Here is a 57671-nt window from a genome sequence, read left to right on the forward strand (position 1 = left end):
TCCGCGAGGTGCAGCAGACGGTGAGACCGCGGCCGGCGGGCCTCCGCACCCGGCCGGAACGCCGGGCAACCGCTCCGAGGACGCGTGACCCCGTCGAGGCGCATTTTGACCACTTCGACACCGGCACCGAACCGCTCGACCTACGATGTGACCGGGGGGATCTCGGCGTCCCGGCGTGCGCGCCGAGAGCCGGAACTCGGCGTGCCGTGTGAGCTCCTCCGCATGACCGAGACCCTCAGCAGCCAGCCAGGAGCGCCCCGTGCCGTACACGGCCGAGATCAGCCGCAGCAATCCGACGAGCATCATCTTCCTCGTCGATCAGTCGACCTCCATGAGCGACCCCATCGGCGGGGAGGTCCCCCAGCAGAAGGCGGACGTCGTCGCCGACGCCATCAACCGCCTCCTGACGGAACTCTCGGTCAAGTGCGCCAAGGAAGAGGGCGTGCGGGACTACTTCCACATCGCCGTCATCGGATACGGCGCCACGGTGGGCTCGGCGTTCGCGGGCTCGCTCGCCGGCCGTGACATCGTCCCGCTCAGCGAGGTGGCGGACAATCCGGCCCGCGTCGACGAGCGGAGCAAGAAGGTGCCCGACGGCGCCGGCGGCCTGGTGGAGACCGTGGTCAACTTCCCGCTGTGGATGGACCCGGTCGCCCATGGCGGGACCCCGATGAACCGGGCCCTCCAGTACGCCGAGAACCTCGTCGCCGGCTGGACGGAGCGCTACCCGGCCGGCTTCCCGCCCATCGTCATCAACCTGACGGACGGCGAGTCGACCGACGGCGACCCCACCGCCGCCGCCGAGGCCATCACCTCGCACGCCACCGCCGACGGCGCGGCGCTCCTGTTCAACCTGCACGTCTCCGCAGCGGGGGGAACCCCCACCGCCTTCCCCGACACCGCCGACGGACTTCCCGACGCCTACGCCCGCACCCTCTTCTCCATGTCGAGCCCGCTGCCCAGCCACATGCGCTCGTACGCCGCCTCCCAGGGCCAGCGGGTCAGCGAGACGACCCGCGGCTTCGTCTACAACGCGGACATCACGACGGTCGTGCAGTTCCTCGACATCGGCACCCGAGCCACCGAGCTGCGGTGACGACTCCGCTCTCCTGCGTGTACGTGACGCACCTCGTGGCCCCGAAGCACGGGAGTACCGAGGACGAATGCGAGGACGCGGTCGCCGTGCTCCCCAGCCGCTCACACGACGACATGCTGCTCGAACCCGTCACCGCGGGCGTCTGTGACGGTGCGACGGAAAGCGCCCTGGCCAAGGACTGGGCCCGGCTGCTGTCCCGCGCGGCGGCCGAAAGTGCTCTGCAGCGACCGGACTTCCTGGCCGGCGGAACCGCCTACGAGGAGTTCGCTTCGTCGGCGGTGGCTCAGTGGGATCCCTGGCTGGAGCAGTACACACAGGCGCGCACCGCGGAAGGGCGGCCGCTGAAATGGTACGAACACACCAAGCTGGCCGAAGGCGCCTACGCGACGCTGCTCACGGTGCGCGTCGATCCGGACTCCATTGTCGAGCACGAAGCAGCTGAACCGGCGTGGCGGTGGCGGGCTGCAGCCCTGGGGGACAGCTGCCTCTTCCACCTGCGGGCCGACCGGCTGGTACAGGCGTTCCCGGTACAGGCCGTCGAGGAGTTCGGCAGCACCCCTGACCTCTTCGGCAGCCGCAACCACGACGCGGCGCTGCTGGCCTGCCGTACGCGGTTCACCGAAGGCCGGTGCGCGCCCGGCGACCGGCTGCTCCTCATGACCGACGCCCTGGCCGCGTGGTTCCTGTCGGCCCCGGACCAGGAGGGCGCGCTGCGCCAACTGCTGGAGTTCGCCGGGCCCGACGACCTGGACGGGTTCAGGGAGTGGCTGAACGGTCTGCGGGGCGGCGGACAACTGCGCAACGACGACGTGGCGGTCGTACGGATCGACTTCGAAGGACGGTGAACATGGGCTCGACCACCGGTCCGCAGAGGCAGTTCCCCAGCGGCGGCGACTACGCGGAGGCACTGCAGCACACGCACCTGTGCTTTCGGCATCCCGAACTCAGAGGTGCCCGGCCGGAACTGACCAAGCTCGGTCTGCCCCGCGCCATCTCCGGCGCCTTCGCCAGCGTGTTCTCGTTGACCTCCGCAACGTCGGGCCAGCGGTACGCGGTCAAATGCTTCACCCGCCACGTTCCCGACCAGGAACGCCGTTACCAGGCCATCAGCTCCCGGCTTGCCCAGCTGGACCCGGCCGAGCTATCCCAGCCGTGGGCTCTCGGCTTCGAGTACCTTCCCGATGCGATCAGCGTCGGGAAGGAGCGCTATCCGGTCCTGAAGATGGAGTGGTGCGAGGCCGTCACGCTGTCCTCCTGGCTCGACGACAACCACGCCGACCGGTTCGCCGTCGGCCGGCTGGCCGACCGGTTCGAGGCACTTACCCGAGACCTGACGGCAAATCAGATAGCTCACGGTGACCTCCAGCACGGCAACCTGCTCGTCGCGAGTGACGACACCCTGCGCCTGGTCGACTACGACGGCATGTATGTGCCGGCACTGGCCGGTCTGAACGGTACCGAGCGGGGACACCGCAACTACCAGTCGCCCCTGCGGGGGAACGACGACTTCGGGGACAACCTGGACCGCTTCTCCGCGTGGGTCATCTTCCTGTCGCTTAAGGCGATCGCCGCCGACCCCGCACTCTGGAACCGGCTGCACGAGCCGCAAGGCGAGTTCCTGTTGCTCGCCGAGGAGGACTTCAAGAGTCCGAGCGGTTCCACCGGGCTGCAGACGCTGCTGTCCCACCCCGACCGGATGGTGAGCGGCCTCGCCGACCAGGTGAGGTCGCTGGCCTTCCAGCCGCTGGACCTGCTGCCTCCGCTGGCCGCGACGGTCCCCGGGCAGCGCACCGCCGCGACGGGGGCCACGCGAGCGGCCGCTTCCGGCGCGGGCACCGCCCCCGCCCCCGCTGCGGGCGGACTGCCCGGCTGGATGGCGGGACACGTCCCTCAGCCGGCCCCGCCGCCATCGACCGAACCCGCCGTCACCTCACCGGACGGCTTCCGCGTCCGGACCCTGCTGGACGTCGTCACGGCCATGCTCTGGCCCCTCGCGTTGGCCGCGACGGCCTTGCTCGTCGTCACGGGATACCGGGCGCCGCTGATCGGGCCGGGCGTGCCCGTTGCCGCTGCTCTCCTGTTCACCGCGTTCGCCCGGAGCCGCCGGGCGGAGCGGGCACAGTCACGGGCCGCTCTTGCTCAACTGACGAACGAACTCGCCCGGCTCGGGGACCCGGTCAAGGCAGCCGAGAAGTTGCGCCAGGACCGGGCAGAGCTCGACGCTGCCGAGACCAAGCGGATCGCAGCCCACCCGCGCGCCCAGGACAAGCTCACAGCCCGGTACCACGCCGAGCTGAAGGAGGCCGAGAAGCGCAAGGTCCGCAGGCAGCGCGACATCGACAAGAAGATCGACGGCCTCGCGGAGGAACTGCGCAGGGCCTTGGGTAAGGCACTCGCCGACAAGCAGTCCGCATACGTGCGGGACCAGCTCAGCCGTCGGCTGATCGCCCAGTCCCTGCCGCCCGGCATCGGGCCGACACTCGCCGCTCGCCTCGCGGACGCGGGCATCCGGACGGCAGCAGACTTCACGGGCTACCGGTCCGTGCTGAACACCAGTTTCACTAGCACCGGAGCCGAACTCGTGCTTAGTAACGGCCGAGTCATCGCTGTCCACGGCATCGGTGAGGCCAGGGCCATCGCTCTCGAGGTCTGGCGTAAAAGCCACATCGCTTCCGCCGAAGCCCGCCAGCCGACCGCGCTCAGCGCGTCGGAGCGGCAGTCGATCAGGCAGGGCATCGACCGCCGTCGGTCCCAGCTCACCACCCAGCGCAAGGCAGTGGAGTCCGAGACCGATGCCTTGCGTGCCAAGGCACGAAAGGAACTGCAGGAAGCACAGGAACGGCTCAACCGGGAAAACGCGCAGGCGGGTGACCGGGCTCGGAGGCAGCGGCAGGAACTCAGTCGGCGTGCGGTCGAACTGCAGCAGAACAGTGCGCTCCATGGAACGCTGAGTGCTTCCGTCGAGGCCGCCAAGCTCAGGCAGCGCGGGCTCTCGTACGCGAGTTACCTACGGTTCCTCTACCTCGGTCATTGATGTCGCGTCCGTGCGCGGGCGCGCGCCGGCGGTTACGCTCGTCGTCCCCGGAGGTGCCGCCATGCCCCCTCCGCGCATGTGCGCGTCAGCGTGGGATCAGAGAAGGCGCGACGGCAGCCGTTGGTCAGATGTCCCGGAAGATCTCGATCTGCGCCCCGATCGAGTTCAGCCGCTCCGCCAGGTCCTCGTAACCGCGGTTGATGACGTACACGTTGCGCAGCACCGACGTCCCCTCCGCCGCCATCATGGCGAGCAGGACGACGACGGCCGGGCGCAGGGCCGGCGGGCACATCATCTCCGCCGCGCGCCAGCGGGTCGGGCCCTCGACCAGCACACGGTGCGGGTCCAGCAACTGCAGCCGTCCGCCGAGGCGGTTGAGGTCGGTCAGGTAGATGGCGCGGTTGTCGTAGACCCAGTCGTGGATCAGCGTCTTGCCCTGAGCCACCGCGGCGATGGCCGCGAAGAACGGCACGTTGTCGATGTTCAGGCCGGGGAACGGCATCGGGTGGATCTTGTCGATCGGCGCCTCCAGCTTGGACGGCCGGACCGTCAGGTCCACCAGCCGGGTGCGGCCGTTGTCCGCGAAGTACTCCGGCGAGCGGTCGTGGTCGAGGCCCATCTCCTCGAGGACCGCCAGCTCGATCTCCAGGAACTCGATCGGCACCCGGCGGACCGTCAGCTCCGACTCCGTCACCACCGCGGCCGCCACCAGGCTCATCGCCTCGACCGGGTCCTCGGAGGGGGAGTAGTCGACGTCCACGTCGATCTTCGGCACGCCGTGCACGGTCAGCGTCGTGGTGCCGATGCCGTCGACCTTGACGCCCAGCGCCTCCAGGAAGAAGCACAGGTCCTGGACCATGTAGTTGGAGGACGCGTTGCGGATGACGGTCGTGCCGTCGTGCCGCGCGGCGGCCAGCAGCGCGTTCTCGGTGACCGTGTCCCCGCGCTCGGTCAGCACGATCGGGCGGTCCGGGGCGGCGCTCCGGTCGACCACCGCGTGGTACTGGCCCTCCGTCGCCGCGATGTCCAGGCCGAACCGGCGCAGCGCGATCATGTGCGGTTCCACCGTGCGCGTGCCGAGGTCGCAGCCGCCCGCGTACGGCAGCATGAAGCGGTCCAGGCGGTGCAGCAGCGGGCCGAGGAACATGATGATGGAGCGGGTGCGGCGGGCCGCGTCCGCGTCGATCGCCGCGAGGTCCAGCTCGGCCGGCGGCACGATCTCCAGGTCGACGCCGTCGTTGATCCAGCGGGTGCGCACGCCGATGGAGTTCAGCACCTCCAGGAGGCGGTACACCTCCTCGATGCGGGCGACGCGGCGCAGCACCGTGCGCCCGCTGTTGAGCAGCGAGGCGCACAGCAGTGCCACGCACGCGTTCTTGCTCGTCTTCACGTCGATGGCGCCGGAGAGCCGGCGGCCGCCGACCACACGCAGATGCATCGGTCCGGCGTAGCCGAGGGAGACGATCTCACTGTCCAGCGCCTCGCCGATACGGGCGATCATCTCAAGGCTGATGTTCTGGTTGCCGCGCTCGATCCGGTTGACGGCGCTCTGGCTGGTGCCGAGCGCCTCCGCGAGCTGGGTCTGCGTCCAGCCGCGGTGCTGCCTGGCGTCACGGATGAGCTTGCCGATGCGTACGAGGTAGTCGTCTGCCATGAGGTTGAGGCTATCTCAGATATGAGATGGCACCTCCTGGGGGGTCCATTCGGGTGACAGTCGGGTGATGTGACGTCAATGTGCCCCGACTATCCGCCGGTCCGGCGGCTGCGGGTGGTGTGCCGCCACCCGAAAGGTCCGGGCAAATCCATCGATGTCGTACGACGTCCGGTACTGCTCCGAGTGTGCCGGGGTCCGTTCTTCCCGCCGGTGGTGATGGACCACGACTTCTTGTTGATGTTCAGCCGCACTCCCGGAAGGATCCGGAAACTCTTACGGAACGTGAGGGGCATCCTCGCCTCCCTGATCGGGCCTGTCGTGACTGACTGTGCCTCAGTCGGATACCCCGGTCCGCGGCCGTCATGGCAGCCGCCGGCCGTGTCGGCCGTGGCGCCGGGCCTTCCGCGGCGGGAGGGTGGAGGAGGCTGTCTGTCGTGTTCGCTTCCGTCGCTTCGAACCGGACCAGTGGAAAGGCCTGCGAGATTGACCATGCACGATGACCAAGTGGACGTGACCGCCGACATCGTTGCGACCTTGATCCAAGAACAGTTCCCTCAGTGGAGCGGCAAGGCGATCCAGCCGCTGTCGTCGACCGGGACGGTCCACGCCATATTCCGCATCGGGGACGACCTCTCCGCGCGATTCCCGCTGCGTCTGACCGATCCCACGGAGACGCTGGCGGTTCTGGAGCGGGAAGCCCGGGCGAGCGCGGAGCTGGCACAGGTGTCCCGCTTCCCTGTGCCGGAACCCGTCGCCCTGGGAAAGCCTGGAGCGGGATACCCCATGCCGTGGTCGGTCCAGACATGGCTGCCGGGAACGGTCGCCTTCGACGCCGACCCGAGTGGGTCGGACGCTTTCGCCGAGGACCTCGCGGCCTTCATCGCAGCCCTGCGGGACGCCGAGACGCGGGGGCGGCGTTTCAGCGGCGACAACCGTGGCGGCGTTCTCGCTCACCACGACGACTGGATGGAGAAGTGCTTCGAGGAGAGCGAGGGGCTGCTCGACGTGCCCCGGCTGCGCCAGGTGTGGAGCCATTTTCGGGAGTTGCCACGCACGGGTGCCGACGTGATGAGCCATGGTGACCTGATTCCCGGCAACGTACTGGTCACGGGAGACCGGCTCGGCGGCGTACTCGACACCGGCGGCTTCGGCCCGGCCGACCCCGCGCTGGACCTGGTCAGCGGCTGGCACCTGTTGCAGCCGGGCCCAAGGGAAGTGCTCCGGCGGACACTGGCCTGCGACGATCTGGAGTGGGAGCGCGGCAAGGCATGGGCGTTCGAACAGGCGATGGGTCTTGTCTGGTACTACGCCGAGAGCAATCCGACGATGAGCAGAATGGGGCGCCGGACACTCGGCCGCATTCTGGCGTCGATGGAGTGATGTCCCCCCGGGTTCGCTGTCGAACGCCTCGATTGGATGGCAGCGGACACGGAACCCGGGCATGACCATTGCGCGCCCGTGTACTAGAGTTATCTCGACATCGAGATATCTGCCGAGGCGCACCGCGGTCGCCATGCGAGTTAGGCCTACCTAACTTAGCCTGACCTCACCGGAACGGCCAAGCCGGCGTGGCGGCACGATTGACGGTGGTACGCGCACATCAATGAAGGAGACTGTCGTGTCGGCGAACAGCTTCGACGCCCGCAGCACGCTGCAGGTGGGCGACGAGTCGTACGAGATCTTCCGGCTGGACAAGGTCGAGGGCTCCGCGCGCCTTCCCTACAGCCTGAAGGTGCTGCTGGAGAACCTCCTCCGCACCGAGGACGGCGCGAACATCACCGCCGACCACATCCGCGCCCTGGGCGGCTGGGACTCCCAGGCGCAGCCGTCGCAGGAGATCCAGTTCACGCCGGCCCGCGTGATCATGCAGGACTTCACCGGCGTGCCCTGTGTCGTCGACCTCGCCACGATGCGTGAGGCCGTGAAGGAGCTCGGCGGCGACCCGGCGAAGATCAACCCGCTGGCCCCGGCCGAGCTGGTCATCGACCACTCCGTCATCGCCGACAAGTTCGGCACCAACGACGCCTTCAAGCAGAACGTCGACCTGGAGTACGGGCGCAACAAGGAGCGCTACCAGTTCCTGCGCTGGGGCCAGACCGCGTTCGACGAGTTCAAGGTCGTCCCGCCCGGCACCGGCATCGTCCACCAGGTGAACATCGAGCACCTGGCCCGCGTCGTCATGATCCGCGACGGCAAGGCGTACCCCGACACCCTGGTCGGCACCGACTCGCACACCACGATGGTCAACGGCCTGGGCGTCCTCGGCTGGGGCGTCGGCGGCATCGAGGCCGAGGCCGCCATGCTCGGCCAGCCGGTCTCCATGCTGATCCCGCGCGTCGTCGGCTTCAAGCTCACCGGTGAGCTCCAGCCCGGCACCACCGCCACCGACCTGGTGCTCACCATCACCGAGATGCTGCGCAAGCACGGCGTCGTCGGCAAGTTCGTCGAGTTCTACGGCGAGGGTGTGGCCGCCACGAGCCTCGCCAACCGCGCCACCATCGGCAACATGTCGCCGGAGTTCGGCTCCACCGCCGCGATCTTCCCGATCGACGACGAGACCCTCAGCTACCTGCGTCTGACCGGCCGCTCCGAGCAGCAGGTCGCGCTGGTCGAGGCCTACGCCAAGGAGCAGGGCCTCTGGCTGGACCCGAAGGCCGAGCCGGACTTCTCCGAGAAGCTCGAGCTCGACCTGTCCACGGTCGTCCCGTCCATCGCCGGCCCGAAGCGCCCGCAGGACCGCATCGTCCTCGCCGACGCCAAGGCCCAGTTCGCCCAGGACGTGCGCAACTACGTCAAGGACGGCGGCGACGTCGACGAGGCGAGCAAGGAGTCCTTCCCGGCCTCCGACGCCCCGGCCATCTCCAACGGCGCCCCCTCCCACCCGGTCGAGGTGACCGCCCCCGACGGCACCACCTACACCCTGGACCACGGCGCGGTGACGGTCGCGGCCATCACCTCCTGCACCAACACCTCCAACCCGTACGTCATGGTCGCCGCCGCGCTGGTGGCCAAGAAGGCGGTGGAGAAGGGCCTGACCCGCAAGCCGTGGGTCAAGACCACCCTCGCCCCGGGCTCCAAGGTCGTCACCGACTACTTCGAGAAGGCGGGCCTGACCCCGTACCTCGACAAGGTCGGCTTCAACCTGGTCGGTTACGGCTGCACCACCTGCATCGGCAACTCCGGCCCGCTGCCGGAGGAGGTCTCCAAGGCCGTCAACGAGCATGACCTGGCCGTCACCTCGGTGCTGTCCGGCAACCGCAACTTCGAGGGCCGGATCAACCCGGACGTCAAGATGAACTACCTGGCGTCCCCGCCGCTGGTCGTCGCCTACGCGCTGGCCGGTAGCATGAAGGTGGACATCACCCGCGAGGCCCTCGGCTACGACCAGGACAACAACCCGGTCTTCCTGAAGGACATCTGGCCCTCCGAGGCCGAGGTCAACGACGTCGTGGCGAACGCCATCGGCGAGGACATGTTCTCCAAGTCCTACGCCGACGTCTTCGCCGGCGACGCCCAGTGGCAGGCGCTGCCCATCCCGACCGGCGACACCTTCGAGTGGGACGCCGAGTCCACCTACGTCCGCAAGCCCCCGTACTTCGAGGGCATGCAGATGGAGCCGGCCCCGGTCGAGGACATCACCGGCGCCCGCGTGCTGGCCAAGCTGGGCGACTCGGTCACCACCGACCACATCTCCCCGGCCGGCGCCATCAAGGCCGACACCCCGGCGGGCAAGTACCTCACGGAGCACGGCATCGAGCGCCGCGACTTCAACAGCTACGGCTCCCGCCGCGGCAACCACGAGGTCATGATCCGCGGTACGTTCGCCAACATCCGCCTGCGCAACCAGATCGCGCCGGGCACCGAGGGCGGCTACACGCGTGACTTCACGCAGGAGGGCGGCCCGGTCTCCTTCATCTACGACGCCTCGCAGAACTACCAGGCCGCCGGCATCCCGCTGGTCGTCCTGGCCGGCAAGGAGTACGGCTCCGGCTCGTCCCGCGACTGGGCGGCCAAGGGCACCGCGCTCCTCGGCGTCAAGGCCGTCATCGCCGAGTCGTACGAGCGCATCCACCGCTCGAACCTCATCGGCATGGGCGTCCTGCCGCTGCAGTTCCCCGAGGGCCACACCGCCGAGTCCCTCGGACTGACCGGTGAGGAGACCTTCTCCGTCTCCGGCGTGACCGAGCTGAACGACGGCACCACCCCCCGCACGGTGAAGGTCACCACCGACACCGGTGTCGAGTTCGACGCGGTCGTCCGCATCGACACCCCCGGTGAGGCCGACTACTACCGCAACGGCGGCATCCTGCAGTACGTGCTGCGCAGCCTGATCCGCAAGTAAGCGACAGGCAGGGCGGAAACCGAGGGCCGCATCCCCGCGCGGGGATGCGGCCCTCGGCGTTCCCTTCCCCTCCGTGCCGATACGCGCGGTAACCGTTTACATCTCCGTCCCCCGGCGCTACCGTCCCTTCCACGGACGAGGTGGGAGCGCTCCCATGAGCGCGGCGGACCGGAACCCGTCGCCGGGCGCCGCCACCTCGTCCGCCCCCACAGTCGCGGACGGGAGTGTCATGATCACGTCACCATGCGACCACGTCGGCGCCAGGGCACCCCGACGCAAGGGCAACAGGGTCCTGTTCGCCGTCCTCGTCTGCGTCCTGGCCGCGGTACCGGCGGCCGGCCTAGCCCTGACCTCGGGCGCCGTCACCCACACCCGCCCCGACACGCTGCCGCGCTCCGAACTGCGCGGCCTGCTCTGCCGTGCGGGCACGACGCCCGCCCTCGACACCTCGGACCGCGCGGACGACGCCGTGCGCGTGATGCCCGCGGCCTGCGACCTCCGGGCCGCCGCCCGCGCCCCCTGGCGAGCCGCTCACGCGGGAACCGCCCTGTCATGCCAGGCCCGTTGACCCCGGTCACCGCCGTGCGGCACGCGGCGTCCGAGCCCTCACGCCCCCACCGACCCCCGGGCCCATTCCAGTCGCCGCCGCACGTGCATCGCGTCACCGTCCCGACGGCCCTGGCTCCCTCACGCTCCCACCACCGCTTCCAGCCGGTCCAGTCGCCGCCGCACATGCACCGCGTCCCCGCCTCGCCGGCCCTGGCGCCCTCAAGCCCCCAACACCCTCCCCAGCCAGTCCAGTTGTCGCCGCACATGCACCGCGTCCCCGCCCTCGTGCCCGTTGAACGGGTAGGCGTGCAGCACCTTCTCCTCCTGCCCGCCCGTCAGTTCCGCGTACCGGTTGTACGCCGCGTACGCTCCGCTCGGCGGGCACACCGTGTCGCGGAGCCCTACCCCGAAGTGGGCGGGCGCCTGAGCGCGGCGGGCGAAGGAGATGCCCTCGACGTAGGCCAGGGTGCGGTGGGCCGCCTCCTCCGCGCCCCGGTGCACGGCGAGATACGCGCTGATCTCGCCGTACGGAGAGGCGTCCGTGAGGTCCAGCGCGCGGCGGATCCCGCACAGGAAGGGCGCGGTGACCAGGACCGCCGCGAGGTCCGGCACCAGTCCCGCGACCGCCAGCGCGACGCCCCCGCCCTGGCTGTTGCCGACCGCCGCGACCCGGGAGGCGTCCACGCCGGGCAGCGCCCGGACGGCGTCCACCGCGCGCACCGCGTCGGTGATCAGCCGGCGGTAGTGGTAGTCGTGCGGGTCGAGCAGCCCCCGCGCGGCCGGCCCGGGGCCGCCGGGCGCGCCGGCGTGCGGGTCGGGGGTGTCCCCGCCGCACCCGTACTGGTCGCCCTGACCCCGGTTGTCCATCAGCAGATGCGCGTACCCGGCGTTGACCCAGGTCAGCCGCTCGTGGGGGAGACCCCGGCCGCGCCCGTACCCGGCGAACTCCACCACCGCCGGGAGCGGTTCGGCCGCCCCCGCGGCCGTCCCCGCGGGACGGCTGAACCACCCCCGCACCGGGTCGCCCGCGAAGCCGCGGAACGTCACGTCCCATGTCTCGGTCAGCCGCAGCCCGTTCTCCACCGGGCCGGCGGAGAGCAGGACGTCGCCCGTGCCCGCCGCCTCCTCCAGCGTGCGCTTCCAGAAGGCGTCGAAGTCCGAGGGTTCGGCGACATCGGGACGATGGCGCTCCAGGCCGGCCGGGGGCAGGTCGAACGCGGGCACGCGGCACCTCGCAGAGTCGGGCGGACGGCAGCCCCGATCGTTGCGGGCATGCCGCAGGAAATTTCGGTGGACGGTAACAGATCTTCGCCGGGTCCAACAGCGGTTCGTTCCGGACTTCCGTGCGCCTCCGGTACAGGCAAAAGTCGCTCGTGCGGCACCCATTGACAGCGCTTACCACCACTCATAGGTTGCCGCGGAGTTACCGGTAGGCGCTCGAAAGTTTCGGTTCTGTGTGAGGCACGGGAGGCCCGGGCAATGAGCAGCTCCACCACGTCGGCTCCACCTCCGGGCACACAGGACCCGCCGCCGACGCCCCCGCCCCGCCGGCGCACCCGCTCGCCCTCGCCCACCGGCTGGCGGCGTGCGCTGCGCAAGGACTGGCAGCTCTACTCGCTGGCCGTGCTGCCGCTGCTGTTCTTCCTGGTGTTCCGCTATCTGCCGATGATCGGCAACGTGATCGCGTTCCGCCGGTTCGAGCCGGGCGGCTCGATCCTCGGCGAGTACTGGGTGGGCCTGCGCTACGTCGAGATGTTCCTGTCCGACCCGACGTTCTGGCAGGTCTTCCGGAACACCCTGTGGATCGGCGGACTGACGCTCCTGTTCTGCTTCCCGGTCCCGATCGTGCTCGCCCTGCTGCTCAACGAGGTCCGCCGCAGGTCACTGAGACGATTCGTGCAGTCGGTGTCCTACCTGCCGCACTTCCTGTCCATCGTGATCGTCGCCGGCATCACGATGCAGATGCTCGCCACCGACGGCCCGGTCAACCATGTCCTCGGCTGGTTCGGGCACGACCCGGTCCGGTTCATCCAGGAGCCCGACTGGTTCCGCACCATCTACGTCGGCTCCGAGATCTGGCAGACCGCCGGCTGGGGCACGATCCTCTACCTCGCCGCGCTCACCACCATCGACGAGGACCTGTACGAGGCCGCCCGGATCGACGGCGCGAACCGCTGGCGGCAGATCTGGCACGTCACCCTGCCCGGCATCCGCCCCACCATGATCACGCTGCTGATCCTCAACATCGGCACGTTCCTGGCCGTCGGCTTCGAGAAGGTCCTGTTGCTGTACAACCCGCTGACGTATCCCACCGCCGACGTGATCTCCACGTATCTCTACCGCACGGGTGTGGAGTCCAACAGCTTCAGCTACGCCGCCGCCATCGGCCTGTTCGAGGCGGTCATCGGCCTGGTGCTGATCACCTCGGCCAACCAGCTGTCGCGCCGCACGGTCGGGACGAGCCTGTGGTGAGCACGATCCGCCCCTCCCGGGGGTACCGCGTCTTCCAGGGCGTCAACGGCGTCATCCTCACCCTCGTCGTGCTGATCACGCTGTATCCGTTCGTCAACATCGTCGCCCGCTCGTTCAGCGGCGAGAAGGAGATCCGCGCCGGTGACGTGACGCTGTGGCCCAAGGGCTTCGACCTCACCACGTACGAGATCGTCTTCTCCGACTCGATGTTCTGGCGGAACTACGGCAACACCGTCCTCTACACGGTGGTCGCCACCGCCGTCGCCATGGTGCTGACCACCTGCTACGCCTACGTCCTGTCCAAGCACCACCTCAAGGGCCGCGGCGCGCTGGTCGGGATCGCCGTGTTCACCATGTTCTTCACCGGCGGCCTCATCCCGAACTACGTCCTGATCACCAGCCTCGGGCTGAAGAACAGCGTGTGGGCCATCGCCCTGCCGAACGCGATCAGCGTCTTCAACCTGCTGGTGATGAAGGCCTTCTTCGAGAGCCTGCCGTCGGAGCTGGAGGAGGCCGCCCAGATCGACGGCCTGAGCACCTACGGCGTCCTGCTGCGGATCGTGCTGCCGCTGTCCAAGGCGGTCGTCGCGACCATGGTGCTGTTCTACTCGGTGTCCTTCTGGAACTCCTGGTTCTCGGCGTTCCTCTACATGGACCGCACCGAGCTGATGCCGGTCACGGTGTATCTGCGCAACCTCCTCGCGGGCGCCACCGGAGGCACCGGCGCCGGCGCCACCACCGAGAACCTCACCCAGGTCAACGCCAACATCCAGGCGGTGACGATCGTGCTCACCTCGCTGCCCATCCTCTGCGTGTACCCGTTCGTGCAGCGCTACTTCGTCTCCGGCGTGATGCTCGGCGCGGTCAAGGGCTGACGACCGCCGGCGCTCCCCCCAACCCCGCAGTCCACCCCCACGTCACAGGAGTCCCCGTGAAGAACACCGGACAGCTCTCCCGGCGCCAGATACTCGCCGCCGCGGGCTTCATCGGCCTCGCCGCCCTCACCGGCTGCGGCAGCGGCGACGGCGAGGACGCCAAGGACCTGTCGAAGAAGCGCACGGGCGCCATGAAGAACTACCGCGCCGGACAGCAGTTCAAGGCCACCCAGCCGCTCACCTTCACCGTCCTGCACAACGACAACCCCAACTACCCGATGAAGGAGAGCTGGCTGTTCTGGAAGGAGCTCACCCGGCGCACCGGCGTCACCCTGGACGCCACCCCGGTCCCGCTGAGCGACTACGAGAAGAAGCGCAGCCTTCTCATCGGCGCGGGCGACGCCCCGCTGCTGATCCCCAAGACCTACCCGGGCGCCGAGACCGCCTTCGTCTCCTCCGGCGCCATCCTGCCGGTCAGCGAGTACATCGACCTGATGCCCAACTTCCGGGAGAAGGTCAGGAGATGGAACCTCCAGCCGGAGGTCGACTCGCTGCGCCAGTCCGACGGCCGCTCCTATCTGCTCCCCGGCCTGCACGAGAAGGTCCGCCAGCAGTACTCGCTGTCCTTCCGCACCGACATCCTGGACAAGCACGGCCTCGCCCTCCCCACCACCTGGGACGAGGTGTATACGACCCTCAAGGCGCTCCGTGAGGAGTACCCGGACCGCTATCCGCTCACCGACCGCTGGAGCACCAACACCCCTTTTCCCGCAGGCGCGTTGTTCCAGTATCTCGGCCAGGCGCACGGCGTCCGCGCCGGCTGGTCGTACCTGAACACCACCTGGGACGCCACGGCGGAGACGTTCGTCTTCACCGGCGCCACCGACGCCTTCCGCCAGGTCGTGGAGTACCTGCGCAAGCTGGTCGCGGAGAAGCTGATGGACCCGGAGAGCTTCACCCAGACCGACGAGGAGGCGGTCAGGAAGCTGCTGGGGGAGAGGGCCTTCGCGATCAGCGCCAACGCGCAGGAGCTGGTGCAGAACTACCGCTACAACCTCCAGCGGCAGGTCAAGGGCGCCACCATCGAGATGATCCCGGTGCCGCTCGGGCCGGCAGGCCCGGTCGTCATGGGCGGCGGGCGCCTGGAGAACGGCATGATGATCTCCAGCAAGGCGCTGGAGCGGGACGACTTCGTCGCCCTGATGCAGTTCGTGGACTGGCTCTGGTACTCCGACGCCGGCCAGGAGTTCTGCAAGTGGGGTGTGGAGAACACCACGTTCACCCGGTCCGGCGGCGCGGGCTACCGGCTCGAGCCCGGCATCTCCCTCATGGGCTCCGACCCGGACGCCCCGAAGGACCTGCAGAAGGACTTCGGGTTCCACAACGGCGTGTTCACCTACGGCGGCAGCTGGAGGCTGGTGTCCTCCTCGTTCGGCCCCGACGAGAGGAAGTTCACCGACGCGATGGCCGCCCGCAAGGAGCTGCCCACCGACCCGCCGCACCCGCTGCGCGCCGAGGAGCAGGAGCAGGCCACCCTCTGGGACACCCCGCTGAAGGACCACGTCACGCAGAACGCCCTGCGCTTCGTCCTCGGCAAGCGCCCTCTCTCCGAGTGGGACGACTACGTCAAGGAGCTCAAGGCCAAGAACATGGACCGCTACATCGAGCTGCACAACCAGGCGTACGAGCGGTTCAAGAAGGAGAACGCGTGATCCGCGTGCCCGCGGAACCGGCCGGCCGGCTGTCCGAGGCCTGGCGCGCCTGCGTCGGCACCGGCCGCCTCGACCTGGCCCTGCGCCGCGACTACCAGGACTCCCTCGCCCTGCTCCAGCGCGAGATCGGCTTCCGCCGTCTGCGCGGCCACGGTCTGCTCAGCGACGGCATGGGCGTCCACCGCCCCTACGAGTGGCAGGGCGCCCGCCGCACCCACCACTCGTTCACCTACCTCGACCAGGTGCTCGACGCCCTCCTCGCCACCGGCATCCGCCCCTTCCTCGAACTCGGCTTCATGCCACGGGAGATGGCGTCGGGCACGCAGACGGTGTTCTGGTGGGAGGGCAACGTCACCCCGCCCGCCGACGAGAAGGAGTGGACGCGCCTGGTGCGCGCGCTCCTCACCCACCTGATCGACCGCTACGGCCTCGACGAGGTGCGCACCTGGCCCGTCGAGGTGTGGAACGAGCCGGACCTGCCTCCCTTCTGGAAGGACGCCGACGAGGCGGCTTACCACCGGCTGTACGAGGCGACGGCGCACACCGTGAAGGAGGTGGACGCGGAGCTGGCGGTCGGCGGGCCCGCGCTGTCGCCGGCCGCGGACGGCTGGCTGGAGCGGTTCGCCGCGTTCGCCGAACGCCGTGACGTGCCCGTGGACTTCGTGTCCCGGCACGCCTACGCCTCTGGGCCCGCGCAGCCCGTCCCCTTCGGCACCCACCAGACCCTCGCGCCGGCGAGCACCCTGCTCGACCAGTTCGCCCAGCCGCGGAAGGCCCTCGCGGGCACCCGCCTGGCCGGACTGCCCGTCCACATCACCGAGTTCAACTCCTCCTACCGGCCCGACAACCTGATCCACGACACCGCGTTCCACGCCGCCTACCTCGCCCCGGTGGTGGCGGCGGGCGGCGACCACGCCGACTCCTTCTCCTACTGGACGTTCAGCGACGTCTTCGAGGAGACCGGCATCCCCACCGCCCTGTTCCACGGCGGCTTCGGCCTGCTCACCCACCGCCAGATCCGCAAGCCGACCTACCATCTGTACGCGTTCATGGCGCGGATGGGGGAGGAGCGACTGACGCGCGGCGACGACCATTTGGTCACCCGGCACGCGGACGGCCGGATCACCGTCCTCGCCTGGGCCCCCGTCGACCCCACGGGAGAGACTCCCGGCCCGGACCGGCACACCCTGCGCCTGTCCCTCCCGGTCGGCGGCGGAGGGCGCGGCGAGGTGTTCGTGCGCCGCTCCTCCGTCGACGAGGAGCGCGGCAACGCGTACACCGCCTGGCGGCACATGGGGTCCCCCCGCTCCCCGCGCCCCGGGCAGCTCGACCTGCTGCACGAGGCGTCCGAGCCCGCCCGCGGCCACGGCCGGCTGCCCGTCGAGGACGGCCGGACGGACCTCGTCCTCACCCTGGCCCGCCACGAGATCACCCTCGTGGAGCTGACCCCGGTGGACGACGAGACCCCGCCCTGGTGGGACGAGCGGCGGCTGCTCGGCGGGGAGGCGGCGTGAGCACCGTACGCGCCGACGCCTTCGGCGCCGGCCCGCTCTCCCGGGCCGCCGCGCTGATCCACACCCTCGTCACCGTCGAGGCCCTGCTGCTGCTCACCGCGGCACCGGGCCTCGCCGGCCTCTTCCTGCTCGCCCCCGACCCCGCAAACCTGCCGCTCGCGGCCCTCTGCCTGCTGCCCCTCGGCCCGTCCGCCGCCGCGGCCCTCTACGCCCTGCACCACCGCGGCGGCGACCTCACCGAACTCCGCCCGTCCCGTGTCTTCCTGCGCGGCTGGCGGCTGGGCGCCGGGCCCGCGCTGAAGCTGTGGGCGCCGCTGCTCGGCTGGCTCACGGTCATCGCGTTCACCCTCACCCACTTCCCGGCCACCGGACTGCCCGGCTGGTGGGCGTTCCTGCTCGCCGTGACCGGCGTGGGAAGTCTGCTGTGGGGCGCCCACGCGCTGGTGCTGACCGCCCTGTTCGCGTTCCGCGCCCGGGACACCGCACGCCTCGCCGCGTACTTCCTGTTCAGGCACCCCCGTGCCACTCTCGGCGCCCTCTCGCTGCTGATCCTGACGGCCGCCGGCACCGCCCTGCTCACCGAGGCGCTGCCCGCCCTCCTCGCCGCCCCGCTGCTGCTCTCCCTGCTGCGCGCCGGCCGCCCGTTGATCACCGAGACCCGGGAGGAGTTCACCGCATGACCGGGACGACGTACTCGGGGGACTTCGACGCGGCCTGGCTGCCGCCGGCCGCGTTCCGGGCGGTCGGCAGCCGGCGCACGCTGATCCGCGCCGGCGACGGGCTGTGGACCGACACGGTCCACCGCGAACTGAATGGCGCCTGTGAGCGGTTCGGCGGCCGGGTCGTGAGGGACGGCGGCGAGGACGCCGAGTTGGTCCTCGAAGCGGCCGACGCACCGGACGACGAGAGCTTCACGCTCGAACGCCGGGACGGCGTCACCACCGTCACCGCGTCCGGCGGACGCGGGCTGCTGTACGGCCTGTTCCACGTCGTACGGCTCGGCGAGGACGCCTTCGCCGGTGAACGGGCTCGCGAGGAGCACCGGCCGGCGTACGCCACGCGCATGCTCGACCACTGGGACAACGTCGCCGTGCACCCCGTCATGGGCCAGGTCGAACGCGGCTACGCGGGCGGTTCGCTGTTCTGGGCGGACGGCAGGGCGCGCGGCGACCTGGACCGGGTGCGGGCGTACGGCAGACTGCTCGCCGCGTGCGGGATCAACGCCCTCGCCGTCAACAACGTGAACGTGCACGCGACCGAGGCGCGTCTGCTCACCGACCGGATCGGTGACGTGGCCGCGATCGCCGACGTGCTGCGTCCCTACGGCATCCGCACCCATCTGTCGGTCACCTTCGCGGCGCCGACGGTGCTGGGCGGCCTGCCCACCGCCGACCCGCTGGACGAGGCCGTCCGGGACTGGTGGGCGGAGGCGACCCGCCGGGTGTACGAGGAGATCGGCGACTTCGGCGGGTACGTCGTGAAGGCCGACTCGGAGGGGCAGCCCGGCCCCTTCGCCTACGGCCGCTCGCACGCCGACGGCGCCAACATGCTGGCCGCCGCGCTGGAGCCGTACGGCGGCACGGTGCACTGGCGGGCCTTCGTCTACGACCACCACCAGGACTGGCGGGACCGCACGACCGACCGCGCACGGGCCGCGTACGACCACTTCACCCCGCTGGACGGCGCGTTCGCGCCCAACGCGGTGCTCCAGGTCAAGCACGGGCCGATGGACTTCCAGGTGCGTGAGCCGGTCTCCCCGCTGATCGGCGCCATGCCGGACACGCGGCTCGCGGTGGAGTTGCAGATCACGCAGGAGTACACCGGACAGCAGCGGCACGTGTGCTGGCTGGGACCGATGTGGAGCGAGGTGCTGCGGTTCCGGCCGGACGGCGAGGTGAGCACCGGGCGGCTGGCGGACGGGCTGGTGGCCGTGTCCAACGCGGGCGACGACCCGTTCTGGACCGGCCACCCGCTCGCCCAGGCCAACCTCTACACCTTCGGACGGCTGGCCTGGGACCCGGCGGCGGATCCACGGGCCGTCCTCGACGAGTGGATCGCGCTGACCCACCCTGGGGCACCGGAGCGGCTGGCCGAGGGGCTGCACGCGGTGCTGGACGGCTCCTGGGCGACGTACGAGAAGTACACCGCGCCGCTCGGCGTGGGCTTCATGGTGCAGCCCGGCCACCACTACGGGCCGAGCGTCGACGGCTACGAGTACAGCCCCTGGGGCACCTACCACTTCGCCGACCGGGACGGCGTCGGCGTCGACCGCTCCACGGCGACCGGCACCGGGTACACCGGGCAGTACGCCACACCGTGGGCCGAGGTGTACGAGTTCCCGGACACCTGCCCGGAGGAGCTGCTGCTGTTCTTCCACCATGTGCCGTACGGCCATGTGCTGGCCGGCGGGAAGACGGTGATCCAGCACATCTACGACACCCACTTCGAGGGTGTCGAGGAGGCCGAGGAGGCCCGCCGGGTGTGGGCGGGCCTCGCGGACCTGGTGGAACCGGCACGTCACGCCCGCGTGGCCGAGCGGTTCGAGGAGCAGCTGCGCAGCGCCCGTGAGTGGCGCGACCAGATCAACAGCTACTTCCTGCGCAAGTCCGGGGTGCCGGACGAGCGGGGACGGACCATCCACTGAGAAGGGGGGCCCGGGTGATGCCCGGACCCCCCTGTGCGCCGGCGGTCAGCTCAGCAGTTCCACCTCCGTCAGCGCCGCCTCACCGGTCAGCACCAGCCGGTAGTGCCCGTAGGCCTTCGGCGCGTCGATGGAGAAGGCACGCAGCTGCCGGTCCCAGCGGAAGGACTCGTCCGTCCGCTTGTCCAGGTCCGTCCACCGCTCCCCGTCGGCCGAACCCTGCAGCACCCAGCCCTTGGGCGCCTTGGTGTGGTCCGAGGACGTCAGCGTGTACTGCACCGCCTTGGTGTCCCCGGTGACGGGCAGCTCCACGGTGGACACCGTGGCACCGGTCGCCGACGTGTTGTCGAACAGCTCGCCCTCGCCCTTCAGGGCGTCCTTGCGGGGCGCCGGCACCTCGTCGTCCTGGGTGATCGACACCGGCGCCGCGTTCTTGCCGGTGCCCCACGACGACGGACGCGGACCCATGTCGAACTCCAGCACGCCGCCCTTGGCGATGGCCGCGTGCGGCAGCGCCGTGGAGTTCCACCGCTTGCCGTTGACCTTCAGCCCCTGCACGTACACGTTCTTCGCGCTGTTCCTCGGCGCCTTGACGACCAGCTCGCGGCCGTTCTCCAGGTGCACGGTGACCTTCGTGAACAGCGGGGAGCCGATGGCGTACTCGCCGCTGCCCATCACCAGCGGGTAGAAGCCGAGCGAGGAGAACAGGTACCAGGCGGACTGCTCGCCGTTGTCCTCGTCGCCGTGGTAGCCCTGCCCGATCTCGCTGCCGGTGTAGAGGCGGGACAGCACCTCGCGCACGTTCTTCTGCGTCTTCCAGGGCTGCCCGGCCGCGTCGTACATGTACAGGGCGTGGTGGGCCACCTGGTTGGAGTGGCCGTACATGCCCATCCGGACGTCGCGCGCCTCGATCATCTCGTGGATGACGCCGCCGTAGGAGCCCTTGAGGTCCGGGGAGGCCGTCTCGGGCGTGGAGAGGTACTCGTCCAGCTTCTCGGCGAGGCCCTTGCGCCCGCCGTACAGATTGGCGAGGCCCCGGCTGTCCTGGGCGGCGGTGAACGCGTAGCCCCAGCCGTTGGTCTCCGTGTAGTCGTAGCCCCACACCCGGGGGTCGTACGCGGAGGACTTCACCCGCCAGTCGCCCTTGAGGTCACGGCCCTGGAAGAAGCCCGCCTCGGAGTCGAACAGGTTGACGTAGTCCTGCGCCCGGTCGAGGAAGTACGCCGACTCCTCCTGGTAGCGCTTGTCGCCGGTCTTCCGGTACAGCGCCTCGCCCATCTTGGCGATGCCGTAGTCGTTGAGGTAGCCCTCCAGGGCCCAGGACAGGCCCTCGTGGGTCTCGGTGCTGGTGTAGCCGAGGAACGGCGAGGTCGCCATGCCCTTGCGGCCCACACCGGACGACGGGGGCACCACCGTGGCGTTCTTCACCGCCGCGTCGTACGCGGCCTTCGCGTCGAAGCCGTCGACGCCCTTGACGTAGGCGTCCGCGAAGGCGACGTCCGAGGAGGTGCCGGTCATCAGGTCCGCGTAGCCGGGGGAGGACCAGCGGGAGGTCCAGCCGCCGTCCTTGTAGTGCTGCACGAACCCGTCGACCAGCTCACCGGCCTTGGTCGGGGTGAGGAAGGAGTACGCCGGCCAGGTCGTCCGGTAGGTGTCCCAGAAGCCGTTGTTGACGTACACCTTGCCGTCCACGACCTTCGCGCCCGTGTGGGTCGGCGTGTCCGGCTCCGGCATCCGCGAGAACGGCGAGGCGTACTTGTACTTACCGTCGACCTTCTCGAAGCCCGAGTTCGGGTACAGGTACAGCCGGTACAGGCTGGAGTAGAGCGTGGTCAGCTGGTCCGGCGTGGCGCCCTCGACCTCGACCTTGCCGAGGATCTTGTCCCACTGCTTCCGCGCGTCCCGCTTGACCTTCTCGAAGGAGGTCTTGGGGCCGATCTCCTGGCGCAGGTTGTCCTTCGCCTGGTCCACGCTGATCAGCGAGGTGGCCAGGCGCAGGGTGACCGTGCGGTCCTCGCCCGCGTCGAAGCGCAGATATCCCTTGACGCCGCTCGCGTCGCCCTCGACGACCTTCTTGTCGAACTCGCCGTAGACGAACAGCCGGGTCGCGCCCGTGGACAGCCCGGACTTGACGTCCGAGTAGCCCGTGAAGGTGCCGTTCTCCTCGTCGAGGGTCAGGCCGGCCTGGTCGGTGACGTTGTCGAAGAGCACGCTCGCGTCGTCGCCGGGGAAGGTGAAGCGCATCGCCGCCGCGTGGTCGGTCGGTGCCATCTCGGCCTTCAGGCCGTTCTCGAACCGCACCCCGTAGTAGTACGGCCGAGCGGTCTCGTTCTCGTGCCGGAACGCCAGTTCGCGCTCCTCACGGCCCAGGTCCGGGGTGCCGGAGGCGGCGGACGGCATCACCTGGAAGGTCTGCCGGTCGCCCATCCAGGGGCTCGGCTCGTGGCTCGCGCTGAACGCCTGGATCGTCGGCAGGTTGTCCGCGTTGTTGCCGCGTGCGTAGTCGTACAGCCAGCTCAGCGAACCGGCGTTGGTGACCGGGGTCCAGAAGTTGAACCCGTGCGGCACGGCCGTCGCGGGGAAGTTGTTGCCGCGCGAGAAGCTGCCGCTGGAGTTGGTGCCCCGGGTCGTCACCGCGTAGTCGGAGAGATGGGCCTTCGGCCGCTCGGGCTTGACCGGCTTCAGCGACACGTCGTCGAGCCAGCCGCGGAACTTGGTCTCGCCCTTGGGGGAGTCGTACGCCACCAGGATCCGGTCGACGGTCTTGCCCCTGGCCACCGAGCCGATCCGGGAGACCACGTTGTTCCACTGGTTGACGTAGAGGATCTTCGACGCGCCCTGCCCCTGCGGGGTGAGCGGGAATCCGTGCTGGTCGGTGGCGCGCAGGTCGCTCAGATAGGTGCCGTCGGTGAAGGCGAGGTCGACGGAGACGTTGGTGGAGTCGTAGTCGAGGTCGCCGTCCGCCATCGACGGGAAGATACGGTACGACAGTTCGGTGTCCCGCTCGACCTTCGTGTTGACGTCGAACACCTTGTTGTACGAGTACGCCCGCCCGTCGCTGGTGTGCCGGCCGGCGTAGCGCAGGGCGCGCTTGCCGGTGAACCCGGCGCCCGCCTTGGCCGTCGGCGAGCCGGTGGGGCCGCGGTCGACCAGCGAGAGCATGTCCTGCGGTATCGGCGCCTCGTCGTCACCCGTGGAGAACTGGACGTCGGCGAGCTGGACTATGCCGCCGCTGCCGTTCTTGGTGATCTCCAGCCGGAAGTGCTGGTACTCGGCGACGGAGGAGGCGTCGATGTCGTAGAGCTTGGTCTGGAAGCGCTGCGTGAACGTCTCGCCCGAGCGGGTGTCGAGGGTCTGCCAGTTCTCGCCGTCGGTGGAGCCCTTGAGGGTCCAGTCCCTCGGGTCGCGCTCGGCGGCGTCGTTGGCGGACGTGAGGGCGTAACGGAGCACCTTCACGGGGGCGTCCAGGTCGAACTCCACCCAGCCGGTGGATTCGAACGCCAGCCACTTGCTGCCGGGTTCGCCGTCGACGAGGTTCTCCTTCACCTCCCCGCCGCCGGTGTTCTCCGCGCTGGCGCGGACGTCCGTGACATGGTCGGTGACGTTGCCCGGGATGCCCGAGCTGTAGCCGCCGTCCACGCCCGAGGCGCGCTTCTCGCCGCCCCGCGTGGTGTCGACGGTGTTCTGCCAGTCCGGGGCGGGGTCCCCGGACTCGAACGACGAGGAGAACTCCCGGTCGGTTCCCGGCGGCGCCTCGGGGAGCGCCACGGCGACGCCCTGTGAGCCCGCGGCCAAAGCGAAGGCGGTCGTCGCGACGACCGCCGTTCCCCATCTGTGCCGAACTCTCTGTTGCATGCGCGAGCACCCTCCCTGCCCTGGACAACGTTGTCAATTGCAGTGCGCAAGGAACAGTAGTGGGTCAAGGGGACTGTGATGTCAAGGGGTTGATTGTGGCATTCAGGAGCGATGGCGGGGGCTTTCCCGTGGCGCAAGGTGCCCGAGGCTCCTATTTCCGCGAGGTCTCAACTCGGAAAAGACGTAAGGGGAACCTTGCATTCGATCTTGCTCCGTCGGCGTGAAGTGGACTATACCTGTCGGCACTCCGGGACAGTCTTCACCGCTCCCGACCAGTACCAGCCGCACCTCCTGCACGACCCAGCGTGACCCGAACGCGGTGCCGGGAAGGATCCGGTTCACCGCCTGAGTCCTGGAGAAGGCGAGGACTTGAGCATGGGATCCACTTCCGGCGTAGGCCACCGCGATCCGATCAGGCGGAGTGCGACCGCCGCTCCGGCCCCGGCGACTGTGGTGCCGGCATCGCTCAGCTGATCATCGGCGCCGCACCGCGGCTCCGAGACGACGGCGACAACGCCCCCCGTGCGGCCGGCTCAGGACCGGTCCGGCCACGGCGGGCGCACACGCAGCACACCCGTACAGAGCCCATCGATCAGTGAGGATGCAGATGACCATTCGTGCCGGCTCTCTTGACAGGCGGACGCTCCTGCGCGGGGCCATCGCCACCGCGGCGATGGGCTCGTTCGCGGTAGCGTGCAGCTCTCCCTCCAGCAAGGACAGCGACGGCGACGGCGGCCCGAAGGGCGAGAAGAGCGCCACGAACCCGTTCGGCGTCGCCGCGAACTCCACGGTCGAGGCGGCCATCTTCGACGGCGGCTACGGCACCGACTACGTCGACTACACCAACCAGGTGCTCGGCAGCCAGGTCAAGGGCCTCAAGGTCCAGGTCGAGCCGGTCGTCGACATCGCCCCCCAGCTCCAGCCCCGCTTCGTCGGCGGCAACCCGCCGGACCTCATCGACAACTCCGGCGAGGACCAGATCGGCTTCCTGGGCATCCTCGACCAGTTGGAGGAACTCGACGACCTCTTCGAGGCCAACACCTACGAGGGCAAGAAGATCGCCGACATCGTCTACCCCGGCGTCAAGGCCCCCGGCACGTTCAAGGACAAGTTCGTCGCGCTCAACTACGTGATGACCGTGTACGGCGTCTGGTACTCGAAGACCCTCTTCGAGCAGAACGGCTGGACCCCGCCGAAGACCTGGGACGAGGCGCTCGACCTCGGCCAGAAGGCGAAGAAGAAGGGCAAGTACCTCTTCGTCCACGGCAAGGAGGCGGCGACCTACTACCGCACGCTCCTGATCGACTCGGCGATCAAGGAGGGCGGCGACGAGGTCCGGCTGGCCCTGGAGAACCTGGAGAAGGGCTGCTGGTCGCACCCGGCCGTCCAGGGCGTGATCAAGGTCATGGAGACCATGGTCAAGCAGAAGATGTTCGTCCCCGGCGGCTCCGGCACCCAGTTCCAGAAGGCGCAGGCGATCTGGAGCAACGACCAGAAGGCGCTGCTCTACCCGTCCGGCGGCTGGATCGAGAACGAGATGAAGAAGGCCACGAAGGCCGACTTCCAGATGACCGGCTTCCCGTCGATGACGCTCACCGACAAGCCGGCGCTGCCCTGGGAGTCGCTCCGCGCGGCCGCCGGCGAGCCGTTCATCGTGCCCCGGCAGGGCAAGAACCCGGCCGGCGCCAAGGAGGTGCTGCGGGCGATGCTGTCGGAGAAGGCGGCCGCCAACTTCTCCAAGACGAAGCTGGCCCCGACGATCGTCAAGGGCACCGTGCCCGCCGACGGTTACGGATCGACGGCCCTCGTCTCGCAGACGACGATGCTGGAGGCCGCGGGCACCAACATCTTCAACTACATGTTCGTCGAGACCTACGGGATGAACACCGACCAGTTGGTGCCGTGGAACTCGTTCCTCGCCGGTGACCTCGACGCCAAGGGGCTGACCTCGGCCCTGCAGAAGATCTCCGACAAGGTCCGGGAGGACGACTCCGTCGACAAGGTCAAGGTCAGCTAGCACCGCGATGAAGGACACGATCCCCACTGCCGAGACCGCGAGCCGCCGGCCCGAGCCGGCCGCTCGCGGTGGGCGGCCACGGCGCCGCAAGCTCACCTTCGACCGGGTGACGTTCTTCCTCGCGTTCCTCGGTGTCCCGCTGGCCATCTTCGTGATCTTCGTCCTGATCCCGTTCGGCCAGGCGATCTTCTGGGCGATGACCGACTGGCGCGGCTTCAGCCCGGACTACAACTTCGTCGGCTTCGACAACTTCACGAAGATGTTCCAGGACGACATCTTCCTGAAGGCGTTGCGCAACGTCGCCCTCCTCGCGGTCTTCGTGCCGCTGGTGACGCTGACGCTCGCCCTCGGGGTTGCCGTGGCCATCACCCTGGGAGGGCCCGGCAAGGGCCCCGTCCGAGGGATCCGGGGAGCGTCGTTCTACCGGATCGTCTCATTCTTCCCCTACGTCGTACCGGCGATCATCGTCGGTCTGATCTGGGCGCAGATGTACGACCCGAACGCCGGGCTGCTCAACGGCGTCCTCACGGGCCTCGGCCTCGACCGGTTCGACACGTTCGCGTGGCTGGGCGAGAAGGCGACGGCGATGCCGGCCGTGATGTTCGTCATCATCTGGGGACTCGTCGGGTTCTACGCGGTGCTCTTCATCGCCGCGATCAAGGGCGTCCCCGCCGAGCTGTACGAGGCGGCGAGGATCGACGGGGCCGGCCGGCTGCGCACCACGGTGTCGATCACCCTGCCGGCGATCCGGGACAGCGTGCAGACGGCGTACATCTACCTGGGCATCGCCGCCCTCGACGCGTTCGTCTACGTCCAGGCGATGGTGCCGAACGGCGGCCCGGACAACTCGACCCTGACGATCAGCCAGCGTCTGTTCAACGTCGCTTTCGCCAAACAGCAGTTCGGCTACGCCACCGCGATGGGCGTCGTCCTCGCCGTCGTCACCCTGGTGTTCGCGGCGCTGGTGTTCCTCGTCAACCGCCTCACGGGCGGCGGCGAGGGCGAGAGCAAGAAGAAGGCACCTGGGTCCAAGGCTCGGCGTGCCGCAGCCGAGGGAGGTGCCGGGTGAGCGTCATCGCCGCCGACCCGAAGACGGCCGGTGAACGTGAACCGGCGAGGGACCGGAAGCTGACGCGCGTCGCCGCGAGCAGCGACCGCAGATTCGCGGCGATCTCGCACGCCCTGCTGATCCTGTGGTCCGTGATCGTGATCGTGCCCATGCTGTGGGTGCTGATGTCGTCGTTCAAATCGACCGGCGAGATCCTTTCGTCGCCGTTCTCGCTGCCGGACCACTGGAGGATCGAGAACTACGCGAACGCGTGGACCGACGCGAACATCGGAAGGTATTTCCTGAATTCCGTGATCGTCGTGGTCTCGGCACTGATCCTGGTGATGCTGCTCGGCGCGATGTGCGCCTACATTCTCGCCCGGTTCGAGTTCCCCGGCCGCCGGCTGATCTACTACGTCATGCTCGCCGGCCTGACGTTCCCGGTCTTCCTGGCGATCGTTCCGCTTTTCTTCCAGCTGCAGAATTTCGGGCTGCTGAACACGCGTCCCGGACTGATCCTCACCTATGTCGCGTTCGCGCTGCCGTTCACGATGTTCTTCCTCTATTCGTTCTTCCGGTCCCTTCCGCACGACGTGTACGAGGCCGCGCTGATCGACGGCGCCGGGGACTGGCGGGCGTTCTTCCAGGTGATGCTGCCGATGGCCCGTCCGGGCATGGCGGCAGTGGCGATCTTCAACTTCCTGGGCCTGTGGAACCAGTTCCTGCTGCCGGTGGCGCTCAACACCGACCAGGACATGTGGGTCCTCACCCAGGGCATGGCCGCCTACGCGTCCTCGCAGGTCTACGACATCGACTACGGCGCGCTGTTCGCGGCGATCGTGATCACGGTGGTGCCCGTACTGATCGTGTACTGCGTCTTCCAGCGGCGGATCGCCGGTTCGGTGTCGCAGGGCACCTTCCGCTGACGCACACCGCCGCTCCACCCGTCGTACGCAGGGGTCCGGCCCCGGAGAGACAGCTCTCCGGGGCCGGACCCCTGTGGCGCACCCCGGGTAGTCGGCCGGACACAGGCTGGAACCGATTTCTGTCAAGGTCTTGACGGCACTGGGCGATTCAGCGGAGTTTGGACTTCATAACTTGTACAAGGTCCCGTCGCCCCAAGGTGACGCGGGCCCAGGGATGAGGGTGAGAGTCAATGGAGACTCCGGGGTCGCAGTCGTCGCTGCACCGAGCCAACCTGGAGCGGGTCGTCCGAGCAGTACGTCTGGCGGGGTCCCTGACCCAGGCGGAGATCGCGAGGACGACCGGACTGTCCGCGGCCACGGTCTCCAACATCGTCCGGGAGCTGAAGGACGGCGGCACGGTCGAGGTGACCCCCACGTCGGCGGGGGGACGCCGGGCCCGCAGCGTCTCGCTCAGCGGGGACGCCGGCATCGTGATCGGCGTCGACTTCGGCCACACCCACCTGCGGGTCGCGGTGGGCAACCTGGCCCACCAGGTGCTCGCGGAGGAGTCCGAGCCGCTGGACGTGGACGCCTCGTCCTCGCAGGGCTTCGACCGGGCGGAACAGCTGGTCAACCGGCTGATCGAGGCCACCGGAGTGGACCGGTCCAAGGTCGCGGGCGTCGGGCTCGGTGTGCCGGGACCGATCGACGTGGAGTCCGGCACCCTCGGGTCCACCGCGATCCTGCCCGGCTGGTCCGGGACCCGCCCCGCCGAGGAGCTGCGGGGGCGGCTCGGCGTGCCGGTGCACGTGGACAACGACGCCAACCTCGGCGCCCTCGGCGAGATGGTCTGGGGCAGCGGCCGGGGCGTGCGCGACCTGGCGTACATCAAGGTCGCCAGCGGTGTCGGCGCGGGTCTGGTGATCAGCGGGAAGATCTACCGCGGCCCGGGCGGCACCGCCGGCGAGATAGGGCACATCACCCTCGACGAGTCCGGCCCGGTCTGCCGCTGCGGCAACCGGGGCTGCCTGGAGACCTTCACGGCCGCGCGCTATGTGCTGCCGCTGCTCCAGCCCAGTCACGGCACGGACTTGACCATGGAGAGCGTGGTGCGGATGGCCCGGGACGGCGACCCGGGATGCCGCCGGGTGATCGCCGACGTGGGCCGCCACATCGGCAGCGGTGTCGCCAATCTCTGCAACCTCCTGAACCCGAGCCGGGTCGTGCTCGGCGGTGATCTCGCGGAGGCCGGGGAGCTGGTCCTGGGCCCCATAAGAGAGTCCGTGGGACGCTACGCCATACCCAGCGCCGCGCGCCAACTCTCCGTGCTTCCAGGGGCACTTGGGGGCCGCGCGGAGGTGCTGGGCGCCCTCGCGCTGGCGCTGAGCGAAATGGGCGATTCGACCCTTCTGGACGGAACTGCGACGGGGTCCCTCGCCGCCTCCACCCCTGCCTTCACTTAGAGAACGGATGGCACCGTTGCCATCTCGTTAAGGATTTACTTCTTGACGTCGCACGTGCGGCCGAGTTGACTTCCAGCCACCTCGGCCGCAACGACGCGGCCTCGTCAGGGAGGTTTGTAGAAGTGAACACGCGTATGCGTCGTGCCGCCTTCGCCATCGCCGCGGGTGCGATGGCCGTCTCGCTCGCCGCCTGTGGCAGCGCCGCCGAGTCCGGCGACAAGAAGAGCGACTCGGGCGACTCCGCCGCCAAGGGCGACAACATCAAGGTCGGTCTGCTCCTGCCGGAGAACCAGACCGCGCGGTACGAGAAGCTCGACAAGCCCTTGATCGAGAAGAAGGTCAAGGAGCTCACGAACAACAAGGGCGAGGTCGTCTACGCCAACGCCAAGCAGGACGCCAGCCTGCAGAACCAGCAGGTCGACACGATGGTGACCAACAAGGTCGACGTGCTCATCGTGGACGCGGTGGACTCCAAGGCCATCGCCGGCTCCGTGAAGAAGGCCAAGGACGCGGGCATCCCGGTCGTGGCCTACGACCGCCTCGCCGAGGGTCCGATCGACGCCTACACGTCGTTCGACAACGTGACCGTCGGCAAGACGCAGGGCGAGGCCCTGCTCGAGGCGCTGGGCGACAAGGCCAAGAGCGGCCAGATCGTCATGATGAACGGCTCCTCCACCGACCCGAACGCCGCCATGTTCAAGGAGGGCGCGCACTCCGTCCTCGACGGCAAGGTCAAGATCGGGCGCGAGTACGACACCAAGGAGTGGAAGCCCGAGAACGCCAACGCCAACATGGAGGGCGCCATCTCCGCCCTCGGCAAGGACAAGATCGTCGGCGTCTACTCCGCCAACGACGGCATGGCGGGCGGCATCATCACCGCCCTCAAGGCCGCCGGCCTGAAGAACATCCCGGTCACCGGCCAGGACGCCGAGCTCGCGGGCGTGCAGCGCATCGTGACCGGTGAGCAGTACATGAGCGTCTACAAGCCGTACCCGCAGGAGGCGAACGTCGCCGCGGAGATGGCCGTCGCGCTGGCCCAGGGCAAGTCGCTGGACTCCCTCGCCAAGGACAAGGTCGACAGCCCCACCACCAAGGGCATCCCCTCGGTGATCGTCCCGGTCGTCTCGCTGACCAAGGACAACATCAACGACACCGTGATCAAGGACGGCATCTACACCGTCCAGGAGATCTGCACCGGCAAGTACAAGGCCGCCTGCGACAAGATCGGCCTCAAGTAAGCAGTCCCCCATCCCGTGACTCAAGGGGAGTCCGCAGACCCGGACTCCCCGACGGGACGACTGCCACACGCTTCCGCCGGCGCCCCGCACACACCAGCCCCGCAAGCTACGCGGGGCGCCGGACGGAACACCCCCCAATCCCTTGCACAACCTCCCGCCGGGTCAGGCGGCGAAGGAGATGGTTCACGTGTCCGCTACGCCCGTGCTGGCGTTGCGCGGGGTCTCCAAGCGGTTCGGTGCCGTCCAGGCGCTCACCGACGTCGAGCTTGAGGTCCACGCCGGTGAAGTGGTCGCCCTGGTGGGCGACAACGGCGCCGGAAAGTCCACGCTGGTCAAGACGATCGCCGGCGTGCACCCCATCGATGAGGGCGTCATCGAGTGGGACGGCAAGGCCGTCCAGATCAACAGGCCGCACGACGCCCAGAACCTGGGCATCGCGACGGTGTACCAGGACCTCGCGCTGTGCGACAACATCGACGTCGTCGGCAACCTCTACCTGGGCCGGGAGCTGCGCAGGCGCGGCGTCCTGGACGAGGTGGAGATGGAGCGCCGCTCCCGCGAGCTCCTCGACACCCTGTCGATCCGCATCCCCAGCGTCCGTATCCCGATCGCCTCGCTGTCCGGTGGTCAGCGCCAGGTGGTCGCCATCGCCCGGTCCATGCTCGGCGAGCCCAAGCTGGTCATCCTGGACGAGCCCACCGCGGCCCTCGGCGTCGAGCAGACCGCGCAGGTCCTCGACCTGGTCGAGCGGTTGCGCGAGCGCGGCCACGCGGTCATCCTCATCAGCCACAACATGGCGGACGTGAAGGCCGTGGCGGACAAGGTCGCCGTCCTGCGCCTCGGGCGCAACAACGGCGTCTTCGAGGTCAAGTCGACCTCGCAGGAAGAAATCATCTCCGCCATCACGGGCGCCACGGACAACGCCGTGACCCGTCGTGCGGCGCGCACCAATGGGGAGATCACGAAGTGAGCACCGAGAAGACCTCCACCCCCACCGCCGAGGAACACTCCGTGGCGAACCCCGACGCGGCCGCCAAGGCGGTCACCGCGGTCGACCCCCGGCTGCTGGTGCGCGAACAGGGCCTGATGGGCTACTGGAACGAGTTCAAGCGGAAGATGAAGGCGGGTGACCTCGGCTCCATCCCCGTGGTGGTCGGCCTGCTGGTCATCTGGGCGATCTTCACCAGCCTGAACGGCAACTTCCTCACCGCCGGCAACTTCTCCGACATGTCCGTCGCCATGGTCGGCACCGGCATGATCGCCGTCGGCATCGTCTTCGTCCTGCTGCTCGGCGAGATCGACCTGTCGGTCGGTTCCGTCAGCGGTGTCGCGGGCGCCACCTTCGCCGTGCTGAACATCACGCACGGCATGAACGAGATACTCGCCCTCGTACTGGCGATCCTCACCGGCACGGTCGCCGGCGCGATCCACGGCTTCATCTTCGCCCGGATCGGCGTGCCCGCCTTCGCCGTCACCCTGGCCGGCCTGCTGTTCTGGCAGGGCTTCATGCTCCAGATCCTCGGTGACAACGGCACCATCAACCTGGACTCCGAGGGCCTGGTCGTCAAGCTGACCAGCTACTACTTCAGCGACGTGGCCGCCGCGTACGGTCTGGCGCTGTTCGCGACCGTGGCGTACTTCCTGGCGTCGTTCTTCGACAACCGCCGCCGTGAGGCCGCCGGGGTGCCCTCCCGCCCGCTGAACGAGATCATCGTCCGGACGGCGCTGCTCGCGATCCTGGCCTTCGCCGTCGCGATCGTGTTCAACCAGTACAAGGGCCTGCCGCTGGCCGTGGTGATCTTCCTGGCCTTCCTGGTCCTCACGGACTTCGTGCTGCGCCGCACCTCGTACGGCCGCAAGGTGTTCGCGCTCGGCGGCAGCGTCGAGGCGTCCCGCCGTGCGGGCATCAACGTCGAGCTGATCCGGATCTCGGTCTTCGCGATCGCCGGTACGTTCGCCGCGATGGGCGGTCTGTTCGTGGCGTCGAAGATCGCCTCCGCGAACCAGGGCGCCGGTACCGGTGAGTTCCTGATGAACGTCATCGCGGCCGCGGTGATCGGCGGTACCTCGCTCTTCGGCGGACGTGGCCGCACGTGGGACGCGCTGCTCGGTGTGATGGTCATCGTGTCCATCCAGTACGGGCTGGCGCTGGAAGGCATCGCCTCGCCGGTGCAGTACATGATCACCGGTGGTGTGCTGCTGGCGACGGTCGTCATCGACGCCGTCACCCGGAAGACGCAGAAGACCGCGGGGCGGGCTTAGGCCTCATACGGTCCCGCGCCCCTTTCGGGGGTGTGACTGTGCCCGGCGCCTTTCAGGTGCCGGGCACAGTCGTGTCGTGAGGGCGTCGTACGGGGGTACTGCCGAACGGGTGATGTACGACGCACCGCCCCGGGAACGATCGGTTGAGCGGAAGATTAGACTCGACCCGCCCGGCAACAGCTCGATCAGCTCTACTGCAAGGAGGCACGGGTGCCGCTGCTGACCCGCATCAGGGGACCGCGCGATCTGGACCGGCTCACCCTCGAGGAGCTCGACCAGCTGGCCGGGGAGATCCGGACCTTCCTCGTCGACGCGGTCTCCAAGACCGGCGGCCACCTCGGCCCCAACCTCGGTGTGGTGGAGCTCACCATCGCCCTGCACCGGGTCTTCGAGTCCCCGAAGGACAAGGTCCTCTGGGACACCGGCCACCAGTCCTACGTGCACAAGCTGCTGACCGGCCGGCAGGACTTCTCCAAGCTGAAGATGAAGGGCGGCCTGTCCGGCTACCCCTCGCAGGCGGAGTCCGAGCACGACGTCATCGAGAACAGCCACGCCTCCACGGTGCTGGGCTGGGCCGACGGCATCGCCAAGGCCAACCAGCTGATGAGGCGGGACGACAGCCACGTCGTCGCGGTCATCGGCGACGGCGCCCTCACCGGCGGCATGGCCTGGGAGGCGCTCAACAACATCGCCGACGCCAAGGACCGCCCGCTGGTCATCGTCGTCAACGACAACGAGCGCTCCTACTCGCCCACCATCGGCGGCCTGGCGAACCACCTGGCGACCCTGCGCACCACCGACGGCTACGAGCGCTTCCTGACCCGCACCAAGGACCTCCTGGAGCGCACCCCGGTCGTCGGCCAGGCCCTCTACGACACCCTGCACGGCGCGAAGAAGGGCCTGAAGGACTTCATCGCCCCGCAGGGCATGTTCGAGGACCTCGGTCTGAAGTACGTCGGCCCCATCGACGGCCACGACATCGAGGCCCTGGAGTCCGCGCTGGCCCGCGCCAAGCGGTTCAACGGGCCGGTGATCGTCCACTGCATCACCGAGAAGGGCCGCGGCTACCAGCCCGCCCTCCAGGACGAGGCGGACCGCTTCCACGCCGTCGGCAAGATCCACCCCGACACGGGCCTGCCGATCGCCACCTCCGGCGCCGACTGGACGTCCGTCTTCGGCGAGGAGATGGTCAAGCTCGGCGAGGAGCGCGAGGACGTCGTCGCCATCACCGCCGCCATGCTCCAGCCGGTCGGCCTGGACAAGTTCGCCAAGCGCTTCCCCGACCGCGTCTACGACGTCGGCATCGCCGAGCAGCACGGCGCCGTCTCCGCCGCCGGCCTCGCCCACGCGGGCGTGCACCCCGTCTTCGCCGTGTACGCCACCTTCCTGAACCGCGCCTTCGACCAGGTGCTCATGGACGTGGCCCTGCACAGGTGCGGCGTGACGTTCGTGCTCGACCGGGCCGGCGTCACCGGCACCGACGGCGCCTCCCACAACGGCATGTGGGACATGTCGATCCTCCAGGTCGTGCCCGGTCTGCGGCTCGCCGCCCCGCGCGACGCCGACCAGGTCCGCGCCCAGCTCCGCGAGGCCGTCGCGGTCGAGGACGCCCCCACCGTGGTGCGCTTCTCCAAGGGCGCCGTCGGCCCCGCCGTGCCCGCCGTGGGCCGCGTCGGCGGCATGGACGTCCTGCGCGAGCCCGGCACCGACACCCCCGACGTGCTGCTGGTCTCCGTGGGAGCGCTCGCACCGATGTGCCTGGAGATCGCCTCGCTGCTGGACCGGCAGGGCATCTCCACCACCGTCGTCGACCCGCGCTGGGTCAAGCCCGTCGACGAGGCCATGGCCCCGCTCGCCGCGAAGCACCGCGTCGTCGTCACCGTCGAGGACAACTCGCGCGTCGGCGGCGTCGGCTCCGCGATCGCCCAGGCGCTGCGCGACGCCGGGGTGGACATGCCGCTGCGCGACTTCGGCATTCCGCCGCGCTTCCTCGACCACGCCTCGCGCGCCGAGGTCATGGCGGAGATCGGGCTGACCGCCCCGGACGTCGCCCGCCAGGTCACCGGCCTGGTGGCCAAGCTGGACGGAAAGTACGAGCGCTCCTCCGCGGACGCCGTCGACTCGGTGGAGCCCGCCCGGGACTGACGCCGTCCGCGCGCGAACCGCCGTCACCGGTCCGGCCGCGCGCACGTGGTCCGAACGGGCCGCGCGTGCCACTGTGAAGTGTGGCGCGCGCGGCCCGTTCGCGTGAAGGCGCCCGCGCCGGGGCATACGAACCACGCCCCCTCTCGATCATGTCGAGGACGACAAGCGTGGGAGGTACCCGTGACAAGCCCCCTCTTCCGGACGAAGAAGGTAGAACAGTCCATCCGCGACACCGAGGAGCCCGAGCACGCCCTCAAGAAATCCCTGTCCGCGCTGGACCTGACCGTCTTCGGTGTCGGTGTCATCATCGGCACCGGCATCTTCGTCCTCACCGGCACGGTCGCCAAGGACAACGCGGGCCCGGCCACCGCCCTGGCCTTCGTGGTGGCCGGTGTCGTCTGCGCGCTCGCCGCGCTCTGCTACGCCGAGTTCGCCTCGACCGTCCCCGTGGCGGGCTCCGCGTACACGTTCTCGTACGCCTCCCTGGGCGAGCTGCCGGCCTGGATCATCGGCTGGGACCTGGTCCTGGAGTTCGCGCTCGGCACGGCGGTGGTGGCCGTCGGCTGGTCGGGTTACATCCAGTCGCTCATGGAGAACGCCGGGTGGGAGATGCCCGCCGCCCTCGGCAGCCGCGAGGGCTCCGACGTCTTCGGCTTCGACATCCTCGCCGCCGTCCTGGTCCTGGTGCTCACCGGCATCCTCGTCCTCGGCATGAAGCTGTCCGCCCGGGTCACCTCGGTCGTCGTCGCCATCAAGGTGACCGTCGTCCTGGTCGTGATCATCGCCGGCGCCTTCTTCATCACCGCCGACAACTACGACCCGTTCATCCCGGAATCCCAGCCCGTGCCGGCCGGTGAAAGCCTCGACTCGCCCCTGATCCAGCTCATGTTCGGCTGGGCCCCGGCCAACTTCGGCGTGATGGGCATCTTCACCGCCGCCTCGGTGGTGTTCTTCGCGTTCATCGGCTTCGACATCGTCGCCACGGCCGCCGAGGAGACCCGCAACCCGCAGCGCGACATGCCCCGCGGCATCCTCGGGTCGCTGTTCATCTGCACCGTGCTGTACGTCCTGGTGTCGCTCGTCGTCACCGGAATGCAGCACTACTCCGAACTGTCCGTGGACGCCCCGCTCGCGGACGCGTTCAAGGCCACCGGGCATCCCTGGTTCGCCGGCTTCATCAGCTTCGGCGCCGCCGTCGGCCTGACGACCGTCTGCATGATCCTGCTGCTCGGCCAGACCCGCGTCTTCTTCGCGATGAGCCGCGACGGTCTGCTGCCCACCTTCTTCTCCCGGGTCCACCCGCGCTTCCGGACCCCGCACCGGCCGACCATCCTGCTCGGCGTCGTCATCGCGGTGCTGGCCGGCTTCACCCCGCTCAACGAACTGGCCGCGCTGGTGAACATCGGCACGCTGTTCGCCTTCGTCATCGTCGCGATCAGCGTGATCATCCTCCGCCGCACCCGCCCCGACCTGCACCGCGCGTTCCGCACCCCGTGGGTGCCGGTGCTGCCGATCGTGTCGGTGGGCGCCTCGCTGTGGCTGATGCTCAACCTGCCCGCCGAGACCTGGGTCCGGTTCGGCATCTGGATGGCGATCGGCATCGTCGTGTACTTCCTGTACAGCCGTACGCACAGCCGGATGGCCCGCGAGAAGGACACCTCGCCGGCGCCGCCGGCGTCCTGACCCGCCGCACGGCCCCGCGGCCCCGCGCCCCCGGCCCGTCCGGGGGCGCGGGGCCGCGCCGTGACCGGGGCTCAGCCCCGGCGCGGGGCGGGCCGTACGGCACGCGGCCCGGCGACGTCGGCGCCCAGCTCCTCGACCCGGCGGCGCAGCTCCCGGTCGGCCGTGACGACCAGGACCGGGCGGTCGCCCGCCTCGGCCACCAGGGCGACCATGTGGTCGTCCCCGCTGCCGGGCGCGGCCGCCACCCGGACCCCCGGGGCCGGCTCCACACCCCGGGCCGCGCCCTCCACCACGAGCACGATGTCCACGGGACCCTCATGCCCGGGCACCCCCTGCGCCGCGAGGTGGTCCCGCAGCCGCTCGGCGGCGCCCCTGCGGTCCCGCCACCACCTGTCGGGCACCGACCCCACGACGTTCGCGGCGTCGACGATCACGAGCAGGGAACCGGCGTCTTCCATACGGTCAGGGTCCCACGCAAGCCCGGGCAATCCACCCGCGGGTCAGGCCGTACGACAGGATCCCCGCGCCCGCGGCACGGACCGCAGTGCGTAAGGTGAACAGGTGAACGGCGACTGGCTTCTCCGCGGCCGCGACGGCCGCCTCACCGTCTATCTGCAATCGGACGACGCCGTCCTGTGCCGCGCGGAACTCGCCCCCGGCGGCCCCTGGGAGCCCTTCCGCCGGGTCGGCGGCGACCTGGGGCTCCGGCAGGGACCCGCGGCCGTGGGGCAGGGCGCCGACGGGTACGCCCATCTGGCGGCGTGGCGGCAGGCCGGGCCGGGGGAGTCCCGGCTGGTGCACTCCACGCACTTCCGTCCGCTGCTCGCCCCGCTGGACTGGTCCCCGGTCGGCCACCCCAACGGCAAGGGCGACCGCACGGGCACGCCGGCGGTGGCCGTGGACGACCGCAGGCGCGCGTACGTCTTCGTGCGCAACGCGGGCGGCGGGGTCAGCCTGCTGGTGCAGAAGGAGCGGGGCGGCTGGTACCCGTGGCGGGACCTCAAGGGATCCGGCGTCCAGGACCAACTCGTCGCCGCCAGCCGGGAGTCCGGCCTGGTCGAGGTCTACGCGTCCACGCCCGACCGGATTCTGCACTGGCGTCAGGAGGAGCCCGGCAGGACGCCCACGCGCGACGAGACGGCGGACGTGGCCGCCCGCCCCGGCACCCTGCGCGCGCTGCGCACGTCCGCCGAGCGGACCACCCTCTTCTTCACCGGCCAGGACGGGGAGTTGTGCGCCTGGCGCCCCGGCGGCAAGCCGGTGCCGCTGCTTCAGGCGGCGGGCCCCGGCCCGGTCGCGGCGGTGCGCTGCGAGATAGACGGGCACGACTGCACGGTGCTGGCGCAGCGCTCGGCGAGCGGCCGGGTGGCGTTCGCGGCGTACCCCACGGAGCAGGAGCAGGCGGGCGCCTGGTGGACCGAGTCCGGCCCGCCCCTCCCGTCCGCCGCCGAGGTCGCCCTGGCGGTCGACGCCCAGGGCGCCCTGGTCGCCGCCACCCTCGACCCCACGACGGCCACCCTCCGCGTCACCCGGCGCAAGGAGGAGGCGGGGCTGGCGCTGGAGGGGTGGCGGGAGGTCTGAGACCGGAGCCGGGAGACGCCGGAGCCGGCGTCTCCCGGCTCCGGCCGCGAGGTCAGGAACCGCCCCCGGTCGCCGGGGACTTCTTGGCCGACTCCGGGATCTCCTGGTCGCTGCGGATGGCCTTCCACAGCGTGGACGCCTGCGGTTCGGCGGCCACCACACGGTTGGGGTCCTTCGTGTCGTACGCCACCGGCAGCATGATCGTCTCCATGGAGCCCGGGTCGACCCCGTTCATGCTGCGCCCGAACTCGGCGAGCGCGGTGAGGGAGGCGAGCTCGGAGTCGGTGGTGAGCGCCGCGGTCAGGGTGTCCGCGATCTCGTAGGTCTTGGCGGGGCTGCCCAGCAGGTCCTGCTTCTTGATCTCGCCGAGCAGGGCGACCATGAACTCCTGCTGGAGACCGATGCGGCCGAGGTCGCTGCCGTCGCCGATGCCGTGCCGGGTGCGGACGAACTGCAGGGACTCGGTGCCGTCCAGGCGGTGGGTGCCGGCGGTCAGGTCGAGGCCGCTGGACGTGTCGCGGATGTCCTGGTCGACGGTGACCTCGACGCCGCCGATGGCGTCCACCAGGTCCTTGAAGCCGGCGAAGTCGATCTCGACGTAGTGGTCCATGCGGACGCCGGACATCTTCTCCACCGTCTTGACCACGCAGGCCGGACCGACCTGCGAGTAGATGGAGTTGAACATCACGCGCTCCGCGGCGGCCACGGTGGAGCCGTCCGCGTCCTTGCACTCGGGCCGGGTCACCAGGGTGTCGCGCGGGATGCTGACGGCGACGGCCTGGGTGCGGCCCTCGGGTATGTGCATCACGAGCGCGGTGTCGGAGCGGGCGCCGGCGATCTTGCCGGTCTTCAGTTCCGCGTTGTCGCCCGCGCGGGAGTCGGAGCCGAGGATCAGGACGTTCTGGCCGGAGGTGGGCAGCTTCTCCGGGCGGTCGTCACCGATGGCCTCGTTGATGTCGACGCCGTTGATGTTGCCGTCGAGATCGCTCCAGAGCCAGTACGCGGCGCCGGCGCCCGCGACGAGGAGAACGGCCAGCGTCAGCAGGATCCACCGGCCGGTGCGCCGCCGGCGGGGCGCCTCCTGCCCGCGCCGGCGGCGCGACGTGCTCGGGGTGTCGGTGGCTGGGGTCGTCATCCGATGGGTGTCCTCGTCTGTGCGCGGCGCATGGTGCCGGTGCGGGTGATGCGACAACTGCAGGGGTTCGGCCGGGCGGTGGCGCCGGGCGCGGGGGTGCCCGGCACGCGGCTGCTCGGGCGAACGGACAGACCCACGACCCCGCCCGGGCGTTGTACGACAGTGATCCACATCACGGAAGTCGTCGGCGGCGGGGGTGTGGCGGGGCGAGCGGCTCTCGTCCGTCACGGACCGGCGCGGCCGCCTCTGGGTGTCCGATACATGTATGCAGTGTGCATATCATGTGTCCGTTCCAGCTCCCGTGTCCATATCGGGTGAACGTTCCAGGGAGTCCGACATGGCGATACGGGATCGGTCCGCGCGCACGCCGCGCCGCGGCCGTGCCGGCGGAGCCGCCGCGGCGTCCGTCCGCCCGCCGGTGACCGGCACGGCGACCGGGTCCTGGCTGGTCCGCGGCAAGGACGGCCGGCTCACCGCCTACGCGCCCTGCGAAGGCGGCCTGCTGCGCTGGACCGAGCACCGGCCGGGCGGCCCCGACTGGTCGGAACCCGCCTTCTTCCCCGTCGACGACCTCACCCACCTGACCGTGGCCCAGGGCGCCGACACCTATGTGCACCTCCTGGGCCGCCGCGAGCGGCAGGCCGACGGCGCGGTCCAGGTCGACGTGGTGCACGCGGTGCAGTACCAGACCGGACGGCCCCTCACCGAGTGGCGCTCCCTGGGCAATCCGCACCGCACGTCCGAGCGCGCCGCGCAGTTCGGGCCGCCGGCGGCGGCGGTCGCCCCGTCCGGCGACGTCCATGTCTTCGCACGCAACGCGGGCGGCGGGCTGATGATGCGCAGGGAGGGGCGGGGCGGCCGGTGGGAGCCCTGGGCCGACCTCAGGGGGGCCGGTCTGCGGGACGGCCTGACCGCGACCGCCGCGGCCGGACGGGTGGAGGTGTTCGCCCCGGCCGGCGGCGTCACGCTGACCTGGGGCCAGCAGGAACCCGGCGCCGTGCCACGGCGGTTCCCCGACGTGCGGCCCGGTGCGCTGCCGGGATCGGCCGCCGCACTGGAGACCGCGCCCGGCCGGCTCACCTGGTTCTGGACCGACCCGGCCGGCGCCGGTCTGGTCTGTCTGCGGCCCGGCTCGTGGGCCGTGCCGCTGAGCGGCACCCCCTCGGACGGGGCCAATGTGCTGCTGCGTCAGACGCTCGACGGGTACGACTGCACGGTCATCGCCCACCGCGGCCGTACCGGCACCGTGCTCGTCGGCGTCTGCGGGACGGAGGCCGAGGCGTCGGGACTGTGGTGGGGGGACACCGGGCGGGCCTGTGTGGGCGACCCGGCGCTGGCGCACGACGCCCGGGGCAGGGCCGTGCTCGCCGCCCTCGGTTCCGGCGGGGAGCTCTGGGTGGCGCGGCAGGGCGACGGCCCGGGGCTGTCGTTCACGGACTGGCTGCGGATGTCGCCGTGACGCTCGCACGCGGATACGGCAGCAGCCGAAAAGGTTGTAGCGATGTGGCATGTCTGACAGATCGTCGGCGAGCGTGATCATCGGTAGACATGCAGTGTTTGTAATGTAAACATTCCGCCAGGTCGGTGAGCAGTGCGTGACAACTGGTGGTGCTGACGGTGAACAGACCGGTTCGAGCCGGTCCCCGTACACAGCACGCCGCGGGTGGGCACGCCGGCCAGGGTGGGGTCATTTCCCGGAGCGATCAGCTCCGGCCTTGATGTGAATGGTGCGGAAGTCTGGTGAGCCTCAACAACCCCGAGGCGAGCGCGCTCGTATCGACATATCGATCTTTGGTGCCCGTAGGGGCGAGGCGCCGGATCGTCCGTCGGGTGCCGGGGCCGGTACGCAATTCGGTGAAACGCTCGCTCGCCTCGGCCGACGCCGTGCGTTCGGCCGTGGTCGTCCGGGCGCTGGGCGGCGCCCGCAAGGCGGGCAAGCAGGAAGCCGAACCGTGTGTGCGGGTCGTCCGCCTGGCGGGGCGTCACCTGCGCGCCGTCGAGGTGCCCGGGGCGACCGCCTGGGCCGCCCGCGCCCGCAATCTGCACATCCTCGTCGCCCTCCTGGAAGAGGCCGGGATCGACTACTTCTGCGTACGGGGCAACGGCTCCCGGACGCCCAGCGTGGCCGTGCCCGCACGGTGGCGGGCGGACGTCGAGGACCTGCTGCGCGTCACCTGCGCGGAGCACCCCGGCTATGTGAGCCTGCCCTCCCGGGGGCAGCCGCGGCCCGCCTCGGCGCAGGGCTCCTGGCGCGCCCTGCGAGGACAGCGCGTGCTGCGCATGACCTGGGTGGTCTGCGACCCCACGGGACGTCTGGTCTTCGGCCCCGACGACGGCTGCGACATCGAGTTCTGGGCGGAGCGGGACGGCCGGCTGGTCGCCCCCCGCCCCAACAAGGTGGTGACCGAGGTCCCGGTGGACGCGGGGCGGTGCTGGGCGGAACAGAATCGTTTCAGCGTCATTCCGGCCGTCTACAACACCGGCCACGCCCGCACCCTGCCCGAGTTCGCGGCGACGCTGCCCGAGGACCACACCTTCCCGATCGACGTCGTCTACACCTGGGTCGACGACTCCGACCCGCGCTGGCGGGCGAGCCGGGACGCCGCCCGCGCACGGCTCACCGGCGTCCCCGGCGGCGGCCTGCACGACCTGGCGGCCAACGACTCCCGCTACACCAGCCGCGACGAACTGCGGTACTCCCTGCGCTCGATCCACCAGTACGCCCCGTGGGTGCGGAACATCTTCCTGGTCACCGCCGGACAGGTGCCCTCCTGGCTCAGCACCGACTTCCCCGGCCTGCGGGTCGTGGACCACCGCGAGATCTTCTCGGACCCGGGCGCGCTGCCCACGTTCAACTCCCACGCGATCGAGAGCCAGCTGCACCACATACCCGAACTCGCCGAGCACTTCCTCTACCTGAACGACGACGTGTTCTTCGGCCGTCCCGCGCACCCCGGCCAGTTCTTCCACGCCAACGGCCTGACCAAGTTCTTCCCGTCCAAGGCGCTCATCCCGTCCGGCCGCGCCAGCACCGCGGACCTGCCCGTCGACGCGGCGGGAAAGAACAGCCGCGGCCTGGTCGCCCAGCACTTCGGCACCGTCATCTCCCAGAAGATGAAGCACACCCCGCACGCCCTGCGGCGCAGCGTGCTCGCGGAGATCGAGCAGGTCTACGCCAAGGCGCACCGGGTCACCCAGCACTCCCGGTTCCGCTCGCCGCACGACGTGCCCATCGCCTCGTCGCTGCACCACTACTACGCCTACCACTCGGCCCGCGCCACGGTCGGCGACATCCGCTACGTCTACGTCGACCTGGCCGCCGACACGGCCCGGCGCCGGCTCGACAACCTGCTCGCCCGGCGCGACTTCGACACCTTCTGCATGAACGACACGGTCCCCGTCGCCGACAAGGCGGCCCAGTCCCGGATGGTCGCGGACTTCCTGGACGCCTACTTCCCCGTCCCGAGCCCCTACGAGGGACCGCGACCCGACCACGCGGCCGCACGCCGCCCCACAGAGCTGGAGACGGCACAGGCATGATCCCTCGACGCAAGCAGCTGAGGCGGATGCGCCGGCGTGCCGGAGCCCGGCTCGTGGCGGCGCGCTCCCGCCTGATGACCCGCTTCTTCATCCCCCGGCGCGTCGGCACCACGGCACGCCTCGACTACGCGGCCGTGCTCGACGGACAGACCGTCAACCTCCACGCCGAACTGCCCGCCACTGTGCGGGACGTGCGGGAGGCGGAGATCCTTCTCGGCCGGCGCAGCCGTACGTTCCAGGTCCCCGCCCGGATCCACACGGACCGGGAGGGGCGTCTGCTGATGAGCGCCGCAGTGCTCCTCGGCGCCGCCGTCGGCGGCGCGTCCGTCACCCCCGGACGCTGGAAGATGAGGCTCCGGGTGCGTTCGGGGCGTGGCAGCCGGACCCTTCCGCTGCTGCTGGTGGAGCACACCACTCCGGTCCGCGGGAGCACGGGCCCCATGAAGTACGCCCCGCTGACGGCCGACCGCTACCGCCTCGGGCGCACGCTGCGCGGTGACGCGCGCCTCGTCTGCGTCGAGGCGGAACCGGCCGCCGAGGTGGTCAACGTGTACCTCGAGCACGCGCGCATCGAGGTCGACCTGCGCGTGCTGGGCACCGACGCCGGCCGGCCCTGGGCCGAACTCGTCGCCGCCGGGCGCAGCGTGGAGTGCCCGCTGACCGAGGTGGAGCCCGGCGTGTGGCGGCTGAGGGCGCCGCTGGCCGAGATGCTCCCGTCCACCGACCGTGCCGAGCACTGGAACGTCATGGTCCACACGGACGGCCACCCGCCGCTGCGCCTGGCCCGCAGGCTGCACGACGTGCGGACGCCGGAACGGGTCTTCGCCATGCGGAAGATCCAGGTGTCCCCGGTGCGCGGCACGCTCATGACGATCCAGCCCCGGTACACGCCGGCGGGCAACTTCCGGTTCACCTGCGGACGCGGGTCCGGGGCCGAGTGAGGAACAGATGAAGGTCGCATTCCTGCTGACCGAGGCCGATGTCATGGGCGACGCCGAACGGGCGCTGTTCCAGCACGCGTCGGAGCTCGCGACGCGGCACGAGGTTCAGGTCGTCAGTGTCTTCAAGGCACGCCGGCGTCGGTTCACGGCGCCCGGTCCGCGGGTCGCCGTCAGCTTCCTCGTCGAGTCCCTGCAGTCCAGGGCGGTACGCCGGGAGGGCCCGGACGCGGCCGCCGGCGCCGCCCTCGCCGTGCTGCCCAGCGAGGTGGTCGAGCGCCGGTGGGACGACCGTTTCCACCGGCTCGCCGACATCGAGGTGGAGTACGCCCTGCGGGGCCTGGACGCCGACGTCCTGGTCGTGACCTCGCCGGCGCTGCTCGCCTACGCGGCACGCTTCGCGCCCCCGCAGACGATGACCGTGTACTACGGCATGACCGCGCCGGAAACGGGCGGGCCCCGGGTCGAGCCGCTGCTGCGGCACATCACCCGGTGCGACGCCGTCGCCCTGCCCCGCGCCCGCAGCCGGGAGTGGTTCACGGAGACCTTCGGCCAGGGGGTCCCGCCCCTGGTCGACGCCCCGCCCTTCCTGGACGACGGGTTCCGCCCCCGGTCCACGCTCCAGACGCGCATGGTGCTGCTCGTCGCGCGGCTGGAGAAGCAGTCCGGCGTCGCCGAGGCGCTGTCCGCCTGGGCCAGGGTGCTGGAGCACCGGCCGACCTGGACCCTGCGGATCATCGGGGACGGCCCGCTGGCCCGGAACCTGGTGGGCAAGCGCGACCAGATGGCGCTGCAGGGCAGTGTCCAGTTCGTCGGGGAGGCGCCCGCCGTCGTCGCCGAGGAGTGGGCGAAGGCCAGCATCGCCCTGAGCACCGCGGAGGAGGACGCCGTCGGCCTGTCGCTGATGGAGGCACAGGCCGCGGGCGTGCCCGTGGTCGCCTACGACAGCCCCAACGCCGTACGTGAGGTGGTGGCCGAGGGCCGGACCGGCCTGCTGACCGCGACCGGCGACACCGAGGCGCTGGCCTCCGCGCTGCTGCACATGATCGACAACAGCGAGATGCGCGCGGCGATGGGCGACGCCGCGGTCGAGGCGGCGGAGCGGTTCCGCCGTCCCGCGCCCTGGGACGACCTCTTCACCGCCCTGGACGCCGACCGGCGCTCGGGACGGCGCGCCGAGGAGAGGGCACGACGGGTGGCCGCCCACGCACTCGTGTCCGGCGTCTTCGGCGGGGCGGCCTCCGTCGCCACCGCCGTACCCCAGAGCACGCAGCACACCCGGAAGCTGGCGACGGCCGAGGAGCGCCTGCTGAAGCGGGACGCCTCGCTGGCGCGGGCCGGCGGGCAGGTGTGCCGCGTCGTCCAGGCGGAGACGCCGTTCGACATCGTCCACGCCAATCTCCGCATCGTGGCCGACGCGCTCGAGGCGGCCCGCATCCCGTACTTCGTCAGCCGGACGAACAAGGTGCGTCACACCGTCGCCGTGCACGCGAGCCTGCGGGAGGAGACGCTCAAGAGCCTGGCGGAGAGCTGCCGGGACCAGGCCGTGTACATGGCGGTGCTGAACGGCGCGGACCAGGCCGTCGCCACCACGCTCGCCGGCTTCGCGACCGACCACCTGCGGACCGCCTGCCCCGGCGTCCGCGTGTACCAGAGCGCGGTCACGCAGTCCCGCACCCTCCGGCTGGGCGCGGCCTACGGCTGCACCGTGGCCTTCTGGGACGACGACCCCGACGACGACGAGTGCATCGTCTCCTCCTACCGCACGCTCATCGGCAGCCGCATCCCCAAGTCCGCGCTGCTGCGCGAGCCGACGGTCCTCGGCGGGCGCCGCTACCCCACGCTCCAGGCGTTCAACCAGACGCTCCACCACGACGTCGACTTTCCCGTCGACGCCGTCTACACCTGGGTCGACGGAGCCGACGTCGCCTGGCTGGAACGCAAGAACGCGGTGCTCGCCGCCAAGGGCGTCGAGACCGAGGACGCGGCGACCAGCGCCGCCCGCTTCCGCAACCGCGACGAGCTGCGCTACTCGTTCAGGTCGCTGGACATGTACGCCCCGTGGATCCGGAACATCTACGTGGTGACGGACCGCCAGGTGCCGCAGTGGCTGGACGTCTCGCACCCGCGCGTCCGCGTGGTGGACCACACCGAGATCTTCGGCAGCGAGGGTGCGCTGCCCACCTACAACTCGCACGCCATCGAGAGCCGGCTGCACCACATCGAGGGTCTGGCCGAACACTTCCTGTACTTCAACGACGACGTGTTCGCGGCCCGGGCCGTCCTGCCGAGCCTCTTCTTCCTCGGCAACGGGCAGTCCAAGCACTTCATGTCGTCCAACGCCATCCCGATGAGCCCCGTCTCGAGCCTGGACGAGTTCAGCCGGATGGCGGCGAAGAACAACCGCGCGCTCGTGTCCGGCATGTTCGGCCGGACGCTCGTGAACTCCTTCATCCACGCACCGCATCCGCTGCGCCGCAGCGTCATGTACGACCTGGAGAAGTACTTCCCGGACGCCCTGCGCGCCACCGCGCACAACCAGCTCCGGGACAGCACCGACGTGTCGGTCGCCTCGTCGCTGCACCACTACTTCGGCTACTACACGGGCCGCAGTGTGCCGGGCAGCATCACCAGCGGGTTCGTCAACGTGGGTCTGAGCGAGCAGGTCAAGAACCTCAACCACCTGCTCGCGTCCCGCTCCAACGACGTCTTCTGTCTCAACGACTTCCACGACGGAGACATCTCGGAGGACGAACAGGACGCCACGCTCGCCGCGTTCCTGCCCAGCTACTTCCCGATCGCCAGCCAGTTCGAAGCAGGCTCCCCCCGCAACCAGCTGTTCCACGCGGGGCGACTGCCCGCGTGGCCGTTGTGAGGGAAGTCCAGGAGACCATGAACACGTTCTGCATCATCGGCAACTCCGTGGCGACGTCGCGGACCCCGGCCGAAGCCCCGCTGGCCGGCTGGGGGCAGTACCTCCCGGACTTCCTCGGCGACCGCTACGAGCTGAAGAACTTCGCCCGTGACGCCATGACCGCCCGCGCCTACTACACCGAGCGGCTGATCAAGCTGCTGAACATGCTCGGACCGGGTGACGTGGTGGCCATCGACTTCGGTGCGGTGGAACAGCGGATCAATGTGCCCCTCCGCTACCACAGCCCACGGGAGTTCACCGAGTTCCTGACGGCCTACGTGGAGGCGATCAGCGCCGAAGGAGCGGTACCGGTACTGGTGACACCCACCGCACGCTGCACCTTCGACGTGCACGGCGCCGTCATGGACTCGCACGACGGCTTTCCCGCGCTGATCCGCGACGTCGCGGCCGCCACGGGGGCCCCGCTGGTGGACCTGAACCACTACACGACGCGGCTGCTCCAGGAACTGGGTCCCACGCGGGCCCGCGGCTTCTACCGGTGGACGGACGCGGGCGAACACCCGAACCACCCGGACGGCATCGTCGACTCGACCCACTTCAACGAGGCGGGCGCACGTGAGGTGGCGCGGATCTTCGCCTCGGCGCTGCACGGGCTGCCGGGCCTGCCGCCCGGGGTGGTGGCCCCCGAGACGCTGCAGCGGCACGGCGTGTACCCGCCCGTGCAGCTGGAGTTCACCGTCACGAACCCGGAGTCGGCGCTCTACGGCGACCCCGTCGCGGGCCCCCCGGCCGTCACGTCGCCCGCCCCGTCGACAACCGTGAGCCCGCTGCAGAAGTTCTCCGGCGAGGCCCCGCCCGGGACGTCGTACCTGCTGTTCTTCGAGGGCGACACCTACCTGGGCGGCACCTCCGTCAACCAGGAGGGCCGCTGGCTGTGGCGGCGCGCGGTCGCCTGGCCGGGCGGGGAGCACTTCCTGCGCGTGGTCGGCATCACCGACACCGGTGTGACGGCGGCGGCCGGCGTGCCCTTCACCGTCCGCGACCACGTCGAACCGCCGGTGGTGCTAGGCCCGCGCGAGGGCGCGTGGAGCGGCCCGCGACCCCGCTTCTCCGGGACCGCCGGCCCCGACGTCTCCAAGGTCATGGTGCTGGAGGGCGGCCGTCTGATCGCCGAGGCGCCGGTGCGGGACGACGGCACATGGAGCGTGCGCCACCCCCACGACTGGAAGCCCGGGCGGTACGAGGTGGAGTTCGTCTCGGTGTTCAGCGCCCTCCACTCCCGGCCGGCCCGGCTGACCCTGCGGATCCACGGCCTGCCGGACGACAGCTGGATCAGGACCTCCGTCTCCTCGCGCGAACCGTGCGGCGAGAAGTGCGAGCACCTGCCGTTCGCCGGGAATTGGTGAACGGCCGCACGCTCGGTACCAGGCGCCGGCCGCGCGTCGAGCCGTAACGGGGGAAGGCCCCGACACCGCGAGGTGTCGGGGCCTTCCGTCGATGACCGGTCACGGGCGCGTCACGCCGGAACCGAAGCCACCCCCGGCTCCAGGAACCGCTTCCCGGTCACCCGCTCGGAGACGCCCTCGCGGTCCAGGTACGGGGTGATGCCGCCCAGGTGGAAGGGCCAGCCGGCGCCGGTGATCAGGCACAGGTCGATGTCCTGGGCCTCGGCGACGACGCCCTCGTCGAGCATCAGGCCGATCTCCTGGGCCACCGCGTCCAGCACCCGGTCGCGGACCTGCTCCTCCGTGAGGACGGTGTCGCCCTGCTTCAGCAGCGCCGCGACCTCGGGGTCGAGCTCGGGCTTGCCGGAGTCGTAGACGTAGAAGCCGCGCTTGCCGGCCTCGACGACCGCCTTCAGGTTCGGGGAGACGGTGAAGCGGTCCGGGAACGCCCGGTTGAGCGTCTCGGAGACGTGCAGGCCGATCGCGGGGCCGACCAGCTCGAGGAGGACCAGCGGGGACATCGGCAGGCCGAGCGGCTCGACCGCCTTCTCCGCGACCTCGACGGGCGTGCCCTCGTCGATGACGTTCTGGATCTCGCCCATGAAGCGGGTCAGGATGCGGTTGACGACGAACGCCGGGGCGTCCTTCACCAGCACCGCGGTCTTCTTCAGCTTCTTGGCGACGCCGAAGGCCGTGGCCAGCGACGCGTCGTCGGTCTTCTCGCCGCGCACGATCTCCAGCAGGGGGAGGACCGCGACCGGGTTGAAGAAGTGGAAGCCGACGACCCGCTCGGGGTGCCGCAGCTTCGACGCCATCTCGGTCACCGAGAGGGACGACGTGTTCGTGGCGAGGATCGCGTGCGCCGGGGCGACCGCCTCGACCTCCGCGAACACCTGCTGCTTGACGCCCATCTCCTCGAACACGGCTTCGATGATGAAGTCCGCGTCCGCGAAGCCCTCGGCCTTGTCCAGCACGCCGGTGACCAGCGCCTTCAGGCGGTTGGCCTTGTCCTGGTTGACGCGGCCCTTGCCGAGCAGCTTGTCGATCTCGGCGTGGACGTAGCCCACACCCTTGTCGATGCGCTCCTGGTCGATGTCCGTGAGGACGACCGGCACCTCGAGGCGGCGCAGGAACAGCAGCGCGAGCTGCGAGGCCATCAGACCGGCGCCGACGACGCCGACCTTGGTGACCGGGCGCGCCAGGTTCTTGTCCGGGGCGCCCGCGGGACGCTTGCCGCGCTTCTGCACCAGGTTGAACGCGTAGATGCCGGCGCGCAGTTCACCGCCCATGATCAGGTCGGCGAGCGCCTGGTCCTCGGCGTCGTAGCCCTTCTGCAGGTCGCCGTCCTTGGCGGCGGCGATGATCTCCAGGGCGCGGTAGGCGGCCGGGGCCGCGCCGTGCACCTTGGAGTCCGCGACGAAGCGGCCCTTGGCGACGGCCTGGTCCCAGGCCTCGCCGCGGTCGACCGCCGGGCGCTCGACCGTGATCTCGCCCTTGAGGACGGACGCGGTCCAGATCAGCGACTGCTCCAGGAAGTCCGCGCCCTCGAACAGCGCGTCCGCGATGCCGAGTTCGTAGACCTGCTTGCCCTTGAGCTGCTTGTTCTGGTTGAGGCTGTTCTCGATGATCACCGAGACGGCCTTCTCGGCGCCGATCAGGTTCGGCAGCAGGGTGCAGCCGCCCCAGCCGGGCACCAGGCCGAGGAAGACCTCGGGCAGGGAGAACGCGGGCAGCGCCGCGGACACCGTGCGGTAGGTGCAGTGCAGACCGATCTCCACGCCACCGCCCATGGCGGCGCCGTTGTAGTACGCGAAGGTCGGCACGGCCAGCTTCGCCAGCCGCTTGAAGACGTCGTGGCCGCCCTTGCCGATGGCCAGCGCGTCCTCGTGGCGCTTCAGCAGCTCGACACCCTTGAGGTCGGCGCCGACCGCGAAGATGAACGGCTTGCCGGTGACGCCGACGCCGACGATCTCGCCGTCCGCGGCCTCCTTCTCGACCTGGTCGATCGCGGCGTCGATGTTCGCCAGCGACTGCGGGCCGAGGGTGGTCGGCTTGGTGTGGTCGTGGCCGTTGTCCAGGGTGATCAGGGCGAAGCGCCCGGCACCCAGCGGCAGGTCGAAGTGGCGCACGTGCGCCTGCGTGACGACCTCACCCGGGAACAGCTCGGCCGCACCCTTCAAAAGCTCAGCGGTGGTGCTCACTTGTCCCCCTCGAAGTGCGGGTTCTCCCAGATGACCGTCGCGCCCATGCCGAAACCGACGCACATGGTGGTCAGGCCGTAGCGGACGTGCGGCTGCTCCTCGAACTGGCGGGCCAGCTGCGTCATCAGGCGGACGCCGGAGGAGGCCAGCGGGTGGCCGAACGCGATGGCGCCGCCGTACTGGTTGACGCGGGCGTCGTCGTCGGCGATGCCGTAGTGCTCCAGGAACGCGAGGACCTGGACGGCGAAGGCCTCGTTGATCTCGAACAGGCCGATGTCGGAGATGGACAGGCCCGCCTGCGCGAGCGCCTTCTCCGTGGCCGGGATCGGGCCGTAGCCCATGACCTCGGGCTCCACGCCGGCGAAGGAGTAGGAGACGAGGCGCATCTTGACCGGCAGCCCGTTCTCGCGGGCGAAGTCCTCGGAGGCGATGACCGAGGCGGTGGCGCCGTCGTTCAGACCGGCCGCGTTGCCCGCGGTGACCCGGCCGTGCACGCGGAACGGCGTCTTCAGGCCCGCCAGGTTCTCCAGCGTGGTGCCCGGACGCATCGGCTCGTCGGCGGTGACCAGGCCCCAGCCGGTCTCGCCGCCCTCGGGCGAGGTGCGGCGCACGGAGATCGGCACCAGGTCGGCCTGGATCTTGCCGTTGGCGTACGCCTTGGCGGCCTTCTCCTGGGAGCGCACCGCGTACTCGTCGGCGCGCTGCTTGGTGATCGACGGGTAACGGTCGTGCAGGTTCTCCGCGGTCATGCCCATGAACAGGGCGGACTCGTCGACCAGCTTCTCGGAGACGAACCGCGGGTTCGGGTCCACGCCCTCGCCCATCGGGTGGCGGCCCATGTGCTCGACACCGCCCGCGATGGCGACGTCGTACGCGCCGAAGGCGACGGAGCCGGCCACCGTGGTGACGGCGGTCAGCGCGCCGGCGCACATGCGGTCGATGGAGTAACCCGGCACGGACTGCGGCAGGCCCGCGAGGATGCCCGCCGTGCGGCCGATGGTCAGGCCCTGGTCGCCGATCTGCGTGGTCGCGGCGATGGCGACCTCGTCGATCTTCTTCGGGTCGAGACCCGGGTTGCGGCGCAGCAGCTCCCGGATCGCCTTGACGACCAGGTCGTCGGCACGGGTCTCGTGGTAGATGCCCTTCGGGCCCGCCTTGCCGAACGGGGTACGGACGCCGTCGACGAAGACGACGTCCCTGACGGTACGAGGCACGATGGCTCTCCTCCAGGTACGGGATGCTGAGCGCTTGCTTACGGCCCATGCTACTTGCGGGTAACGTCACTGCACACCCCCGTCGGCCGGAGCGGCGAACATCACACGACCGGCCCCCGCGAACGGGGGCCGGCCGTGTGATGCCGCGGGCGGTGCTACGACCGCCAGAGCCGCCTGCGCAGGCCCCGCCGCAGCCGCGCCCGGGTGGAGATCCGCTCGTTGCGGCCGGAGATCCGGCGGGCCACCGAGGCGGCCCGGTTCTCCCGCACCTCCAGCTCACCGGCCTGGTGCGTGAACAGCCCGCCGCCGGTGCTCATCGCGATCTGAGCCGTGTACGTCCCGGGCGGCACGTCGGAGAGGTCCACGCCCTCCTTGTCCACCGAGGTGAAGTACCCGAAGGAGTACGACCCGAAGTCGCCCGGCGCCATGTGCGGGCGCACCTTGTCCTCCCGCTTCACCGCCTTGAGGGCGACGGTGTGCGTGCTGTCCGCGCCGCGCAGCGTGAGGTAGTACGTCGAGTGGGTGGCGCGGTCCGCGTTGCGGCCGGGGAGGAAGAGGACGCCGTACACCCGGAGCCTCGGGCCCTCCATCGCGAACCGCTTCAGCGCGAACACGGACCCGCCGGGGCCGGCCGACGTGAGGTCGCGCTTGATCACCCGGACGCTCTTCGCGTCGCCCCTGAGGACCACCTCGCGCCCCGCGGAGGCGGCGCGGCGGTCGAGCGGCCGGTAGGCGACCAGCGGCACCCTGCGGTCGATGTCCTCGTTCTCGCTGGTCACCCGGGCGAACACGTCGTACACGCCGTCGGGCAGCGCGTCGAGAAGCTCCCGCGCCTCGCAGGTGAAGCCGCCGTCCTTGTAGGACGCGAAGTGCGTGTCGAAGTACTTCAGGTACAGCTGGTCCACCGGCACGGTCTCCGCGTCGGCCACCCACGCCTGGTCGTCGCGGACCAGCACGAGCTGCTTGGTCTCCCGCGCGCCGGCCTCCTCGCCCTGCTCGGCGGAGACGCCGGGCAGGAAGGCGTGCCCGGACAGCGTGGCCCGCTCGGGGGTGAGCTGCGCGGCGGTCAGCACGCCCGCCGCGGTGTCCCGCGCCCGCAACTCCGCCAGGTGCTCGCCGGCGGCGGCTCCGTCCACCTCGTTGGAGCCGACCTGCACCTCGCCGAACCGCGGCACCGTCCCCTCGGTCAGCGCGTAGATGACGCTGAGGATCACCGAGAGACCCTGCCGCGTCACCTCCGCGTGCTTCACCAGGGCGGGCGATTCCACCATGAAGAAGTTGAAGTTGGAGTACTTCCGCAGAGCCGGGAGGAAATGGACGACGTGTTCCTCGTACTGGTAGTCCTTCGTCGAGGAGAACAGGTAGATGTTGCGGTCCAGGTCGGTGGTCTCGGCCAGCAGCTCCGGGAGCACCGAGTCGAGCCGGTCCACGTTCTCCTGCGGCTGGCCCTCGCCGAGGACCCACTCGCCGAGCACGCCGTGCCCCTGGGAGTAGCTGCCGATGAAGTACTGCGGCGTGGAGGCGACGATGTGCCGGTAGCCGTACTTCAGCGCGTAGAAAATGGCGGCGCTGCCGCCCTTCGAGGAACCGGCGAGAACCACCGTCTCCCGGGCCAGGCCCAGCTTTTCCCGATAATGGGTAATCAGTTCCTCGACCGCGTCCGAAACGGAGAAGTCCATCGCCCGCGCCACGTAGTACGACGGGCCCCCGTCGAACCGGTCGCGGATTCTCAGCACGTTGCACTGGACGCCCGAAAGGGCGGCGCCGAATCCGTACTTCGAGCCCACGGAGGAAAACACCACGAGCAGGTTGCCGTGATCGCCCGCAGCGGGCGTGAACTCGTACTCGATCTCCCAGTTGCCGTATTTCTCCACACGTATCTCGGGCGTGCGGATCGTCGCTGTCCTGTAGTTTTCGGACGTGTGGGGGAGTGTGTCCGAATGCTGCGGGTTGGCCGGGCGGACCTGGGTGGGTTCCATGAAATGGTGCCCCTTGTTCCTGTCAGAGATTTTCCGTTCGGAGTTCGGGCCGCTCCGCAGGAAACTCCTCCGACGTGGGGTGCGGGCGTTTTCGCAGGAAGAGCAGCCGGGACGAGGCTAACCCATGTCCCCGCCGCGGAGCGAGAGGCCGACCTGTGCCTCGTTCCGCGTATTCCCGCTCACCCGCGGCGCATGCGGACAGCGCGCCGGAATGCGGGTTCAAGTGACCCCGGTGACAGCGCACTTCACCGCGCGGCCGGCGCCGTCCCCGGTCCGGGTCACGGCGGGGCCGTGGAGCCCCGCGGGGTGAGGACCGGCGTCGGCACCGGGTGCGAGCCCGGACCGTCCCCGGTGAGCGTTCCGAACAGAGTACGCGCCACCTCCGCGCCGAAGCCGTGCACGTCATGGCTCATCGCCGACAGGGTGGGCCGGGTCAGCCGGCACAGCTGTGAGTCGTCCCACGCCAGCAGCGACACGTCCTGCGGCACCCGCAGCCCCATCTCGGCCGCCACCGACAGCCCCGCCACCGCCATGATGTCGTTGTCGTACACGATCGCGGTCGGCCGCTCCCCGGCCGGCGCGGCCAGCAGCGTCCGGGTGGCGCGGGCGCCCGCGTCCCCGGAGAAGTCCGTCGCCACCTGCCAGGCCCGCGCGGCCGGCTCCAGCGCCCCCACCGCCTCGTCGAACGCGGCCGTGCGGATCGACGTGTGCCCGAGCTCCGCCGCGCCGCCCACCCGGGCGATCCCGCGGTGCCCCAGCGCCGCCAGGTACCGCACCGCCTCCGCCACCGCCGTCGCGTCGTCCGTCCACACCGACGTCAGCCCGCCGGTCAGCGAAGGGTGCCCCACGGCCACCACGGGCAGCCCCAGCCGCCGCGCCACCGCCGGGCGGGGGTCGTCGGCGCGGAAATCCACCAGGATCGAGCCGCCGATCTGCCGCCCCCGCCACCACGACTCCAGCAGCCCCACCTCCTCCTCGGGGCTGCGCACCAGCCGCAGCAGCAGCGCGCAGGACCGCTCGACCAGGACGCTCTCCACCCCGGAGATGAACTCCATGTAGAAGGGCTCCAGGCCGAGCAGCCGGGCGGGCCGGCACACCGCGAGCCCCACCACGTCCACCCGGGACCCGGCCAGCGTCCGCGCGGTCGTGCTCGGCGACCAGCCCAGCTCGCGCGCCGCCGCGAAGATCCGGTCCCGGGTCGCCTCGGACAGTCCGGGTTTCCGGTTGAACGCGAGGGACACGGCCCCCTTGGACACGCCGGCGCGTGCGGCGACGTCCTTGATGGTGACGCGAGGGGTCGGCGTTGCCGTCATCGAGTGGGCTCCACGCAGTACAGGGCGGTGCGGGCGGTCTCGGGGTCAGGAGTCTTCCAGCCCCGCACCCCGATGGTCACCCGCTCCCCGGGCAGCAGCGTCACCCGTCCCCGGTCGGCGGCCGCCTCCGGATCCAGCCGGTCGGCCTGGAGCAGCAGGTCCCGCACCAGGGTGCGCGCGGTGACCGTCACGCCCTCGGGCGCGAGCGCCACCTCGAACTCCGGGCGCGGGTAGGGGATGTCGCGGTCCGCCGCCGGGAAGTGCAGCGCCCGCAGCGGCTCCTGTGCGCAGGGGTCCGCGGCGTCGGCGACCAGGAACTCCTCGGGACCGGCCGGGACCAGCCCGGCCGGGACCTCGACGAGCGCCACGGTCCGCGCGTCCGCGGCGAGCTCCGGTTCCGCCTCGGCGAGCACCGCGCCGTCCACCGTCATCCGCCGCAGCCGCAGGGAGGTCCGCCACTCCTCGGCGGCCTGGTTCACCGCCGCGACGACCGGCCGATCCCCGTCCGTCCGCACGGTCAGCAGCCGGTCCGCGTACAGTCTGCGCAGCTCGTGGTACAGCGGCTTCTCCCGGCCGTCGCCGTCGATCGCGGCCCACGAGGTCACCGGCCAGCAGTCGTTGAGCTGCCACACCACCGTTCCCGCGCACACCGGCCAGTGCGAGCGCCAGTGCTCGATCCCGGCCGCCACCGCACGCGCCTGGTTGAGCTGCGTCAGATAGTGCCAGCGGTCGAAATCCCCCTCGGGCAGGGCGAAGTGCCGGGCGAGACCGCGCTCCAGCTTGCCGTTGCCGTCCTCCGCCTTCTGGTGGTGCAGCACGCCGGGGGAGTCCGGCGCCAGCTCCTCCCCGGGCAGCGCCCGCCGCAGCGTGGCGTACGCGGGTGGCGCCTGCCAGCCGAACTCGGCGACGAAACGCGGCACGTCGAGGCGGTAGTCGGCGTAGTCCCTGCGGTTCCACACCTCCCAGGAGTGGTGCGTGCCGTGCGCCGGGTCGTTGGGGTGACGCAGCCAGGACCCGGACCACGGGCTGCCCGCCGTGTACGGCCGCGTCGGGTCCACCTCGGCCACCACGCGCGGCAGCAGGCCCAGGTAGTAGCCCTCGCCCCAGGAGTCCCCGGCCAGCGCGGGCTCCCAGTCCCAGTCCCGGAAGCCCCACAGGTTCTCGTTGTTGCCGTTCCACAGCACCAGCGAGGGGTGCGGCATCAGCCGTACGACGTTCTCCCGGGCCTCCGCCTCCACCTCGCCGCGCAGCGGCTGCTCCTCGGGGTAGGCGGCGCAGGCGAACGGGAAGTCCTGCCAGACCAGCAGGCCCAGCTCGTCGCAGGCGTCGTAGAAGTCCTCGCTCTCGTAGATCCCGCCGCCCCACACCCGCACCAGGTCCACGCCCGCCGCGGCCGCCTGCTCCAGCCGCCGGCGGTAGCGGTCACGGGTGATCCGGGAGGGGAAGGCGTCGTCCGGGATCCAGTTGACCCCCCGCGCGAACAACCGCTCCCCGTTGACCACCAGGGTGAACCCGGTGCCGTGCGCGTCGGCCGAGGTGTCCAGCTCCACCGTCCGGAAGCCGATCCGCCGCCGCCAGGAGTCCACCGCCTCGCCGTCGTGCAGCAGACGCACCTCCACGTCGTACAGCGGCTGTTCGCCGTAGCCGCGGGGCCACCACAGGCGGGCGTCCGGCACCCGCAGGCGTACCGTCCCGGCCGTCCCCCCGATCCGGGCGCGGGCGCGCACGCCGCCGACGGACGCCTCGACCTCGAGCGGCGCCCCGCCCTCGGTGCGCCCGACGTCGACGGCCAGGTCGACCACGCCCGTGCCGTCCTCCACGGCGACCAGCGGACGCACCCGGGCGATCCGGGCCGTCGACCAGTGCTCCAGGCGCACCGGCCGCCAGATCCCGGCGGTGACCAGGGTGGGCCCCCAGTCCCAGCCGAACGAGCAGGCCATCTTGCGCACGTACTGGTACGGCTCGGCGTACGCCCCCGGACGGTCGCCCACCGCGGCCCGCACCGCCTCCGCCTCGTCGTAGGCGGACGCGAACCGCACCGTCAGCCGCCCGCTCAGCCCCGTCACGTCGAAGCGGTACGAGCGGTGCATGTTCCGCACCCGGCCCAGCGGGCGGCCGTCGAGCAGGATCTCGGCGACCGTGTCGAGGCCGTCGAACACCAGGTCCGTCCGCTCGTGCGCAGGGTCGCCCGCGGCCAGGTCCCGTTCGTAGGTCCACGCGCGGCGGCCCACCCACGCCACCTCGGTCTCGCCCCGCCCGAGGAACGGGTCGGGGATCAGGCCGGCCGCCAGCAGGTCGGTGTGCACACACCCCGGCACCGAGGCGGGGAGCGCCTCCCCCGTGCCGTCCGGGTGCCGCAGGATCCATCCGTCGGTGAGCGGTGTGACCTGACGCATGCACACTCCCTAAACCGGTTGAGCCCTGGGCGGGCAACGTTTTCGTATCGTTGGCGCAATTGAGACTTTACCGGTTCAGTGAGGGGCTGTCAGAGTGCCGAACCAGCCAACCCACCCGTGCTCGTCCGCCCCGTGAACGGAGCTGGTGCACATGAACCGCCGCACAGCACTCGCCGGATCGATCGCCGTCGTCGTCGCCCTGCTGGCCTCCGCCTGCACCGGGTCGGGAGGTTCCACGACGGGCGCGGACGCCGAGGCCCCCGACGACCCGTCCAAGGTCAAGGGCTCCATCACCGTCCTCACCCACCGCACCGATCTGGTGCAGGACGGCACCATGAAGAAGTACGCGGCCGAGTTCCGGAAGACCTACCCCGGCGTGACGGTGGAGTTCGAGGGCCTCACCGACTACGAGGGCGAGGTCAAGATCCGTATGAACACGGAGAACTACGGCGACGTCCTGATGATCCCGGCGGTCATCGAGAAGAAGGACTACCCCAAGTTCTTCGCCTCGCTCGGCACACGACAGGAGCGCTCCGCCAAGTACCGCTT

General features: G+C 70.3%; 39 protein-coding genes (1 of these 39 only partly in view). 28 read left to right on the forward strand and 11 right to left on the reverse strand.

The genetic code is table 11. The annotated features are described in order from the left end of the window. The first annotated feature begins 259 nt into the window (after nt 1–259). The 3 genes from ACP7TJ_RS25875 to ACP7TJ_RS25885 are packed head-to-tail and all read left to right on the forward strand — an operon-like array spanning nt 260 to nt 4130. On the forward strand, nt 260–1096 hold the full coding sequence (locus ACP7TJ_RS25875; protein ID WP_093766303.1) for a vWA domain-containing protein: 837 nt from the start codon (nt 260–262) through the stop codon (nt 1094–1096). Continuing rightward, nucleotides 1093–1941 carry a hypothetical protein gene (locus tag ACP7TJ_RS25880; protein ID WP_427765724.1) on the forward strand — a complete coding sequence of 283 codons (849 nt, stop codon included), beginning with the start codon at nt 1093–1095 and terminating at the stop codon, nt 1939–1941. The genes ACP7TJ_RS25875 and ACP7TJ_RS25880 overlap by 4 nt, the downstream gene beginning before the upstream one ends. Before the next feature lie 2 nt (nt 1942–1943). Continuing rightward, the gene (locus ACP7TJ_RS25885) at nt 1944–4130 is read left to right on the forward strand and encodes a hypothetical protein (protein WP_427765726.1); all 2187 of its coding nucleotides are present in this window, start codon (nt 1944–1946) and stop codon (nt 4128–4130) included. A gap of 124 nt (nt 4131–4254) precedes the next feature. Here ACP7TJ_RS25885 and ACP7TJ_RS25890 read toward each other — a convergent pair whose 3' ends face one another. Then, entirely contained in the window at nt 4255–5784 is a 1530-nt protein-coding gene (locus ACP7TJ_RS25890) for a helix-turn-helix domain-containing protein (protein ID WP_093766300.1), read from the reverse strand. An 89-nt stretch (nt 5785–5873) separates the two neighbouring features. Continuing rightward, nucleotides 5874–6077 carry a DUF4236 domain-containing protein gene (locus ACP7TJ_RS25895; RefSeq protein WP_093766299.1) on the reverse strand — a complete coding sequence of 68 codons (204 nt, stop codon included), beginning with the start codon at nt 6075–6077 and terminating at the stop codon, nt 5874–5876. A 196-nt stretch (nt 6078–6273) separates the two neighbouring features. On the opposite strand from ACP7TJ_RS25895, the gene ACP7TJ_RS25900 reads away from it, so the two are divergent. From ACP7TJ_RS25900 to ACP7TJ_RS25910, 3 genes are all read left to right on the forward strand, one after another. Further along, nucleotides 6274–7164, forward strand: coding sequence for an aminoglycoside phosphotransferase family protein (locus tag ACP7TJ_RS25900; RefSeq protein WP_427767470.1), 891 nt, complete (start codon nt 6274–6276; stop codon nt 7162–7164). A gap of 238 nt (nt 7165–7402) precedes the next feature. Next, a complete protein-coding gene (gene acnA, locus ACP7TJ_RS25905; protein ID WP_281402940.1) occupies nt 7403–10126 on the forward strand; it encodes an aconitate hydratase AcnA in 2724 nt (907 codons plus the stop codon). A 229-nt stretch (nt 10127–10355) separates the two neighbouring features. Beyond that, on the forward strand, nt 10356–10694 hold the full coding sequence (locus tag ACP7TJ_RS25910) for a hypothetical protein (RefSeq protein ID WP_427765729.1): 339 nt from the start codon (nt 10356–10358) through the stop codon (nt 10692–10694). Nucleotides 10695–10894: 200 nt separating this feature from the next. On the opposite strand, the gene ACP7TJ_RS25915 is transcribed toward ACP7TJ_RS25910, so the two are convergent. Beyond that, nucleotides 10895–11899 carry an acetylxylan esterase gene (locus ACP7TJ_RS25915; protein WP_427765732.1) on the reverse strand — a complete coding sequence of 335 codons (1005 nt, stop codon included), beginning with the start codon at nt 11897–11899 and terminating at the stop codon, nt 10895–10897. Between the two features lie 255 nt (nt 11900–12154). Between ACP7TJ_RS25915 and ACP7TJ_RS25920 the strand changes: the two genes are divergently transcribed. From ACP7TJ_RS25920 to ACP7TJ_RS25945, 6 genes are read left to right on the forward strand one after another with little or no spacing between them, the layout of a single operon-like run. After that, nucleotides 12155–13147 carry an ABC transporter permease gene (locus ACP7TJ_RS25920; protein ID WP_167743791.1) on the forward strand — a complete coding sequence of 331 codons (993 nt, stop codon included), beginning with the start codon at nt 12155–12157 and terminating at the stop codon, nt 13145–13147. Next, nucleotides 13141–14022, forward strand: a complete 882-nt coding sequence (locus ACP7TJ_RS25925) for a carbohydrate ABC transporter permease (protein ID WP_093766293.1) — start codon at nt 13141–13143, stop codon at nt 14020–14022. Before ACP7TJ_RS25920 ends, ACP7TJ_RS25925 begins: the two co-directional genes overlap by 7 nt. Before the next feature lie 56 nt (nt 14023–14078). Beyond that, nucleotides 14079–15734, forward strand: coding sequence for an extracellular solute-binding protein (locus ACP7TJ_RS25930; protein WP_367561093.1), 1656 nt, complete (start codon nt 14079–14081; stop codon nt 15732–15734). After that, nucleotides 15731–17248, forward strand: a complete 1518-nt coding sequence (locus tag ACP7TJ_RS25935) for a GH39 family glycosyl hydrolase (RefSeq protein WP_189908938.1) — start codon at nt 15731–15733, stop codon at nt 17246–17248. Before ACP7TJ_RS25930 ends, ACP7TJ_RS25935 begins: the two co-directional genes overlap by 4 nt. Further along, nucleotides 17245–17928, forward strand: a complete 684-nt coding sequence (locus ACP7TJ_RS25940; RefSeq protein ID WP_367496324.1) for a hypothetical protein — start codon at nt 17245–17247, stop codon at nt 17926–17928. Before ACP7TJ_RS25935 ends, ACP7TJ_RS25940 begins: the two co-directional genes overlap by 4 nt. Then, a complete protein-coding gene (locus tag ACP7TJ_RS25945; protein ID WP_370165449.1) occupies nt 17925–19892 on the forward strand; it encodes an alpha-glucuronidase in 1968 nt (655 codons plus the stop codon). Before ACP7TJ_RS25940 ends, ACP7TJ_RS25945 begins: the two co-directional genes overlap by 4 nt. A 45-nt stretch (nt 19893–19937) precedes the next feature. Here the strand turns inward: ACP7TJ_RS25945 and ACP7TJ_RS25950 are convergent, their stop codons facing one another. Beyond that, nucleotides 19938–23744, reverse strand: coding sequence for a GH92 family glycosyl hydrolase (locus ACP7TJ_RS25950; RefSeq protein WP_427765736.1), 3807 nt, complete (start codon nt 23742–23744; stop codon nt 19938–19940). A gap of 673 nt (nt 23745–24417) precedes the next feature. Here ACP7TJ_RS25950 and ngcE point away from each other — a divergent pair. The 9 genes from ngcE (at nt 24418) to ACP7TJ_RS25995 (ending at nt 36505) form a co-directional block, all read left to right on the forward strand. Beyond that, nucleotides 24418–25761 carry an N-acetylglucosamine/diacetylchitobiose ABC transporter substrate-binding protein gene (gene ngcE / locus ACP7TJ_RS25955; protein ID WP_318295967.1) on the forward strand — a complete coding sequence of 448 codons (1344 nt, stop codon included), beginning with the start codon at nt 24418–24420 and terminating at the stop codon, nt 25759–25761. A 7-nt stretch (nt 25762–25768) separates the two neighbouring features. After that, complete coding sequence (locus ACP7TJ_RS25960; protein WP_093766286.1) at nt 25769–26830, forward strand: carbohydrate ABC transporter permease; 1062 nt, start codon at nt 25769–25771, stop codon at nt 26828–26830. Beyond that, nucleotides 26827–27735 carry a carbohydrate ABC transporter permease gene (locus ACP7TJ_RS25965; RefSeq protein ID WP_189908943.1) on the forward strand — a complete coding sequence of 303 codons (909 nt, stop codon included), beginning with the start codon at nt 26827–26829 and terminating at the stop codon, nt 27733–27735. Before ACP7TJ_RS25960 ends, ACP7TJ_RS25965 begins: the two co-directional genes overlap by 4 nt. Nucleotides 27736–27965: 230 nt before the next feature. Continuing rightward, nucleotides 27966–29177: an ROK family transcriptional regulator gene (locus tag ACP7TJ_RS25970; protein ID WP_093766284.1), complete on the forward strand. Its 1212-nt coding sequence runs from the start codon at nt 27966–27968 to the stop codon at nt 29175–29177. 134 nt (nt 29178–29311) lie between these two features. Next, nucleotides 29312–30415 carry an ABC transporter substrate-binding protein gene (locus ACP7TJ_RS25975; protein ID WP_167743862.1) on the forward strand — a complete coding sequence of 368 codons (1104 nt, stop codon included), beginning with the start codon at nt 29312–29314 and terminating at the stop codon, nt 30413–30415. Nucleotides 30416–30593: 178 nt separating this feature from the next. After that, the gene (locus ACP7TJ_RS25980) at nt 30594–31385 is read left to right on the forward strand and encodes an ATP-binding cassette domain-containing protein (RefSeq protein WP_167743800.1); all 792 of its coding nucleotides are present in this window, start codon (nt 30594–30596) and stop codon (nt 31383–31385) included. Beyond that, nucleotides 31382–32677: a sugar ABC transporter permease gene (locus ACP7TJ_RS25985; RefSeq protein ID WP_093766281.1), complete on the forward strand. Its 1296-nt coding sequence runs from the start codon at nt 31382–31384 to the stop codon at nt 32675–32677. The genes ACP7TJ_RS25980 and ACP7TJ_RS25985 overlap by 4 nt, the downstream gene beginning before the upstream one ends. 210 nt (nt 32678–32887) lie before the next feature. After that, nucleotides 32888–34822, forward strand: a complete 1935-nt coding sequence (gene dxs, locus ACP7TJ_RS25990; protein WP_093766280.1) for a 1-deoxy-D-xylulose-5-phosphate synthase — start codon at nt 32888–32890, stop codon at nt 34820–34822. A 180-nt stretch (nt 34823–35002) separates the two neighbouring features. Further along, nucleotides 35003–36505 carry an amino acid permease gene (locus ACP7TJ_RS25995; RefSeq protein WP_093766279.1) on the forward strand — a complete coding sequence of 501 codons (1503 nt, stop codon included), beginning with the start codon at nt 35003–35005 and terminating at the stop codon, nt 36503–36505. 71 nt (nt 36506–36576) lie between these two features. Here ACP7TJ_RS25995 and ACP7TJ_RS26000 read toward each other — a convergent pair whose 3' ends face one another. Then, a complete protein-coding gene (locus ACP7TJ_RS26000) occupies nt 36577–36963 on the reverse strand; it encodes an NTP pyrophosphohydrolase (RefSeq protein ID WP_427765743.1) in 387 nt (128 codons plus the stop codon). A 103-nt stretch (nt 36964–37066) separates the two neighbouring features. On the opposite strand from ACP7TJ_RS26000, the gene ACP7TJ_RS26005 reads away from it, so the two are divergent. After that, the gene (locus ACP7TJ_RS26005) at nt 37067–38086 is read left to right on the forward strand and encodes a hypothetical protein (RefSeq protein ID WP_167743802.1); all 1020 of its coding nucleotides are present in this window, start codon (nt 37067–37069) and stop codon (nt 38084–38086) included. Between the two features lie 52 nt (nt 38087–38138). Here ACP7TJ_RS26005 and ACP7TJ_RS26010 read toward each other — a convergent pair whose 3' ends face one another. Continuing rightward, nucleotides 38139–39221: an LCP family protein gene (locus ACP7TJ_RS26010; protein WP_167743803.1), complete on the reverse strand. Its 1083-nt coding sequence runs from the start codon at nt 39219–39221 to the stop codon at nt 38139–38141. A gap of 337 nt (nt 39222–39558) precedes the next feature. Here ACP7TJ_RS26010 and ACP7TJ_RS26015 point away from each other — a divergent pair, with 337 nt between their 5' ends. The 5 genes from ACP7TJ_RS26015 (at nt 39559) to ACP7TJ_RS26035 (ending at nt 47980) form a co-directional block, all read left to right on the forward strand. Further along, complete coding sequence (locus ACP7TJ_RS26015; protein WP_427765747.1) at nt 39559–40680, forward strand: hypothetical protein; 1122 nt, start codon at nt 39559–39561, stop codon at nt 40678–40680. A 278-nt stretch (nt 40681–40958) separates the two neighbouring features. Further along, complete coding sequence (locus ACP7TJ_RS26020; RefSeq protein ID WP_425947583.1) at nt 40959–42761, forward strand: stealth family protein; 1803 nt, start codon at nt 40959–40961, stop codon at nt 42759–42761. After that, entirely contained in the window at nt 42758–43702 is a 945-nt protein-coding gene (locus ACP7TJ_RS26025) for a hypothetical protein (RefSeq protein WP_387790445.1), read from the forward strand. Before ACP7TJ_RS26020 ends, ACP7TJ_RS26025 begins: the two co-directional genes overlap by 4 nt. A 7-nt stretch (nt 43703–43709) precedes the next feature. After that, nucleotides 43710–46574 (forward strand): stealth conserved region 3 domain-containing protein, encoded by a 2865-nt coding sequence (locus ACP7TJ_RS26030; protein ID WP_427765751.1) that lies wholly within the window; start codon nt 43710–43712, stop codon nt 46572–46574. Between the two features lie 17 nt (nt 46575–46591). Next, entirely contained in the window at nt 46592–47980 is a 1389-nt protein-coding gene (locus ACP7TJ_RS26035; protein WP_403159410.1) for a GDSL-type esterase/lipase family protein, read from the forward strand. A gap of 110 nt (nt 47981–48090) precedes the next feature. Here the strand turns inward: ACP7TJ_RS26035 and ACP7TJ_RS26040 are convergent, their stop codons facing one another. From ACP7TJ_RS26040 to ACP7TJ_RS26060, 5 genes are all read right to left on the reverse strand, one after another. Then, nucleotides 48091–50220 (reverse strand): 3-hydroxyacyl-CoA dehydrogenase NAD-binding domain-containing protein, encoded by a 2130-nt coding sequence (locus tag ACP7TJ_RS26040; RefSeq protein ID WP_266401790.1) that lies wholly within the window; start codon nt 50218–50220, stop codon nt 48091–48093. Continuing rightward, on the reverse strand, nt 50217–51434 hold the full coding sequence (locus ACP7TJ_RS26045; protein WP_019523471.1) for a thiolase family protein: 1218 nt from the start codon (nt 51432–51434) through the stop codon (nt 50217–50219). Before ACP7TJ_RS26045 ends, ACP7TJ_RS26040 begins: the two co-directional genes overlap by 4 nt. Nucleotides 51435–51589: 155 nt before the next feature. After that, nucleotides 51590–53413, reverse strand: a complete 1824-nt coding sequence (locus ACP7TJ_RS26050) for a hypothetical protein (RefSeq protein ID WP_427765757.1) — start codon at nt 53411–53413, stop codon at nt 51590–51592. A gap of 278 nt (nt 53414–53691) precedes the next feature. Continuing rightward, nucleotides 53692–54726, reverse strand: coding sequence for a LacI family DNA-binding transcriptional regulator (locus tag ACP7TJ_RS26055; RefSeq protein ID WP_266401794.1), 1035 nt, complete (start codon nt 54724–54726; stop codon nt 53692–53694). Next, the gene (locus ACP7TJ_RS26060; protein WP_427765759.1) at nt 54723–57122 is read right to left on the reverse strand and encodes a glycoside hydrolase family 2 protein; all 2400 of its coding nucleotides are present in this window, start codon (nt 57120–57122) and stop codon (nt 54723–54725) included. The genes ACP7TJ_RS26055 and ACP7TJ_RS26060 overlap by 4 nt, the downstream gene beginning before the upstream one ends. A gap of 151 nt (nt 57123–57273) precedes the next feature. Between ACP7TJ_RS26060 and ACP7TJ_RS26065 the strand changes: the two genes are divergently transcribed. Then, nucleotides 57274–57671, forward strand: partial view of an extracellular solute-binding protein gene (locus ACP7TJ_RS26065; RefSeq protein ID WP_427765762.1) — the 5' end (the start) only. It continues 922 nt past the right edge of the window; the window shows 398 of its 1320 coding nt (coding positions 1–398); its start codon is at nt 57274–57276; its stop codon lies beyond the right edge, outside the window.

Source organism: Streptomyces sp. DSM 41931, from assembly GCF_050271085.1.
GTDB classification, from domain to species: Bacteria; Actinomycetota; Actinomycetes; order Streptomycetales; family Streptomycetaceae; genus Streptomyces; species Streptomyces albogriseolus.

Coding starts and splice junctions, on each gene's coding strand:
- ACP7TJ_RS26055 (WP_266401794.1), bottom strand. CDS start 54,726: ATGACGGCAACGCCGACCCCTCGCGTCACCATCAAGGACGTCGCCGCA.
- ACP7TJ_RS25895 (WP_093766299.1), bottom strand. CDS start 6,077: ATGCCCCTCACGTTCCGTAAGAGTTTCCGGATCCTTCCGGGAGTGCGG.
- ngcE (WP_318295967.1), top strand. CDS start 24,418: ATGGGCTCGTTCGCGGTAGCGTGCAGCTCTCCCTCCAGCAAGGACAGC.
- ACP7TJ_RS25950 (WP_427765736.1), bottom strand. CDS start 23,744: ATGCAACAGAGAGTTCGGCACAGATGGGGAACGGCGGTCGTCGCGACG.
- ACP7TJ_RS25980 (WP_167743800.1), top strand. CDS start 30,594: ATGGTTCACGTGTCCGCTACGCCCGTGCTGGCGTTGCGCGGGGTCTCC.
- ACP7TJ_RS25960 (WP_093766286.1), top strand. CDS start 25,769: ATGAAGGACACGATCCCCACTGCCGAGACCGCGAGCCGCCGGCCCGAG.
- ACP7TJ_RS25975 (WP_167743862.1), top strand. CDS start 29,312: ATGCGTCGTGCCGCCTTCGCCATCGCCGCGGGTGCGATGGCCGTCTCG.
- ACP7TJ_RS25900 (WP_427767470.1), top strand. CDS start 6,274: ATGCACGATGACCAAGTGGACGTGACCGCCGACATCGTTGCGACCTTG.
- ACP7TJ_RS26035 (WP_403159410.1), top strand. CDS start 46,592: ATGAACACGTTCTGCATCATCGGCAACTCCGTGGCGACGTCGCGGACC.
- ACP7TJ_RS25970 (WP_093766284.1), top strand. CDS start 27,966: ATGGAGACTCCGGGGTCGCAGTCGTCGCTGCACCGAGCCAACCTGGAG.
- ACP7TJ_RS25920 (WP_167743791.1), top strand. CDS start 12,155: ATGAGCAGCTCCACCACGTCGGCTCCACCTCCGGGCACACAGGACCCG.
- ACP7TJ_RS25885 (WP_427765726.1), top strand. CDS start 1,944: ATGGGCTCGACCACCGGTCCGCAGAGGCAGTTCCCCAGCGGCGGCGAC.
- ACP7TJ_RS26000 (WP_427765743.1), bottom strand. CDS start 36,963: ATGGAAGACGCCGGTTCCCTGCTCGTGATCGTCGACGCCGCGAACGTC.
- ACP7TJ_RS26010 (WP_167743803.1), bottom strand. CDS start 39,221: ATGACGACCCCAGCCACCGACACCCCGAGCACGTCGCGCCGCCGGCGC.
- ACP7TJ_RS25910 (WP_427765729.1), top strand. CDS start 10,356: ATGATCACGTCACCATGCGACCACGTCGGCGCCAGGGCACCCCGACGC.
- ACP7TJ_RS26030 (WP_427765751.1), top strand. CDS start 43,710: ATGAAGGTCGCATTCCTGCTGACCGAGGCCGATGTCATGGGCGACGCC.
- ACP7TJ_RS26060 (WP_427765759.1), bottom strand. CDS start 57,122: ATGCGTCAGGTCACACCGCTCACCGACGGATGGATCCTGCGGCACCCG.
- ACP7TJ_RS25945 (WP_370165449.1), top strand. CDS start 17,925: ATGACCGGGACGACGTACTCGGGGGACTTCGACGCGGCCTGGCTGCCG.
- ACP7TJ_RS26015 (WP_427765747.1), top strand. CDS start 39,559: ATGGCGATACGGGATCGGTCCGCGCGCACGCCGCGCCGCGGCCGTGCC.
- ACP7TJ_RS25890 (WP_093766300.1), bottom strand. CDS start 5,784: ATGGCAGACGACTACCTCGTACGCATCGGCAAGCTCATCCGTGACGCC.
- ACP7TJ_RS26025 (WP_387790445.1), top strand. CDS start 42,758: ATGATCCCTCGACGCAAGCAGCTGAGGCGGATGCGCCGGCGTGCCGGA.
- ACP7TJ_RS26050 (WP_427765757.1), bottom strand. CDS start 53,413: ATGGAACCCACCCAGGTCCGCCCGGCCAACCCGCAGCATTCGGACACA.